Origin of the sequence: Parabacteroides sp. B2-S-102, from assembly GCF_023656665.1 — a bacterium.
In the GTDB taxonomy this organism is placed as follows: Bacteria; Bacteroidota; Bacteroidia; order Bacteroidales; family Tannerellaceae; genus Parabacteroides; species Parabacteroides distasonis.
In genome coordinates this window covers 115,344-156,802 of the sequence record NZ_JAMOKM010000012.1, presented here as the reverse complement: position 1 = coordinate 156,802, position 41,459 = coordinate 115,344, and the positions used below count along the sequence as shown (strand labels likewise).

The 41,459-nt window shown below is 50.4% G+C and carries 41 protein-coding genes and 3 pseudogenes (1 of these 44 only partly in view); 12 read left to right on the top strand and 32 right to left on the bottom strand.

The features are described from left to right. Positions 1-108: 108 nt before the first annotated feature. Positions 109-351, bottom strand: a complete 243-nt coding sequence (locus tag NBH07_RS22755; protein ID WP_502921455.1) for a DUF6047 family protein — start codon at positions 349-351, stop codon at positions 109-111. Positions 352-584: 233 nt separating this feature from the next. Between NBH07_RS22755 and NBH07_RS15445 the strand changes: the two genes are divergently transcribed. The 6 genes from NBH07_RS15445 to NBH07_RS15420 all read left to right on the top strand — a co-directional run bounded on the left by NBH07_RS15445 (position 585) and on the right by NBH07_RS15420 (position 5,189). Then, positions 585-893 carry a hypothetical protein gene (locus NBH07_RS15445; RefSeq protein WP_250833551.1) on the top strand — a complete coding sequence of 103 codons (309 nt, stop codon included), beginning with the start codon at positions 585-587 and terminating at the stop codon, positions 891-893. Between the two features lie 619 nt (positions 894-1,512). Beyond that, on the top strand, positions 1,513-2,091 hold the full coding sequence (locus NBH07_RS15440) for a hypothetical protein (protein ID WP_117693473.1): 579 nt from the start codon (positions 1,513-1,515) through the stop codon (positions 2,089-2,091). 13 nt (positions 2,092-2,104) lie between these two features. Further along, on the top strand, positions 2,105-2,941 hold the full coding sequence (locus NBH07_RS15435; RefSeq protein ID WP_117693471.1) for an LpoB-related protein: 837 nt from the start codon (positions 2,105-2,107) through the stop codon (positions 2,939-2,941). 8 nt (positions 2,942-2,949) lie between these two features. Beyond that, a complete protein-coding gene (locus NBH07_RS15430; RefSeq protein WP_117881297.1) occupies positions 2,950-3,393 on the top strand; it encodes a hypothetical protein in 444 nt (147 codons plus the stop codon). A gap of 11 nt (positions 3,394-3,404) precedes the next feature. Continuing rightward, positions 3,405-4,268 carry a DUF6175 family protein gene (locus NBH07_RS15425; RefSeq protein WP_117693467.1) on the top strand — a complete coding sequence of 288 codons (864 nt, stop codon included), beginning with the start codon at positions 3,405-3,407 and terminating at the stop codon, positions 4,266-4,268. A gap of 9 nt (positions 4,269-4,277) precedes the next feature. Beyond that, on the top strand, positions 4,278-5,189 hold the full coding sequence (locus NBH07_RS15420) for a hypothetical protein (RefSeq protein ID WP_117693465.1): 912 nt from the start codon (positions 4,278-4,280) through the stop codon (positions 5,187-5,189). A 116-nt stretch (positions 5,190-5,305) separates the two neighbouring features. Here the strand turns inward: NBH07_RS15420 and mobV are convergent, their stop codons facing one another. The 9 genes from mobV to NBH07_RS15375 form a co-directional block, all read right to left on the bottom strand. Further along, positions 5,306-6,670, bottom strand: a complete 1,365-nt coding sequence (mobV, locus tag NBH07_RS15415; RefSeq protein ID WP_117693463.1) for a MobV family relaxase — start codon at positions 6,668-6,670, stop codon at positions 5,306-5,308. A gap of 154 nt (positions 6,671-6,824) precedes the next feature. Beyond that, positions 6,825-7,181, bottom strand: a complete 357-nt coding sequence (locus tag NBH07_RS15410; RefSeq protein ID WP_165859785.1) for a hypothetical protein — start codon at positions 7,179-7,181, stop codon at positions 6,825-6,827. Positions 7,182-7,262: 81 nt separating this feature from the next. Next, the gene (locus tag NBH07_RS15405) at positions 7,263-7,655 is read right to left on the bottom strand and encodes a hypothetical protein (protein ID WP_005797051.1); all 393 of its coding nucleotides are present in this window, start codon (positions 7,653-7,655) and stop codon (positions 7,263-7,265) included. A 17-nt stretch (positions 7,656-7,672) separates the two neighbouring features. Then, on the bottom strand, positions 7,673-8,905 hold the full coding sequence (locus NBH07_RS15400; RefSeq protein ID WP_005797050.1) for a site-specific integrase: 1,233 nt from the start codon (positions 8,903-8,905) through the stop codon (positions 7,673-7,675). A gap of 255 nt (positions 8,906-9,160) precedes the next feature. Further along, positions 9,161-10,261, bottom strand: a complete 1,101-nt coding sequence (locus tag NBH07_RS15395) for a DUF6047 family protein (RefSeq protein WP_250833550.1) — start codon at positions 10,259-10,261, stop codon at positions 9,161-9,163. A gap of 17 nt (positions 10,262-10,278) precedes the next feature. Further along, the gene (locus tag NBH07_RS15390; RefSeq protein WP_225739829.1) at positions 10,279-11,232 is read right to left on the bottom strand and encodes a DUF6047 family protein; all 954 of its coding nucleotides are present in this window, start codon (positions 11,230-11,232) and stop codon (positions 10,279-10,281) included. An 18-nt stretch (positions 11,233-11,250) separates the two neighbouring features. After that, on the bottom strand, positions 11,251-12,063 hold the full coding sequence (locus NBH07_RS15385) for a DUF6047 family protein (protein ID WP_128133913.1): 813 nt from the start codon (positions 12,061-12,063) through the stop codon (positions 11,251-11,253). Positions 12,064-12,068: 5 nt separating this feature from the next. Continuing rightward, positions 12,069-13,505 (bottom strand): DUF6047 family protein, encoded by a 1,437-nt coding sequence (locus NBH07_RS15380; protein WP_250833549.1) that lies wholly within the window; start codon positions 13,503-13,505, stop codon positions 12,069-12,071. A gap of 4 nt (positions 13,506-13,509) precedes the next feature. Beyond that, positions 13,510-14,598, bottom strand: a complete 1,089-nt coding sequence (locus NBH07_RS15375; RefSeq protein ID WP_250833548.1) for a DUF4099 domain-containing protein — start codon at positions 14,596-14,598, stop codon at positions 13,510-13,512. A 73-nt stretch (positions 14,599-14,671) separates the two neighbouring features. Between NBH07_RS15375 and NBH07_RS22505 the strand changes: the two genes are divergently transcribed. The 5 genes from NBH07_RS22505 to NBH07_RS22500 all read left to right on the top strand — a co-directional run bounded on the left by NBH07_RS22505 (position 14,672) and on the right by NBH07_RS22500 (position 16,404). Continuing rightward, on the top strand, positions 14,672-14,806 hold the full coding sequence (locus NBH07_RS22505) for a hypothetical protein (RefSeq protein ID WP_255352150.1): 135 nt from the start codon (positions 14,672-14,674) through the stop codon (positions 14,804-14,806). A 108-nt stretch (positions 14,807-14,914) separates the two neighbouring features. Next, positions 14,915-15,256: a M23 family metallopeptidase gene (locus NBH07_RS15370; RefSeq protein ID WP_350469282.1), complete on the top strand. Its 342-nt coding sequence runs from the start codon at positions 14,915-14,917 to the stop codon at positions 15,254-15,256. 19 nt (positions 15,257-15,275) lie between these two features. After that, the gene (locus NBH07_RS15365) at positions 15,276-15,434 is read left to right on the top strand and encodes a hypothetical protein (RefSeq protein WP_182423404.1); all 159 of its coding nucleotides are present in this window, start codon (positions 15,276-15,278) and stop codon (positions 15,432-15,434) included. A 147-nt stretch (positions 15,435-15,581) separates the two neighbouring features. Further along, positions 15,582-16,028 (top strand): DUF8464 domain-containing protein, encoded by a 447-nt coding sequence (locus tag NBH07_RS15360; protein WP_250833547.1) that lies wholly within the window; start codon positions 15,582-15,584, stop codon positions 16,026-16,028. A gap of 199 nt (positions 16,029-16,227) precedes the next feature. Beyond that, entirely contained in the window at positions 16,228-16,404 is a 177-nt protein-coding gene (locus NBH07_RS22500; RefSeq protein WP_284706109.1) for a DUF4948 family protein, read from the top strand. A 129-nt stretch (positions 16,405-16,533) separates the two neighbouring features. Here NBH07_RS22500 and NBH07_RS15350 read toward each other — a convergent pair whose 3' ends face one another. Beyond that, positions 16,534-16,839, bottom strand: a complete 306-nt coding sequence (locus NBH07_RS15350; protein ID WP_195319178.1) for a hypothetical protein — start codon at positions 16,837-16,839, stop codon at positions 16,534-16,536. A 134-nt stretch (positions 16,840-16,973) separates the two neighbouring features. Between NBH07_RS15350 and NBH07_RS15345 the strand changes: the two genes are divergently transcribed. Then, complete coding sequence (locus NBH07_RS15345) at positions 16,974-17,921, top strand: bacteriophage abortive infection AbiH family protein (RefSeq protein ID WP_250833545.1); 948 nt, start codon at positions 16,974-16,976, stop codon at positions 17,919-17,921. A 203-nt stretch (positions 17,922-18,124) separates the two neighbouring features. Here the strand turns inward: NBH07_RS15345 and NBH07_RS15340 are convergent, their stop codons facing one another. The 21 genes and pseudogenes from NBH07_RS15340 to NBH07_RS22645 all read right to left on the bottom strand — a co-directional run. After that, positions 18,125-18,580: an aldo/keto reductase gene (locus NBH07_RS15340; protein ID WP_350469290.1), complete on the bottom strand. Its 456-nt coding sequence runs from the start codon at positions 18,578-18,580 to the stop codon at positions 18,125-18,127. A gap of 8 nt (positions 18,581-18,588) precedes the next feature. Beyond that, entirely contained in the window at positions 18,589-18,750 is a 162-nt protein-coding gene (locus NBH07_RS15335) for a hypothetical protein (RefSeq protein WP_167369816.1), read from the bottom strand. Beyond that, positions 18,751-19,494 (bottom strand): annotated as a pseudogene (locus NBH07_RS15330) (DNA adenine methylase). Positions 19,495-19,530: 36 nt separating this feature from the next. Continuing rightward, positions 19,531-21,543: pseudogene (gene mobC, locus NBH07_RS15325) on the bottom strand (conjugal transfer protein MobC). A 36-nt stretch (positions 21,544-21,579) separates the two neighbouring features. Then, the gene (gene mobB, locus NBH07_RS15320; RefSeq protein WP_250833544.1) at positions 21,580-22,707 is read right to left on the bottom strand and encodes a conjugal transfer protein MobB; all 1,128 of its coding nucleotides are present in this window, start codon (positions 22,705-22,707) and stop codon (positions 21,580-21,582) included. Between the two features lie 89 nt (positions 22,708-22,796). After that, a pseudogene (gene mobA, locus NBH07_RS15315) lies at positions 22,797-23,201 on the bottom strand (conjugal transfer protein MobA); the annotation flags it as partial. 178 nt (positions 23,202-23,379) lie between these two features. Then, positions 23,380-24,009 carry an RteC domain-containing protein gene (locus NBH07_RS15310; protein WP_075964299.1) on the bottom strand — a complete coding sequence of 210 codons (630 nt, stop codon included), beginning with the start codon at positions 24,007-24,009 and terminating at the stop codon, positions 23,380-23,382. A gap of 292 nt (positions 24,010-24,301) precedes the next feature. Then, the gene (locus tag NBH07_RS15305; protein ID WP_075964298.1) at positions 24,302-25,585 is read right to left on the bottom strand and encodes a sigma-54-dependent transcriptional regulator; all 1,284 of its coding nucleotides are present in this window, start codon (positions 25,583-25,585) and stop codon (positions 24,302-24,304) included. Beyond that, positions 25,582-27,990 (bottom strand): hybrid sensor histidine kinase/response regulator, encoded by a 2,409-nt coding sequence (locus tag NBH07_RS15300; protein WP_350469287.1) that lies wholly within the window; start codon positions 27,988-27,990, stop codon positions 25,582-25,584. Before NBH07_RS15300 ends, NBH07_RS15305 begins: the two co-directional genes overlap by 4 nt. Positions 27,991-28,176: 186 nt before the next feature. After that, positions 28,177-28,878: a hypothetical protein gene (locus NBH07_RS15295; RefSeq protein ID WP_250833542.1), complete on the bottom strand. Its 702-nt coding sequence runs from the start codon at positions 28,876-28,878 to the stop codon at positions 28,177-28,179. A 587-nt stretch (positions 28,879-29,465) separates the two neighbouring features. After that, positions 29,466-29,882, bottom strand: coding sequence for a hypothetical protein (locus tag NBH07_RS15290; RefSeq protein ID WP_075964296.1), 417 nt, complete (start codon positions 29,880-29,882; stop codon positions 29,466-29,468). 31 nt (positions 29,883-29,913) lie between these two features. Continuing rightward, positions 29,914-30,360, bottom strand: a complete 447-nt coding sequence (locus NBH07_RS15285; RefSeq protein ID WP_250833541.1) for a PepSY-like domain-containing protein — start codon at positions 30,358-30,360, stop codon at positions 29,914-29,916. Positions 30,361-30,411: 51 nt separating this feature from the next. Next, entirely contained in the window at positions 30,412-31,287 is an 876-nt protein-coding gene (locus NBH07_RS15280) for an RteC domain-containing protein (protein WP_250833540.1), read from the bottom strand. After that, a complete protein-coding gene (locus NBH07_RS15275; protein ID WP_233567099.1) occupies positions 31,280-31,612 on the bottom strand; it encodes a hypothetical protein in 333 nt (110 codons plus the stop codon). The genes NBH07_RS15280 and NBH07_RS15275 overlap by 8 nt, the downstream gene beginning before the upstream one ends. Before the next feature lie 188 nt (positions 31,613-31,800). Beyond that, positions 31,801-34,422: a fimbrillin family protein gene (locus tag NBH07_RS15270; protein ID WP_250833539.1), complete on the bottom strand. Its 2,622-nt coding sequence runs from the start codon at positions 34,420-34,422 to the stop codon at positions 31,801-31,803. A gap of 52 nt (positions 34,423-34,474) precedes the next feature. Further along, on the bottom strand, positions 34,475-36,454 hold the full coding sequence (locus NBH07_RS15265; protein ID WP_250833538.1) for a fimbrillin family protein: 1,980 nt from the start codon (positions 36,452-36,454) through the stop codon (positions 34,475-34,477). A gap of 39 nt (positions 36,455-36,493) precedes the next feature. Further along, positions 36,494-37,591, bottom strand: a complete 1,098-nt coding sequence (locus tag NBH07_RS15260; protein ID WP_250833537.1) for a fimbrillin family protein — start codon at positions 37,589-37,591, stop codon at positions 36,494-36,496. 192 nt (positions 37,592-37,783) lie between these two features. Further along, the gene (locus NBH07_RS15255) at positions 37,784-38,896 is read right to left on the bottom strand and encodes a fimbrillin family protein (RefSeq protein WP_250833536.1); all 1,113 of its coding nucleotides are present in this window, start codon (positions 38,894-38,896) and stop codon (positions 37,784-37,786) included. 68 nt (positions 38,897-38,964) lie between these two features. Further along, complete coding sequence (locus tag NBH07_RS15250; RefSeq protein ID WP_250833535.1) at positions 38,965-40,128, bottom strand: fimbrillin family protein; 1,164 nt, start codon at positions 40,126-40,128, stop codon at positions 38,965-38,967. A 40-nt stretch (positions 40,129-40,168) separates the two neighbouring features. Then, positions 40,169-41,149 carry a DUF5119 domain-containing protein gene (locus tag NBH07_RS15245; RefSeq protein WP_250833534.1) on the bottom strand — a complete coding sequence of 327 codons (981 nt, stop codon included), beginning with the start codon at positions 41,147-41,149 and terminating at the stop codon, positions 40,169-40,171. Then, positions 41,146-41,459, bottom strand: the 3' end of a protein-coding gene (locus tag NBH07_RS22645; protein WP_244051137.1) for a DUF3575 domain-containing protein. 553 nt of this gene lie beyond the right edge of the window; the window shows 314 of its 867 coding nt (coding positions 554-867); the start codon falls outside the window, past its right edge; it ends in the stop codon at positions 41,146-41,148. The genes NBH07_RS15245 and NBH07_RS22645 overlap by 4 nt, the downstream gene beginning before the upstream one ends.

Genomic DNA, 41,459 nt, shown 5'->3' with positions numbered 1-41,459 from the left:
CTATAGAACCCGCACATCTTTGGGTTGAATTGATGTAACAATAAATCATAGAACGATAAAATGAATAAACGACATTATGAACATACGTTACCCAATATACGAGGGAGTTTATCGAATACTTACGAAGGAGGCTACCGGACGGTAACTTCCGAACACTTCCAGTCCGGGCTGGGAGGCGGGGAAGCTCCGTCCGGGCTGCCGGGACATCTCCATCAGCCGTTTTGACGAGGTCTCGATGCGGAATATGGACAATGTCCCCGGTCCCTTTCCACAGGGGGAGTAGAAATTGTCGGCTATTTCCTGCAGGTACTCGTGCAGGTGGCGCGGGCCGTGCAGCCCCCTGTTGAACACCCTGACGCCTTGGTCCGTCTTTACGGCGGTCACGAGGAACCGGGCGCTCCTTCCTTGAAGGGTACGTTCCCGTGCGGTCTCGTATGCCACGAAGTCTTTGTAGCCTGGCGAGTGTTCCAGCCCTTCCAGGTTCCTGCGGTCCGTTTCCACACCGTGTGCCTCCAAGTAGGCGGCCCGTCTCAGCGGGACGGAGTTGCCGTCCGTGATCCCGCCGTTTTCGATGATGAAACGCCATGCCTGGGTTCCTTCTCCTGCAGTCCGCTGACAGGGGGCAGCTCCTCTTTCCGGATGCCGGCATAGAAGAGCAACAGGTTGTCGGGGACACCCCGGGCTTCCTCAAGTACGGCTTTACGGGCCGCTTCCTTGACAAACCGGATGAAGGGGTTCCCGCTTCGGGGCGTATGGTCCGTTATCATGAAGGAGGCTATCCGGTTGTCCGGACACAGTTCCAGACAGAAGTCCTTCAGCTCTTCTTTTGGGGGACGCGTTCTTTGCAGTCCCAGCTTTTCCAACCACGAGGCCATATTATCTTCCTATTTTAGATTTTTGTCAGTTAGACTTAACTGATTGAGAAATAAACTTTTAGCAAAGTATTTGAGAAGTGGCGGTAACGAGTTAGCAACCGTGCGAATTTCAGCGTTTTGCGTTGCTATGCTGTCAAACAACTCTTTAACGAAGCAAAAATAAGAAGTTTTTCTGAGAAAAACAAAATTCGGATGTATCTTTTTCCATATTCTTTTGCTTGAATGATAGAACTTAAGTATATTTGCATTATGTCGTCCACGCCGTGGAATTAACAACGATGGGTGGGCGAGATATTACATAATATAAAAGCGTCATTGATGCTTTGTCTTGTGGCTTTCTGAAACCTGAGAAATTTCGAATTGTTGGTCATGGACAATGTCTGAAGTGAATGCTACGGGTATGTTAAATTGTATCCCGGAGTGTGCAGTGAGAGTATATAATGCTCTCCGCACACTTTTATGGGAACGTGCAACATATTGGCGTGGGCAGACACTCCATTCGTTCACCAACAAGGTTTTCTCAGGACCTCAGAAGCGGACAAGTGGATGTGGAAGCCCACGTTTTTTATTATGTAATCAAAATTTTTAAGCAAAAAAATCGCCTTATCGGGTTTCTAAAGGCACAATAGTTATTTTTATGAAAAAATATGTATTAATGCTCATGTCTCTTTTCATGATGGTATGCTCCGCCAACGCTCAAATCAAGGACGACATTCAGAAAAGTAAGGAACGCGCTGCAAAATTGCAAGCATTGTGTAATGATTACAAGACATCAGGAAGTGCAAATGTGGATGGCTATGGGGATGCAGTGAAGAATGCCGCAGTTTTGGCGATTGCCAACAGTGTACAATTGGAAAATATGTACAAACGAGAAATTGGTGAAACTCAAGATGGTGTAACAGATGTTACAATTACTAAACCTACTCTTGATGAATGGGTAACATTTGCAGCGACTGTAGCAGGAGAAGCCGCAAGCATAAAAGCTGCAACGGATAAAGTTCAAGCGGCTGCTGACGAGGCAAAGAAAATGATAGAAGAGGCATCCAAGCAAAAGAATCCCATGAAAGCTGCAAAAGCTGCAAAAACAGCCAAGGCTGCAACAGCCGTAGTAGAATTTGGAAATACCGCAACTCCAATTTTAGTGGAAGAAAGTGCAGCTCAAGTAAAGGCTGTTAATACAATTATCGAAACTCTGAAATCGGGTAAAAATCTATAATCCCTAACTGATTATGAGATTTGTTATTATTACAATCATTATGACTGCGTGTATCTTTAAAGGGTATGCGCAGTCAAATGATGATGACCGCCAAGTAGTCGGTGTCGCAGAATTTTCTTGTAAAGAAAATAGCCCTTATACTGGATTGGTGACAGAAAAGGTTGTGGAAATGCTTACCAATAGTAAACGTTTCAGAGTAGTTGACCGTACCAGTCGGGAAAAAATAACACAAGAATTGGAATTACAAAAAAGCGAGGCGTTTATTGATAGTGATAATCTTGTAGAGCAAGATGTTGCTGTTGCTGCGGAAAAAATGATTACCGGAGAGATTGTCAAGATACCCGTTTACCGTATGAAAAATGGAGATGGAACAATAAGAGGTTATAAGGCAAGTGTCGCTTTTCAAATGAAGATTGTGGATGTGGCAACGGGGTTGAGTACGGAAGCAACCAGTTTTGAAGGAAAAGCAAGCGATGAGTGCCTTTCTCCGGAAAGTGCCGTTACAATGGCTATGATGTCTTTACAAGATAGAATGGCTGAATATTTTAGGATAAACTTCCCCATTACAGCTAAACTTATGAAGATTGTGAAAGAAAAAAATGGTGTGGCAGAAATTATCCTGATAAAAGCGGGTAAAAAGCATGGGATAAAAGTAGGGGATAAATTCAATGTTGAGGTGCTTGAAATTCTTGATGGAGAAATTCTACCTACTACTTTGGGAATTGTTACTGTGACAGCATTAAAAGGAGAAGCCTATTCAGAATGTAAGGTTAGTAAAAAAGAAGGTAAGGCAATCTACGAAAACTTTAATGCAAATAAGCAAATCAAATGTTTTCTTATTATAAAATAACGGTTTAGATGAAGAAAATACTGATAATATGCCTAATAATGTTGACCGCTATACTTGAAGTTTCAGCACAATATCAAGTAAGCGTATTAAACGCAACAAAAGATGCTGTTTCAATGCGTTGTGTCGGTTATGGGAAAAAGGCTACTATTGCCTCAATGGATGCAGAGTTATCCGCAATAAAGACTTTACTTTTTGTAGGAACGCAGAAAACTCAACACAGTATGCCTCTTGTACAAGAAGATAAAGCCGTAGTCGAAAACAAATACAAGAAGTTCTTTGATGCTTTTTACAGTAAAGAATATCAAAACTTTGTAGAATCATCTATCATAGTTACTCCCTACGGGAAAAACGCATTAAAACAAAAATGTATAACATTAGATGTCTGCATAAGAGTGAACCAATTGAGAACTTATCTTGAAAACAATGGAATTATAAGAAAATTCGGTTTATAAAAACAGAGCGTATGAAAAAAATTATGATACTACTACTGGCAGTATTTCTCAGTAGTATGGCATGGGCGCAGACAGCTACAGTCCAACCCAAAATAATGGTTATCCCATATACCAAACAAGGAGAAGACATTTCTCAAGTAATAGAAAATGATGTCAATAAAAGAATTGTATTAGCTAAAATACGTGAAGCTTTTGATAGTAGAGGATTTACGACCGTTGACTTTGCAGCAAAACTTAAATCTTTATCACGTACATCGGGATTGTCTCAAGAAAGTCAATCAGATTTAAAATCAATGATTATCCAGCAATCGGGTGCGGATATATATGTAGAAGCGGAAATGGATATAGTTCTTTCATCTACTGGGAATAGTGTTAAAACAATACTTACAGCGTATGATATTTCAACTGGTGGCTCTCTCTCAAATAAGGTGGGAGAAAGTGGCAAATTCTACACTGAAGATATTGGTAAACTTGGAGCAAAGGCTGTTGAAAAAGTTGCTGATGAATTCCTTGATATTATTCAAGTAAAATTCACCGATATAGTTAACAACGGACGTTCAATTAATGTGGATTTTAGTTTTGAACAAACCGCTTCCATTTCCATGTCAACAGAAATTGGCAATGATGGTTTAACCTTGTCAGACCAGTTGGAACTTTGGATGAGTGAACACGCTTATAAAAACAATTATCATATACAAGGTACAACTGATAAAAGAATGATATTTGATGATGTGCGTATTCCATTAAAAGATGACAATGGAAATAATTATAATATCAATAAATTCGGACTCGAATTTTTGAAATTTGCAAGAAGCATCGGGCTACAAATTACTCGAAGTACTGCCAATAATACACTTGTTATAACATTTAAATAGTGTCTTACGATGAAAAAAATATTTTTTCTTTTATTGTTATTAGGATATTCTTGCCTTGTTCAAGCTCAAACTGATAATGTCTATATATCTGTAGCAATGCCAAGTGACTGTACCCTTGACGGTAATACAAAATCAATTCTTAAAAACAAACTTTTACAAATTCTTTCTACGGAAGGTGTCGCAGGTACTGAATGTGGTGCTATCATTATAGTTCCGGAAATCAATATAATCAACTCCAATTCTGTATATGGTGGAATGAGACAAATTTTGTCTGTAGAGCTTGGTATAACTGTGACTGTTAGGAACATGATAACAAATACTGTATTCAATACCATGCAAATTGCCTCTAAAGGTGAAGGCTATTCTGATAATGAAGCTAAACGTTCGGCTATCAATAAAATAGATGCACTTAATACTGATTATTCAAGATTTGTAGAAGCAACTAAAATGAAAATATCTGATTATTATAGAAATAATACAGTCTCTTTAATAACCAAAGCCAATACTTTGGCTTCTCAACAACTGTTTGACGAGGCTCTTGCTTTACTTTCTACTTATCCCGAATCATTGCCCGGATATACAAAAGTTTCAAATGCAATGGTATCCATATTCAAAAAATGCCAGACACAATATTGCAGTCAGATTTTACTATCGGCTCAAGCTGCTTATTCTAAGCATGATTATACAGAAGCGGCAGAACTTGTTTCTATGATTGATGCACAAAGTAGCTGTGCCGCACAAGCTAAAGCTTTACTTAATTCTATAAAAAAAGGAATGGATAAGCAGTATAATGATATAATCGCAATGGAAAAAGAGAAAATCCGTTCAGATGAACGTATCAAGTCTGCACAAATAAAAGCTATCAAAGACATTGCTACCGCATATTTCAAACGTCAAACAGAGTATATATTCTTTTGGTAACTGTAAATTCAAATAAAGCAACTCCTAACGGTAAATAAATGTATCGGTCATTCTTACTTAGCATTCAGCAATAAAAGATACGGAACAGAAAAAGCTGCTCCGTATCTCTTAGTTATTTATAATTTCATCCCCTTGCTTTTCCGTTGCGATTGTATGGGCTGTCGCATGCTTTGTTTTAGCCTCTCGAACTGCTCCTTGAACCATTCGCCAACGGGAGTTTGATTGATATACAGCACAAGTCGTTTCGATACGGATTCCTGCCTTATTTTTGCAGTGACGTTTCTTGCCGTGAAACTTCGCCCGTGTTCTTCGGAATAGAGCGTGCCATCGTGCGTTACTTCCCTGCCGGCTATCAGTGTACGGGTCTGTTCCGTGGAAAAGCCCACGATGGCGCATAACTTCTCAACCCGCAGGACTTCTTTCGCCAACGGAAACCATGCGCAGAGCTTCTCCACAAGGCGTGTAAGCCTTGATACCTCTCTCTTGTGTTCGGCTTCTTTCATCTGTATTTCCGTCATGTGCCGTTGCTGCATTTCCAGCACTTGACGGTTGTGGTCTGCCCGTATGGTCTGTATCTCGGCTTGCAGTGCTTCGATGGTTTCCTCGTGTGTGGCTACCTCCCTATGCAGGGCGGTGTTCTCCCTCTCCAGCGTCTTGACCTTGTTGCTCCCGAAAAGAGAACCGACACTCTCGGCGATGTTGGCGGCTGCGGTCGTGGCTGCCCCTTTCAGCCGTTCGGTCTGTATCTCTTTTTTCGCCCGTTCAAGCTCTTCCCGTGCCGTTTCTTTCCGTTCCTGCAATTCCACCACTTCCGTTTTCAGCTCCTCCGTCTGTCGCTTTATGTCACGGTAATATTGCTGCGTGGAAACGTGCCTCGCCTCCGAACCGTCCACGCCCCGTTGTAAACCGTATTTTTTCATCGCAACGGCGTAGCTGTCCTGATAGGCTTTCAGTTTCAAGCGGCTCATGATGTCATCTGCGCACAGCCTCACGGTGTCGGTCGGCTTCTTGCGGTAGCGTTTCTTCGCCTGCTCCTCCCTTTTCTTCCGCTTGCGTTCCCCCTTGACTATCGGCACAAGTGTGACGTGCATGTGCGGCGTTTTCTCGTCCAAGTGCAGGTGAGCCGCCACGATGTTCTCCCTCCCGAACGTGTCGGCAAAATATTTGAGGTTGTCGGCGCACCACTCGTCCAGCCGTCCCTCCCGTTCGATGCGTTCCATGTCTTCGGGTGTTGCTGACACGTTGATGCGGATTGCCCGCACTTGGTTACTTCCGATTTTGCGTGTCAGTCCCGCTTCTTCCAGCCTCCTTTGGATAGCCGCCGAACGGTCTTTCACTCCTTCGGGATATTCGATGAGTTTTCGGTTTAGATGCGTGCGTGTGGGGTCGGCGTTCTTGGGTATGATGAAACGCTCTATGTGGGCGGTCGTCCCGCTGTCGGAACCGTGCGCCTTTTCCATGTGTAAAACTACGAAACCCATATATTCTTCCTTTCTTTTTTGGCTTGTGAAACAATGATTTTTTGTATCTTCAGGGGCGGCAAATGCCGTCCCCGATGGGGTGTGCAGAGGGGCTTGCCCCTTGCCTTATTGGGGAATTTTCAGCGATACGTAGTATTGCGGCTCGGAAAATTCCCTAATAAGCTACGGTATTTTCTCCGTAAATACCCTGCGGCGTGCCGTCCGTCTGCCTTTCGGCGGTGGCTGTCCCTGCCGCCTGCTTACCCGTATAACCCCACCTTATTATTTTTCCCTTTCGGTCGGTGGTGGGCGGCGGGGCGGTCGTTTCCGTTTTTAAAGGCTCTTTTGCACGGGGCGGTCGGATACAAGGTTTTCCCAATAAATACGCTCGCAGCGAAGCGAGAGGAAGATTTATCGGGAAACGGCGCAGCCGCCTGACCTTTAAGCCGACATAAAGCCCCGTGCTTGCTTTGCCTTTGTAAACGGAAATGATTGCTCCGCTTTCCTCTGAAAAGAGAAATAGAACCTGCAATATATATCACCATAGTGATAGGTTTGCATGTTGGTATGCTGATATATTGGTATGTTTGCATGTTGATATGTTGATATGTCATCATGCTTTCCAACGGCTGTTGGGCTTGCCGTCCGAAACAACCGACACGAATACCGTCGTTTTCTCTTTTCGCCCGTGTATAATCCTCTCTAATAATGCCCTGCGGACTTTCGCCGCCCCGAACGATTCGATACGGAAAGCGAGGGCGGCTATCGTTTCGAGGTTGTAAACCTCCGCGCTGTATCTGTCCGATATGCGGATAATGCGCTTTATGTCATATATACTCAAAACTCCGCTTTTGCAGAGTGCCTTTATCCCTGCCCGAACCGTCGGGGCGATAACCCCGAACAGTTCGCAGATTTCTCGCTCGGTCATGGCGGTTGCGCCTATATCGCTCGGCAGGGAGATATTGCCCTGCCCGTCCATCGTGATAATGTTCCTTTCTTCTTTCATCGGTATTCTGTTCTTAATTAAATGGCTCGGCAGATATTCTTCTCCATATCCTCCAACTTGTGCGACAAGGTTTCCATGTCTTGGCTTATCTTCTGGGCGGTGATTTTGGCGTAAATTTGGGTGGTCTTTATGTTCGTGTGTCCCAAAAGGCGGCTCACCGTTTCGATGGGTACGCCGTGCGACAGAAGCACGGTCGTGGCGTTCGTGTGGCGTGCGACATGGTAGGTCAAACGCACCTTGAAGCCGCATTGTCTGCCTATATCTTTGAGTATCTTGTTACAACTGCCGTTGCTCGGAACGGGGAAAACATGACCGTCCCTTGCCAGCCCCTTGTATTTCTCGATGATACGCTTGGGAACGTCCAAAAGGCGGATGTTCGATTCGGTGTTGGTCTTCTTTCTTCGGGTGATTATCCACAGGTTGCCGTCGAAGAATGTTTGCAGGCGGTCGGCGGTGAGGTTCTTCACGTCCGAATACGCCAAACCCGTGAAAACAGAAAAGACGAACAAGTCCCGTACAAGCTCGTGGGTGGCGTTCTTCATCGGTGCGTCCATGAGCGTCTGTATCTCCGTTTGGGTGAGGTAGCCCCTGTCCACGCTTTCGGGAGAGTTGATATATCCCGCAAAGGGATTAAAGGGCAAACGCCCGTCGTTCCTCGCTATGGAAACGATGTGTTTCAACACAATCATGTAGCCCCACACGGTATTGGTGCGGCATTTCTTCTCCGTGCGCAGAAAATACTCGAAGTCGTTGATGAACGTGAGGTTTAGTTCCTTTAATGGAATATCCTCACGCTTGTAGGTATGGGGCAGGAACTCCCGAATATGGTTGCAGACCGTCCGATAACGGGTAAATGTACCCTGCGCCCTGCTGTGCCCGACTTTCTTCTCGAACTCGGCGTTGTGCTGCTCGAACAGCTTCAGCAAAGTTTCCTGCTTGACGCCGATACCGAGATAGGCGTCTTTGAGTTTGGCGGCGGTAACATAACCGTCCGTCTGCATTAACTCTTGATAGCGGCGGTTTACCTCCACACGGATTTTATCTACTGCAAGGTTGATTCTCTGCGCTTCGACGCTCTTGCCCGAAGCACGGCTGTTCTTCACATCCCACAAGCGTGGGGGAACGTCCATCTTGCAACTGAACTGTTTAATCTCGCCGTCCACCGTGATACGGCACATCAGAGGCAGGTTGCCGTTCGGCTTCTCGCTGCCTTTCTTCACGTAAAATAATACCTTGAATGTACTTCGCATAACTCACTCCTTTTTTTGGTTACAAAATTAGTTCTTAGTGAGTTACCGACAGCTATGTAAATCAACGCAAAACGCAGAAAAAGAACCTTTTAGCAAGAAATTTGCACCCGTTACGGGAGTAACGAGGTGGTAACTGAACTTCTGCGCCGTTTGGCTTCGAGGTGGTATTTCGTTGGCTCTGTCCCATAGAAAAACAAAGCGTAACGAACGCTCTATCAGCTAATTCGCTACGCTTTGCCCAAATTTACTTTTTCGCTATGTGTTTATTTTAGTTTTTTTACCTGTCTTTTCCGGCTTCTTTTCCCGCCTGCGCCTCGTATCCGGGGTGGGCAATTCATATCCCCGCACGTCGTATTCGTTCTGCAGGATGCGCCGTGCCGTATCGCTGACGGCTTGTCTCATGGAGCTCCCGAGCAGCGTGTCCGCCTGTGAGGAGAGGAAGGAATGGTTCATCTGCGAGTGCAGGGAGGAAAAGCTGCAGAAATGCCTGAAGTTCCTGTTTTCCGGCATCTCGTCAAGATTTCCCGTCCTGCACAGCCTGTCCAGTATGCCGATGTTGAAGGGTGTCTCACTTTCCCTGAGCTTGAATGTCTTCAGCATCTCCCGGTATCGGGCGAGGTCGGGGGACATGTCGCACTCCACGGCAGGCTTGCATCCCCGCAGGATGTCCGCCCGGAGGAATTCCGCCCTGGCGGGGATGAAACGGCACCGGTCATCAGGGGTGAACATACTGCCACACTCCCGCGCCTTTTCCACCAGCCTTGCGTTGTCCGTGCTGAAATAATAGACGCCCAGTTTGTCGGTATTCCGGTGTATCGGGCTGAAGAAGTTGTCCGCATTATACTGGAGATAGCTCTCCGCCCGCTCCAGTCCCCGGCCTGTGTCATCGAAGAGCAGCACGCCCTGTCCGGTCTGTATAGCCGTGAGTACACGGTTGCCGGTATCCTTCTCGCGGCTCCGGTGGAAGTCGTGGTAGGCTTCCAGCAGCCTGCCCGCCCTCCCGTTGTGGAGTGTCCGTTCAAGCTCGCCGACAATAAAGTCCCGGCTGTCGGTCCTCCTGTAGGAGTCGGCCGTCTCATGGACAAATCCGATATCCCGCAGCCTCTGGTGGTCGTCGGAGGGCCACGCGCCTCTGTCGATTATATCCCGCACAAGGGATTCCACCCGGTTCTTATCCCCATCGGCGGCCTCGATGCAGTAGATCCTTTCCTCGGGCAGGTAGGCCCCTTTCTGCTGTTTCCTGACCTGGCTGAAGCAGAACTCCCCGAACCGGCGGTCCAGGTCATTTGCGTCAGAAGACAGCATCCGGCAGTATTCCAGGTTGTTCCTGCCGTTCAATATGAATCCGATATACATGGTGGTACTGTTTTAATTTATAATTTTCTGCCGGAAGGCTTCCGTCCGGTCCTTTTCCTTTTCTCTGGTAACTCCTCACACTGCCCTGCCGGATGACGGATGCCGTCCTTTACCCGGTAGGTCCTGACAGGGAACGGTTCACCGGATACCAGTAATTTGTGCTGTATGAAATCCGCCATGCAGTAGAGCAGGTGCCGTGAGGCGGGGCGGTCATTCTCCGGAAGGTACAGGGCGTGGCCTTCGGAGAGCACCCTGAACTGCTCGTTCTCCAGCTTCACGTTTCCCACGAGCAGGGCGGTGTCGGGATTACTGAGGTATTTCTCCAGTGACCGGTGCCCCCTTACGTCAAAGTCCCGGCGGAGGATATCGTCCGCCTTTTTCCTTATCTCGGATGAAAGTTTCCTGAAAGCCTGCGGGTCAAACAGCTCGGCGGCTTTCACCTGCGTCACCTCTTCGAGCCGTTCGGCCAGGGGAAGCAGTTCCCTGTAATAGGTGAACGGCCGGTCATGGATATTCATGTAGCCGCGCTCCCTGATCGATAGCAGGCGGTATATGTCCTCGTTCTCCGCTCTGGAGGAGAGTTCAAAACCCGTATATCCCTTCACTTTGGAGAACAGCCCCCGGTATTCGTCGGCTGTCGGGTTCATCGCGTGGTAGAGCCTTGGCTCGAGGCTGTCGACAAACCAGGCGGGGAGGGCCTTCAGTGGAATGTATTCCGCCTTTCCCGTCCCTTCCCGGCAGGACATGCCATGTCCGCCGCCGTTGATATGGTGCATCAGCTCCCTGCGCCGCCCGGAGTACTCGTAGATCTCCAGCGCCCCGTCATGGGCATGCGGTTCGAAGTACCTGTCAGCGGCACGCTGGAGATATCCCCTGAGGGCCTCCTCACCGGCCTTGTTGCCGGAGAACAGCAGGTAACCGTGATTTCGGAGCACCACTTTCAAGGGTGCGGTCCTGTTGCTTTTTTCCATTGTCATATGTTTCTTATTTTACATTTTGGGACGTGTCCCGGTCCTTTTACGTGTTTTTCCTGGCGGGCTGTACAGCCTCTTCTCGACCTCCGGTCTGATCCTGACGGTTTTCCGGTCCACAGGCGGGTTGCCGCCGAAGATGATCCGGTCCGTAGCTTGGTCCACCCACGCGTAGGCATGCGAGGGGTTGTTCCCGCTTTCGTGCGGCAGATACAGCCCGAGGCCCTCTTTCAGTACGCTCCTGTGAGGTCCGTAGAGCGGGACTCCTTCCAGGATGACGCGCTCCGCCGGGTCGTCCAGTATTCTCCCGGCCGTCCGGTGTCCTCGGACATCATAGGCGGAGTCCATCAGTTTCTGCAGCTGCCTCCTGGTCTCGAGGGTCTGCAGTAATTCCTCCCTGTCGCGGGCAGATTTTGCGGGTATCCGTTGTAACTCCTCCACCCGGCGGTCATAACGCTCCAGGGCATCCAGGGTGTCCGTGATATTGACGTTGCGGGCACTTATCTCACAGCCCGCATTATGGCAGAAACTGCGGAAGTCCTCCGCAGTGGGTCTCATCTCACCTCTGTAGAGGAGTTCCATCTGGTCGCCATGAGGCTTCGGGCCATAGGGGTACTCGTCCGACCACATCCTCCCCGGGTTGACCCAGGGGCGGTTGCCAAGTTCCCCTTCGGCCCTGTAGACACTTAACGCTCCGGAATTGAATGCCGGATTGAAATAGGCGTCGGCCGTCTGTTGCAGGAACTGCCGCAGCTTTCTCCTGCCTTCCGCCGTGTCGGTAAAGGCAAGGAAGCCGCCCAAGGTCTCTATCGCTGTGTAGGTCTGCTCCATGATGTCTATAACTTTAAATAGTTTCCGTTCCTCTTCCCGTTTCTCTTTGCCCGCGTTTTATCCGTTTTTACTGCCCCCGCCTCATAAGGGACGATCTTGCCGTCCTTGACCTGGTATACAGGTTTGAGCCCTGGAGGATTCTTATAGGCCATGACCCGGTCGCAGGTCTTATCGGCATGGATGTAACGGAGTCCGGGCATTTTTGCCGACAGTCCGGGGAAGTAAATCCATCTCCCTTCGAGCAGCGCCCTTCTCAAAGTGTCATCGGCCTCGTGTTCCCCGATGAGGAACGGCACGCTGCGGTCATTCAGGAGCCGTTCCAGGGTGCGGTGCCCCCTTACGTCGAAATCCGTTTTCAGGATACGCCCCGCCTTGCCGTGCATGTCGTCCAGTATCTTTCCCATGTCATCGCCGCCGGGATTTCCCCGGAGAAAGCTGTCCATGCGTTCCACGAACTCCCGGAACTGGTGCCGGTAGGAAAAGGCGGGGTCAAGGATGAGCTGCCGGTCGAAGTGGCGGGTAAGGGAGAGCAACCGGTAGATATCCGCGTTGCACCCGCTCATCCCGCATCCGGAAAACTCCGTGAGGTTGCGGTATCCTTCAGCGGAGGGTGTCATGTCGGTAAAGAAGACCGGCTCCAGTTTTCTTTCATCGGGCAGGTCCGCCCGTACCGGGGAGTCCGTGAACTCGTACACGTGTCTTCCGGTATCGGGATCTTTTCTGCAGGAGGCGTCAATCAGCGGGGCCAGGCTTGCCGGAACGGAATGCATGTCATATTGTTTGACCGGTCCCGGTTCGCTGTGTATCCACCAGTAGTTGTCCGCCAGGTGTTGGTAGAACTCCTTCAGCCCTTTCCGACCCACCGGCCCGTCACTGAAAACAAGTATGCCCCTTGATGTTTCCACGATATGCAGGGGCAGCCTGTAGGCGGGCTCATAGCCGTATAGCCGCGCCTTCTCGTCCTGTTGCCGGCGAAAATCCACCAGGCGGTCGATCTCTGCGGCCGTCAGCCGCAGCCGTCCGCCCGGTTCCATGGACCGTTTCAGGACGGACCTCATGAACACCGCGTCACGCAGGTTGACGCTCACCACCGGTTCCAGGCCGCACCTTTGGATATGGGGCAGCAGTTTGCCTGTGATGTATTCCTTCACGGGGATGTCCCGGGATATGGAAGGGACATCGGACATACAGGGGAAGCGGTAGATCTCCAGACGGGTATCGGGGACGAAAACCGATATCCGGGCGGTCTCCATCCCGACATGCAGTAGGCTGAGGAACTGGTAGGTCATGCCGTCCTGATCCGGATTGACAGGGTAAAGCTGGTAGGAAATCGCAGCATGGGGCTTGTCCATGCCGGTTTCGTACCCGATGAGCAGGCACCCTCCGCCGTCCTGCCTGAACAGCTCCTCCAGTTGTTCCATGTTGTCTTTTATGGATGCCATGCCGTTACATTTTCGGGGTTATCTTTGATTTACGCGCATAGGTCCTCTTTTCAGGCTTCTGCGTTTTCTCCGGCGAGCCGCCCTTCTGTTCCTGCCCCTGTCTGTTCTCCGGCTTCTTCGTGCTTCTTTCCCACAGGAATTCGGTCCCGCGTTCGGCGGCGCTCATCTGGATGGAGGTCCGCAGGATTTTCCCGTTTGAGGACTTGAACTCGATGGGGACCTCCTTGCCGGCCGTGTAGTCGGCGTACTCCTGCTGCGAGAGCGTATAATCCTTGATTTTCTTGGGGCAGCGGGCCTGGTCCGCCGGGAGGAAGAACATCTCGTTGGTAACCGGGTCTTTTGAAAGGTAGCACGGTTTCGTCTCCTTACTGCGGAAGTCGACGACCAGGTCTACCAGCCTTCCGGCATTGCCTGTCCGGTTCAAGGCGTCCAGCACGTCCTCCTCCAGCTTGTATCCCCGGTATTCCTGCCCCACCTTGGGAGCCTGGCGGATAAAGTGCAGGTCGAATTTGGCCAGGCCGTTCTCGTCGCGGAAGAGCGAGAGCTTGGCATCCCCCTTCTGGCGTCCCAGCTCGGTGTTCATGGAGATGTCATAGGCTATGCCGGACTGTCTGCCCTGCAACAGCCTTTCCATGTCACCCGTCTGTCTGAGCACGTCCGGGGTGAGCCCGTAACGCTCGGCCTGCTGCCAGTTGATCTCGCGCTCGTTGAAAAGGTGGTTGTTGTAGATCCGGTTATCCCGGGAGAGCTCGCGTCTTAAGGACTCGTTTTCGGGGAGCTGTGCCTGCTCGATCCTACGCTTGGCTTCCTCCACCGGGGTCTTTTCTTCCATCCGGTACAGCGAGTAGCGTGTCGGATGGTTGTACTGGTACATGAAGTTCTTCCCGAAGTTGGTGAAGAAATTCCCATACCGGTCCACGCGGATAAACTGGTCCTTGTTCGTTTCATTGGCCTCGAGCGTCTCCAGCTCTCCGTTTGCCGCGATGCCCTTGACACCTTTCGCCTTCTGTTCCTTCTTGTCGTAAGCCATCAGGTAACCCTGTTCCTGGGTGGCGTTTTCGCTGCCTGTAGCAGCCGGTTTTACCTCTTCCATACTGTTAAATTTTAAAGTGGATAAATCGTTTCGGGAGATAAAATTACTATCTTCGTCTTAAAATATTCTGATTATGAGAAAGTTGTCATTGATAGTCATGTTTTGTCACCTTTTGTCAGCCTCCTCCTGTATAAGGGGAGACGGTACGGCTGGCGGAAACGGGGGTGAATTGTTAAAGGGACATTCCACCGGTACTGCCGGAAAGTGAACGGTTCCTTGAAAGTCCCGACATGTCCCCATTCTCCTGACGGATTATCCCGTGCTTTTCCCCCTTGACAGAAGATACACCCGTTTCAGGGTCTCGTCCTCGTTCGGTATGAGGATGCATCCGGTAAAGGGAAGGAGGCTGTTCCACCAGGGAGTGGACCTGGCCGCTCCCTATGGCACCCCGGTATACAGTGCGGGGAACGGCAGGGTTGCCGAAGCACGCTACAGCCGGAGTTACGGTTGGTTCGTGCATGTCCGGCATGCGGAAGGATACTCGACACTGTACGCGCATATGAGCGGGCTGCATGTAAAGGCGGGCACTCATGTCCGTATCGGACAGCATATCGGGAATGTCGGACATACGGGAGTGGCGACCGGCAACCACCTGCATTTTGAGTTAAGGAAGGACGGTGTCTTGCTGGACCCGCTCTCATGGCCGCCTTTTAAATAACCTGTAAAACAAGCAAGCGATGAACATCGAGGAAGTAAAGAAGATTCCGCTGGAGGATTTCCTCGGGCGGGCGGGATTCTCGCCTGTCAGAAGACAGGGAGACAGTGTATGGTACCTTTCGCCTTTCAGGCGGGAGCGTACCCCGTCATTCAAGGTCAGCCTTTCCCTGAACCTGTGACGTGATTTCGGGGAGGGAACCGGGGGCAGTATCATCGACCTGGCGCAAAAGCTGTACGGGGTGACGGATATCCCGACCGTATTGCAGAGGATCGAAAGCGATTTTCCGGCGTTTAGGCCGGTTTCCTCTCCCGCGAAAGGACGGGCTGTGGCATCGCCTTTTGAGGGGCTGCGCGTCTCACCTCTTAAGAACACCGTCCTGCTGGATTATCTCGGGACAAGGGGCATTCCTTCCGATATCGCCACAAGGGAATGCGTGGAGGTACATTACCGCATGCGTGGCAAATGGTATTTCGCGGTCGGTTTCAAAAACAGGAAAGGGGGGCTTGAAATACGCAACTCGTACTTCAAGGGTGCGGTTTCCCCAAAGGATATCACACATGTCAGTCATAATGCCGGGGATAGACGGCAGTCACCGGTATTGGTCTTCGAGGGGTTCATGGACTATCTCTCGTACCTGGCCTTGAAGGAAGGGCAAGCCGTGCCGGACTGTGTGGTGCTCAATTCTGTGGCCAACCTGCCCAAGGCAGTGGATATCCTTAAAAGTTACGGACAGGTCTGTTGCTTCCTGGATAATGATGAAACCGGCAGATAGGCGGTGGAGGAGATCGGAAAGCTGTGCGAAAAAGTAACTGACAAGGCCGTACACTATCTGCCACACAAGGATTTGAACGAATTCCTTCAGGAGAGGATAAAATCTTCTCAGGCGGACCGTACGAAGTCAGGGCAAGCCTGTGGATGAAAAATAAAGAGGTAGACAGATACGTAAATACGAAATTAAAGAAATACTGTAACTGCAGTGTTTTTGGTTTCTTGTATTTCTCTATGAATCGGAACTGGATAAAAAGCAAATACCGCCAATAGAACAACATTCGGATTTGAATGATATTTATTGCCAAACAGATAGTGATACGACTCTATACAAACCTATCAAAGACGGCTGGTATATTATGCTTGACCACGACCACTGAACTACCACAAAAAAGACGTTTGTCCTCGCAGTCATACAATATAAGGGCAGACGTCTTCTTAATGTGGATACAAAATCAAACAAGCTACAATCTACTGTTTGTAATGAAATACTTCCGCTTCATATACAATTAGTTCTCTAATCGGGCTTCCAAATCCTGAATGTTTTTTGCTACAAAAGCATACCCATCATTAACTATGCGCTTGTATTCCTCAACAGCTTTTCGTGCGTCCTCCGGATTTCCTGTGTAGTCATATTCTATTTGATGTGCATAACCTATGGCAAAGGGAACGACTCCATCTTTACCGCGCAACTTTTCTAATTCTTTTCTTCCTTCCTTACGTTCTTCAGCATCATCTGAGAATGTCTTATCTATAGCAGAATTCAACTGCTTAAAAACTTTCTGTTTTTCTTTTATGTAATCTTTGAGGTCCATAATTTATGATGGTTGATTTTCTGCAAAAATAAGTAAAAAAGTGAGACTATCAAAAAAAGAAGATATTTTTTTTAGACTCACAACTATTTTCTAACTTCGCATAAATGAAAGAATTAACTCATAAAAATACTTAAATGAAAAACTTGTATATTATAGGAAATGGATTCGATTGCCATCATGGAATAAATAGTAGTTATAGTGCGTACCGTCAATGGCTCGAAGAGAACGAACCGGAACTCTACGAAAGACTGAGAGAATTCTATTATGTGGATGATGATGAATGGTGGTGGCAGTTTGAAGTGAATTTAGGCGAAATAGAACTTGCAACCTACATACAGTATACTGCTTCGGAAAATCAGCCGGATTTTGCCAGTGACGAGTTTAGGGATCGGGATTATTATGCCGGTTCATATCAGGCAGAAAGTGAAATAGGAGATTTGGTCAATGACATTAAAGACACTTTCAAAGCATGGATTAACTCTTTGTCAAGAGCGGATGGAAGTAAAAAGATAAAGTTGACCAGAGGAGATGACCACTTCATTAATTTTAATTACACTTCCACCTTACAGGACTTATACGGTATTCCTGATTCAGAAATTCTTTACATTCATGGTAAGGCTTCCGATGAAGTGCTGGTACTTGGTCACAATAAGACTTATGAAGAGCTGACCAAAGCTGCAGAAGTTGTCCAACCGGAGCCTCCGGCGGATTTGTCGGAAGAAGAGCTCGCCGAGTGGTACGATGGGGAAGACTACATAACTCAAACAGTTCGTTATGCCGCTGTCAACGAAATATATAGAATTCGCAAAAATGTAGAGCAAATTATCCAAGATAACCGGAGCATCTTCTCTTCAATGAATAAAATCGAGCATATTTATATTTACGGTTTTTCTTTTTCTCCGGTTGACGAGCCCTATATTGACGAAATAATCAGCCACATAGACAAAGAGAAAGTGCATTGGACAATTAGTTATTACAGCGATGAAGACCAACAGAAAATACAAGCCTATATGCAGTCCCGCAAAATATTACCGGATTTGTGGGAACTTATGAAATTGGAAGATATCCAAATGTACAAGTAACAACGATTGTTCTAAGCTTATTGTCAAGTCACCTGCATTTCCGTTTATATTCAGGAAGCGGATATGCAGGTGTCAATATACTTATAATTTATGTACACCATATAAAATACAAACGGTATCTCCATGTAATAATAAAGCAGGCAAAAAAGAATGATATTCCATTTATCTTTTCGTCTGCTTTTGATGAATACGGTTATATACTGTCAATTGCCCGGATTGAAATTTTTATTATACTCCAATAGGTATTTCACCATCGCCGGATCATTGAAATCAACCTTAAGCAGTCCTGTATCCAACTTTCGAATCATCTTCCAGTCTGTTTCTGTCAGTTCGAAACTCTCAATGTCCAGATTCTCTGTCATGCGTAACGTATGTACCGATTTGGGAATCGCTACAATACCTTCACCCGTCAAGAAATTTAGAACGACCTGGGTACTGGTTTTGCCATATTTCGCTCCGATATTTTTCAGCGTTTCATTTGTGAAAATCCGGTATGTGCCTTGTGCCAGTAGTCCCCAGACCATTAGACGCGTTCCGTAATCCTTTATCAGTTTCCTCATTCTGGCCTGCTGGGAAAACACGTGTGTCTCCAACTGCAGGACGGCGGATTTGATTTCAGTGTTTCCCGCCTGATCAACAAACTGGGCATCATAGAGTATGACCAGTACTAATAATTTCTGATCAGCAGTTCATTGACCGTCTCCCTCTTCTCGGCTATGGAACAAACCGAGCGGAAGATACTCAGCCGCTGGATATGGAAGCCGGCGTACAGGTCGTCGAAGAAGGTGTTCTCCGGGTTCTTCTGACGGGGATCGGAGTTGGAGAGCATTCATTTGCTTCCTTTCTCTCCCAAGTCCTTGCAGAATCCGGCCAGCTCTATCTGGCAGTCGTCATCGAAGTCGTCCGGCATGTAGGAGGTACAGGCACCGGCCTCGTTGACGGGTTTGTAGGGCGGGTCGAAGTAGAAGAACGATTTCTCTCCCGCGTATTTTTCCGTCTGGCGGTAGTCCCCGTCCAGGATGACGACGCCCTGCAGCAGCTTGTGGTTGAAGCGGATCAGTTCCTCCTCCAGTATCCTGGCGCGGCTGCCCGTACCGAAGGTTACCGAGAGCCTGCCCTTGCGGTTGACCGAATAGATGCCGTTATAGCAGGTGCGCATGAAGAAAATAAAAAGGGCGGCACGTGTGATGCCATCCGGGTGCTCTTCGTTGAAGACCCTGCGCTTTTCCATGAAATAGTCCCTTCTCTCTGTACGTCCCTGAAGGGCGTGGTATTCGCTCTGGATGCCGGCAAGCAGTCCGACCAGTTCTTCCGGCGTGTCGCGTATGACACGGTAGACATTCACCAGGCTCTCGTTCGAGTCGTTGATCACGCAACGGATATGCGGATAGGTCTGTCTCAGTCAGAAGAACAGGGCGCCTCCCCCGACAAAGGGTTCCACATAGGTTTCCATTTCCGTGATATTTTCCGGCAGTGACTGGATCAGTACCGGAAGCAGTCTTCTCTTGCCTCCCACCCAAGGGAAGCAGGGTTTGCCGGGCAGACAGCCCGCGCTGGTTTTCTTCTTTTCCATGATTCGATAAATTAAAATGAATGGTTAAAACTATTGTTACCCGTCATCCTCCGTTTCCAGCAGATGTTTCAGGTCCGGGTCGTTCCCTATGCGGCGGAGCTCCTTTTGGATGATCCCGCCCACCTCCTCCTTGATGCGGTAGTAGTTACGCTCTATCTCTTCCCGCATATGGTCCTTGCCGTCCCTGCCGGTAAAGTCCGTAATCACGGGGATCGGTTTGTAGGCTTTCGTCTCTGCCGCCACCCTCGCGTTGTCCACAACGATCTCGCAGTGGAAGATTTTCTGCTCCATCTTCTCTTGGAAGCTGTCGCAGACGCTTCCCACGAACATGCCTTGGGAGAGGTTGGATATTTTCGAGGCCGGTATCAGCGAGTCCAGCTGGGTGCTGATGCTGGTCGATGTGTCCTCACGGGTCATGTTGACGGACTTGCGCTGCTGGAGCACCTTCCCGAACCGTTCCGAAAGGTTCTTGGCCGTTTCCCCCAACACTTGCCCGGCAAAGACATTGCCGACGGTGTTCTGGATGACGCGCGCCTCCTTTTCACCGTAGTCGCGTACCAGCTGGCTGAAATCCTGCGCGCCCAGGCAGACGGCCACCTTGTTGCTGCGGGCCGTGGCTATCAGGGTGTCGAGCCCTTTGAAATAGATCGTCGGGACCTCGTCCACCAGGATGGAGCACTTGAGCTTTCCCTTACGGTTCACCATCTTGACGATACGGGCGTTGTACAGCCCAAGGGCCGCCGAATAGATGTTCTGCCGGTCCGGGTTGTTGCCCACGCACAAGACCTTGGGGGCGTCCGGGTTATTGATGTCCAGTGTGAAGTCGTCCCCGCTCATAATCCAGTAGAGCGAGGGGCTGATCATGCGTGAGAGCGGGATCTTGGCACTTGCGATCTGGCCCTGGAGCTGCTCCATCGCCCCGCCTTTCCAGGCGTCCATGAAAGGCGAGAGGTAGTTCTCCAGCTCCCTGTACGAGGTCAAGATGGTGAAGATGTCCGAGTAGGGCTTGTTCAGCAGCTCGATGGCATGGGGAAAGGTACAGTACTTCCCGTTCTCGTAGATTTTAAGATACCATATGATGGCGGCGAACAATACGATCGGACTCTCCACGAAGAAGTCACCCTGTTTCTGTATCCAGGTTTTATTTAAATTTAACATTATTACATAGGCTGACTCATAGGCGTCGGCGATGTCGGACATGAATGCTGGGTTGATAGGGTTGCAGCGGTGGCTGTGCCGCGGATCGTCGAAATTGATCACGTAGAACTGGACGTTCGCCTTGTACTTGTCCTTGTTCTTGAGCAGATGGTTATAGACGATAAGGCTCAGGTCCGGGAACTTGAAATCATAGCAGTAAAGCGCATAGCCTTTCTCTATCTGCTGCTTGATGAACTGGTTGATGACACAGTAGCTCTTCCCGCTGCCCGGCGAACCGACCACCATGCAGCCCCTTTGGGGCAATACGACGTTGATCCACCCATTGTGCCATTTCTTCTTGTAATAGAACCGTGTGGGCAGGTTCACCGAGTATTCATTGGTGATCAAGCGGGTCTCCTGCATGAAGGACTCGTTCTCCTCATTGAAGATGTCATCCATCAGGTGTTCCTTTAAAAGACGCCCGGTCCACATGCCTGCGGTGAGCAGGCTGATGTATCCGGAGGTAAGGGCGGACACATACGCAAGGGTGGTGAGCGGGACACTCCAGCCGGCGGTGAGGAAAAGCTCGCTTCCCCAATAGAGGAGCAGCCCGGCTGCCAGGTAGCAGCCGATACGCCTTCATGTCATCTCCGGGACCCTCCGCCCTTTGGCGCCCATCGAGGAGAAGAAAAGGAACATCAGGCTGAAGCATTTGGTCACGGGGGAGCTGGTGAACAGCCCTGTGTCACGTTGGAAGTTCAGCAGTATATTGTCCACCATGCCGTTGGTACAACCGGCGGCATGGAAGAACGGATAGCAGAAATAATAGATGTTCATCACGAGAAGCAGGATGCTGACCGCCCGCATGAAGTCGATGGTCTTGCCGAGCCCTCTGGAATCTTCTTGTGCCATATAGGGTATGATGGGTTGTTATATGTGAATACTTCGTTAGTTGATCCGCGGGCCTTTCCGCCCTTTCCTCTTTTTCTTCTTTCCATAAACATTCCGGGGGATGTCCTCAGACGGGTAGGGACAGGATTCCATGGAGAAGAGATCCAGCAGGCCTTCCGCAAGCCCTGCCTCCCTTGTGTCCGTATTCACGGGCGGTTCCTGTCCTGAAGCCGGCTTGTCGGAGACGGACGGAAGCGTGCCGTATTTCCGGTTGATAACCGAAGCGGAGAACTCCTTGCCGAGTGCCGATCCCTTGAAGACCGCCTTGGTATTATGGTCTATATAGGTCACGCCGTAGATTACGCCCGCCCCGTTCTCCCAGAGTACGGGCACGATGCCTTTGCCTGCCAGCTCGTGCAGGAACCCTTCACGGGTATCCCGGCAGAGTGCCGTGCGGATGTGTTCCCTTGTCTTTTCCGGCAGGGAATGCTTTTTCATCCATGCCCTGCTTTGTGAGAACCTCTTTTGGAGGGCACGGTATCCCACGCTTTTCCCGATATCGCTGGATTTGATTCCGACCCCGGTACGTTTTCCCATCCCGTCGGTCGCCGCATAGACCAGGCCGTCGCAGCGTTTCCCGTCCACGGCCTTGTGCACTTCCTCCACGGTCACGTTGAAAAGCCCGAGCAGTGCCCTGAACTCCTTGAACGACTGGAAGCGGTAATTCTGCACGGCCGGTTTTACCACACCCGCAATCTGGTGTTTCAGTTCGCCTTTCGTGCAGTCCACCGCGGCCATCGGCCGGGAAATCCTGTATTCCTCCCCACGTGACTGCAGCAGGCCGTATTTCCGTTCCAGCTCCCGGCAGATGTTCGTCGAGCGTTCCCATTCCTTGTAATCCCTCAGTTTTCTTCCCTGTTCATCAATACGCAGGGAGACGATGTGGATGTGGGGACGCGCGTTGTCGTCATGGCGGAAGATAACGTAAGGCTGGTCGCCATATCCGAGCCTGTCCATGTATTCCCGCCCGATAGCTTCCAGCTGTTCGTCGGAGAGCACGTCATCGGGATGGGGATTGAGCGAGAGATGGATCACTGGCTTTTCCGTCCGGCGGTTCATGGCAAGGTAAGGTTCGAAGCTGCGCATGCATTCGGAGATGCCGACCTTTCCCTCCGGTGTCTCCATCACGCGGTTTCATGCCAGTGTCCGCGCTTTCCCTTTCTCCACTTTTTCCTGATTGTAATACAGCGCCCCGTAAATGGCGGCACCGGATGTTATCTTTGCAACCATTGTTCGAACTCTTTGGTAAGACGGATGATTTCCTTGTTTAACGATACAAACTCCACGGTCAGCTGTTCCAGCTTGTAAAGCAGGGCGAGGGCTTTCTTTTCGGTCAGTTCCCCGCTGTGGACCGCCTTGACAACCTGGTTGTAGTTCACCCCGACGCGGCGGTACTCGCTCTGCAGGTTGGTGAGCTTGATGTAATAGTCCGTGGCAACCTTGTCGATTTTCACCACTTTCATCGGCTTGTCGAAAATGACCGACAGGATGAACTGCGACTTGGTTACGGCACCGGAATTCTCATAGAGCCGCTCGAACTCGATGTTCTGGAGCTCGTTCAGACGGAATCCGTAGTAAAAGGAATGAAGCTCGGAGGATTCCTTCGGACTGCGGCCCCCTCTTCATGTCCGGGAGACGGCCGTTTTCTCTTTCTTGTACGCCTGTTTGATCTTAGCCATATTATTGATGTTTTTACCGGAGGCAAAGTAAATGATAATTCGTATACCGGCCTAATTTCGGAAGGTGACTATTCGTGACAGGAGATGACTATTCATGACAGGGGGATTTTCCTCCCTGTCATCCGTTCCCGATCCCGCAGTTTATGATGTTCTTTTCAAAGGCTTCCCGGAGTTTTGGGAGCAGTACTGAGAGGGTTTTCTTACGTCTGGCAAGGTCCGCACGCAAATCGTAGGGCTTGGGGATTCGGATATGCAGGAACTCCTCGAATGCCGCCACCAGGGAGGCGAATGACTGGCGGTTGCCGTTGCCGTCTGTTATCACTCCCAGGTAGTGCAGTGAGGCGATCAGTTCCATCAGGTTCACCAAGGAACCTTTCCAACGAAGGGAGAACAGGCCTGTCCGTCCCTTGTCGGTATCGGGAACGGTATCGCGGCATTCGGGATACCGAAGCGCGAAATGCAACAGTTCTATCTCCGTCCTGACAAGGCCGGATGCCTTCATCAGATAGATATGTGTCCGGCTGTCAACCCTGCTTCCGGCCATATTCATATAGGCGTCCAGTTCCGTCTCCATGTGGCGTAGGCGGCGCAGCCTCTTGGGGATGGGAAGCCCGCTTTCCGCCAGGGAGGCCAGATGGTCTGAAAATTCATCGTAGGCGGATGACAATACGTTTTCCATAGCATTTTTTCCTTCCAGGACGGCTTCTTGGAGATGGTTCAGCAGGCGGTGTGTTGTTGATGTTTTCATATGCTCAAACTTTAGTTTAACAATTCATGCCTTACGACAGAATATTAAAGGCGAATATGATGCCATCCGGTGGATGCCTATTGCATTTTCTTGTTAATAGTCAGATATTCAGCATGATAAAAATATCAGTTGAAAACAGGCTCAAAAAAAGAAATGTACACCGCTTTACAATAACTGTAAGGCGGATGTACATTTTATGTAAACCATGTCCGGCCGCTTGTATGACACTCTCATTTCGCTGTGGTTCCGGAAGGAGACTCACGGAGCTGGCCCGTATTGTACAACGGCCCGCTCATATAATCCGATATTTTCTCAGTTTCTCGTACAGGGAAGTCCGGCTGATGCCGAGTATCCTGGCTGCACGGGCACGGTTGCCCTCCGCCTCTTCAAGGGTCCTGAGAAGCAGCTGTTTTTCCTTTTCCTCCGGAATGGGGGCGGTTTCCTCCCGTCCGACGGCGAGGTCCAGATTCAGTTCCTCCGGTGAGATCCATCCGTCGGCAGAGAGCAGGACGGCACGTTGGATGCAGTTTCTCAGCTCGCGTATGTTACCGGGCCAGGGATATTTCTGCAATGAGGCCGCGGCCAGGCTGTTGAACCCGCGTACGGGCTTACGGTGCTTTTCTGAAAAATGCTTCACGAAGAACTCCGCCAGCGGAAGGATGTCCTCCCCGCATTCCGAGAGAGGGGGGACATTGATGGTGAACTCGTTCAGGCGGTGGAACAGGTCCTCCCGGAAACGTCCTTCGGATATCGCCCTCTCCAGGTTCTCGTTCGTGGCGGCCACCAGACGGACGTCAAAGGTGTATTCCTGGGTGGAGCCGACGGGCTTGTAGCGTCTTTCCTGCAGGGCACGTAGCAGGAGCATCTGTGTCTCGGGGGAAAGGTTGCCGATCTCGTCAAGGAACAGCGTGCCCCCGTCAGCCACTTGAAACAGCCCGTACCTGTCACCGTAGGCACCGGTGAACGTCCCCTTGCGGTGTCCGAAAAATTCGGATTTGGCAAGGTCACCCGTGATGGTCCCGCAGTCCACCGGGACGAAGGGCTTGTCCCTACGGTGGCTTTGTTCATGCAGCTCGCGGGCGATATGCTCCTTCCCCGTACCGGAGGCTCCCCGAATGAGCACGGAAATGTCGGAACGTGCCACCAGCCCCACTAGCTGGTACATTTCCCGCGCTTTGGCACTCTCCCCGCGATAGAATTCGTTCCCGTCATGTCGGGGACGGCTGAATATCTTCCCGATGGCTTCCAGCAGCCTGTCCGGCTGGACAGGCTTGCACAGGTAATTGACCGCCCCCAGCTGCATGGCTTCCACCGCGTTCTCCACCTGCCCGTAGTTGGTCATGATAAGGAACGGGGTGGCGTAGAACCTCTCGTTCATCCATTCCAGCAGGGAGGTGCTGTTCCCGTCCGGCAGGCGGAGGTCTGCAAGGACAAGGTCGAACTCCCTTGCGGAAAGGGCCTTGCGGGCAGCCGACAGCGTCGCGGCATGTTCGGTCGCCATCCCTTTCTTCTTCAGCCAGTTGCCGATGCTGCGGCTGAAAATCACGTCATCTTCCAAAATCAGTATCGTTTTCATTCCTTTCCCTCTTTCTGCATCAGTTCCGCATAGGATATCAGTTCCCTGACGGCACCGATTATTTTTTCTATTTTCACATATTCCTCTTCCTCCCATTGGCCCGCGTCGGATTTGACCAGCACCCACAGGTCCGCTACCGGATAGTTCAGACGCACCGTCTCCCACAGTGGCAGGCTCCTGTGGAGGATGGAAATGATTTCCCGGCTGTCCTTTTCTTTCACGGCGGCCGACAGCCTTTCGATGTCCTTGCGGCTTTCACTGACAAACAGCCCCAGCATTTCCTGCCGGTTGTCCTCTCCGGCAAGCAGGAGGGAGAAGTCCGGCCTCCACTCTTTCCCGTTCCCTTTTATGACCCGCATGATGGCGGTCACCAGCCCTTCCGCGGAGAAAGGCTTATGGATACATCCGGCGAAACCTGCGGAGAGGTATTCCTCTTCCCTGTCGGAATGTGCCGTGACGGCTATGGCCGGAATCTCCCTTGCCCGGGGGATGTTTGAGCCCCTCAGCAGTTCAAGGATCGAGAAGCCGTCCGCACCGGGCATCTGTATGTCGGTCAGCAGAAGGTCGTACTCCTGACTTTTCAGGCAGTCCATCAGTTCCCGGACATCCGTGCAGCAGTCACAGTGAATCCGGCTGCGGGAGAGCATCTCCCGGGTGATCCCCTGCTGGATACGGTCGTCATCCATGACCAGCACACGGGTGCCACCGAGCAATTCACAGGCCGGAAACACCTTCTCTTCCAGAGGGGCGGACTGTCCGGCCGGTGGTACGGGAAGGAAAACGGAGAAGCGGCTGCCTTCACCGGGAGCGCTCTTTACCTCTACACGGCCCCGCATTTCAGACACGAGCCGAGCCGTGATTGCCAGCCCCAGTCCGAACCCTGGAATATTACGCGCGTTGTCCAGCCTTTCAAACGCCCCGAATATCCGTTCTTTCTCCTCAGCGCTTATTCCCACGCCGGTATCCCGGACAGAGATGCTAAGTTCCCCATACAAGTATTCCGCCTCAAGGCGCACCTCCCCGTGGGGTGTGAACTTCAGGGCATTGGACAGCAGGTTGCCGGCTATCTGCCGGATATGCGAGCTGTCACAGCAGACGACGACGTCCAAGCCTGAGAGGGATACGGTGAACGCCAGGTCCTTCTGTCTGGCGATAAGTCGATGACTGTCCGCTATTTCCTCGAACAGGGCTTTTAGGCTAAAGAGCGTGTCATTGGAGCGAACTTCGCCTTCATCCATCCGGTGGTATTCCATCAGCGTGTTTACCAGGCCGAGCATGTAATCGGCCGAGTGCAGGATGTTGTCCAGATAGCCACTCCTGCGGCTGACGTCGCTTTCCGAGGGTAACAGTTCCGCGCAGCCTTTGACGGCCGCCAGCGGGGCGCGCAGGTCGTGAGCAACCGAGGCCATCAGCTCCTTGCGTGAGCGGAGCAGTTCCCTGTTCCGCCTGTCGGACTGTTCAAGCTCCCTCTCGTATTGGAGACGGCGGTTCAGGTCCCGGTGTATGACGGTATACAGCATGATCGCCAGAAGGGAGACGGACAGGGCAAGGCCGGCCACCATATGGTAGGAATTGTCCCGTTCAAGGACAAAGGCCCTGTAGCGTGCGGTAAAACGTTCGTTGTTTTTCCGCTCAAATTCGGAGATCATATTGTTCATCCTCCCGTTCAACTCCATACTGCCGGCATACAGGCTGTCCATCTGTGCCAGCAGCCTGGCCCGCCTTTCAGCCTGTTCCCGGGTGACCCTTTCATTCAGGGAGCGGAGCATGCGTGTTGTCGTCCCGGTTGAAGAGGGAACGGACAGGGATTGCCGTTTACGTTCAGCCTCTTCCCTCTGTTGCAGGTAAGCGGATTTGTTTTCTTTTCTACGGAAGATATCCCGGAAACTCCTTTTCTTTTTGGGTACATCTCCCGCACCGGCTTCCGGAGAAGCCGTATTTTCCTTTTGCCGTGCAGCCTGTTTCCGGGCTGTCAAGACAATGGCAGGAATGCTTTCTTGTACAATGCCACCTATGTCCTGCAGTTCCTTGAAGGTATGTACCGCCTTGGATAAAAGGAGTTCCTTGTTCCAAAGAAGAAGGCACAACGAGTCGATATGGCTTTTTTGTAACGGGGTATGGACATATTCTTTCAGAAGTTGCAGGCTGTCGCAGACCCCGTGGCGTTTGCGGCTGTATTCCCCGAGGTCGTCATCATCCCATGTGGCGGCAATCTCGGCATGGGTGGAAAGGTCCAGCAGGTCGATGTAGATTCTTTCAGCCAGACGGTGTATCGCCACCAGCTCTTTCTCCTTCTTACGTAGCATGTGTCTTTGCATTTGTTCCTGACGGAACTGATAGACAATGAATGCGGACAACAGAACCAAGATGGCATAACCGAACGATATTTTTAACTTCAACCATATTATACCATTGTTCATGATTTTTATTTATAAATACATACTTCTATATAATATCCACAAATTACACAGATAAAATAACCAGCAAAAGCATAAAATATTTGATATTGGCGTTCCAACATTTTAAGTTAAGAAGAATAACGTTCGCAGCTTGTTTTTATATTTCGTCTGCATTTATAAGGTACGCATTTTCTACTTCATTGCATGCTGATATTCATTCAGCGAGGGACAGGCTTGCAGGATCATCCTGTCCTGTTCTCTCAGCTTCGCCCTGACACTCGGGATATGGTGTCTTGCCATCCGCGTGAGGATGCCGGGCAGGTCACCGTCCACGATGGGCAGGCGGGCGGAGAGGCACGCCGCCAGCATGTCGGATATGAAGCCGTGCACGGGATCACCCTTTTGGGCGCTTTCCCATCTGCGAGAGTCCACATACGTGCCGTCCTGCTTGGAAAGCAGGGTGTGACACAGGAACTCGGAGAGCATGTCGTCATCCACGCAGTCGAGCCGGCTGATGAGTTGACCGGGAAGGCACATACGTCTCCGGAAATCTTCACGGGTGATCACGCGTACGGGGCGGTTGTCTATCTCCTTGCGTACTGACTTTAGGAGGGCATCGTCCTTTTCGGGTTCCTTGCCGGAAAGGAACACCCATACCGGCGAGCCTGCCGTGAGGCGGCCTGTCGGGCAGGGGCAGTCCTCGTACCACCTCACGATTTCAGAGAATTTGTGCAGCAAATAGTCACTCACTTCATTCTCGTAAAATATGCGGCCCGTATCGGGGGAAAACGTTTTCATCACGATCCCCGCACTTACCGGGAAGCCACAACGCACGAGGGCGGCCAGCGCTCTACCCGGCAAAAGTATGAATTTGTTCAATTTTAATGTTGCCATATTATTCTTGTTTTTGAATTTATTCTGTTCATATAAAAAACGGAAGCTTCGGACTGTCACAGGTGGAAGCTTCCATACATTTTAATTTCATTCACTTGTACCGCATCCGCCGATGCGAAGTGAACTAACTTCGAAAAAATATCTCCATGGCATGCCTGCCGGGGTAAAGCTGGCAGGCTGCCATGCTAAAGTGCAAGCTCCGGGCCTTCACAAGTGCGGGCCTTGTTTTCCCATGTAAAAAAGTGGTTTCCCACTTAATAAATCCAATCCCTTTTGGGGATTGAACTTTCCTAAAAATTCAAAAAAACTGTGTCCTACGGGCATTGCTACCCTTCGGCGGACATCTGGCGACCTTTCACAAGGACGCATTCCGTTTTCTTCATCGTAACTCTTCGTATATATGTCTAAATTGCACTTTTTCCTTTTTTACTTCCACGCTTTCCTTTTCCGCCCAGAGGAATGTGATAAAAGGAAGCGGTGGGCTGCATCTCGTTTAATCATAAAGAAGGCCCCAGGATGCCCGAACACAACTTAAACAGACAGCAGCCCACGCTTGTAGTGGCTGTATAGGAGTCAGTCCTGTTCCTTTAGCAGAACCAGCTTCGGTCGATGGCCGGCAGCTCCTTTTTCCAATACCACTTGCGCCAAGCGAAATGTTTGCGCACCACGAAGTAGCTTACTTCCTCGCTCTCTTTTTCTGCCTCGTAATCAAACGCTGAATGGCCGACAGCCAAGCGTTCAGCCCAGTAAAGGAGGTAGTAAGCGAACAGCGGCAGGGCGGCAAATCCCCAGCATACCTGCCAGCCCAAAAGCAGGGACGGCAGCAGGGACACACAAAAACATTCCGTGTATTGCCGGCGGTGGATGCTCATCTCCATCTCTTCCCAAATGCCTTTCTCGCCATAAGGGAGGGCAGTCAGGGTAACCAGAGGCAGGGTCACGTAATCGTAGGGATTCAGCCGGCCTTGCAGCAGACGGGCGATTTTGCTGTCATAGATGATCATAGCTCTTTAGTTATTGGTGTTTCATGCAGTTTTACAGGTCTCTCTCGGCGCGGATGAACGTGCCTTGATTGTTGTAGTACAGTTCCCAGCCGGGGATGTCTATCTCGTAACCGCCCGGTTGTTTCTCTACCTTGTAGGGTACAGCATCGGGGTAACGGGTAGCGATGTCCGTCGCGATGGCTTCCGGCAGGATGCCGTCCGGCAGCGCGGAGAACTTGCAGTCCACGCTTGTCCAGTCGCCCTGTCCGTCAAAGTCCAATTCCGTCCCATCCGAGAGCCATGCCTCGTATTCGGTTGTTCCGTCATCCTTGTCACGCACCGCACGGGTGCATTTCACACCGGGGAAGTACTGTGCGATGAACTGCCGCGCCTTTTGGGGCAGCGCGTCGTAGCCGATTTCCTTCTCGTCCTTGTCGCAGGATGCCCCTGCCAGTATCACGAGCAGCAGCAACAGAGGTTTGACAAATACCTGTTTCATTGTCCTTTTCTATTTAGGTTTCTGTTTGTTATTATTCAATTCTTATCCTTCTCAAAGCGTCTTTTTGTTCCGCCCTCCGGGGCGGTTGTTCAGCGGGCGGTTCATCCGCCTGAGCAGTGCGGCCTTCAGGCTGTCAAGGAAAGGCGTCTGCCGATTGCGGATGCGCAGGTCGCCGAATGTCCGGGACAGGTTCTTGTCCAACTCGATGTTGAATGCCCTCTGCACATACTCCGACAGCCTTGTCAACGGGACATCCCCGAATGCCTTGCGACTGTCCAATGCAAATAGTAGTTCGGTCAGTTCCGTCTTCGTCGCTTTCCACGTCAGGCGCACCTTCAGCAAAGATTCTTCGGCTTGCCGCAGCTCGAACACCTCCAATTCTTTCGTCAGGTAGCGGATCAGCCGCTCGTTGGCGAGAAGCCGTGCCGCCATGAAGTTACAGTTGGTCGAGAAAGACGGATCACGCTCGTGATGGAACGACTCCAAGTAGAGTGCCGTGTCAAGGTTGCCACGCAGGTAATAGAGCGCGTCCAAGTGGGTCAGCCCGGAGCGGTAGTAACGCACGAAGTCCGAACGTTTCTCGTTGTAGCGGTTGATGCCCCGTATCTCGTCTATCAGGTAGCTTCGCTGCGACTCGCTGCCTACCGGACGGTTCATCTCGATGTTGTATATCTTGCGGTAGTAGATGAGCCGGTGACAGATTCGGGGTTTGACCGTCTTGAAGAACTCGATTTCCTCCACTTCGTCACGGAAAGTATAGTCCGCGATGAAGGCTTTCAGTTGCAGGAAAGCGTCCGCGAGCACTAACGAGGCTTCGAATGACTTCTTGATCATGTTCAGGTCTCCGGCCTCTATCTTCTCCACCTTCTTTTCCGCCTCTTCCTCAAGCCTTGCTGCGAAGTCCTTCATGTCCGTCCGTTCAGCCATGCACGGGTATCTTCAGTTCCAATCTCTCGTCGTCCACCGCCACGCAGTAGTCGGCAAGGCCGTACCCTTCGAACTGCTCGGTGGTCACTTTCAGGTGTGTCACCTCTGTGCCGTCCAAATTCACTTCGTCCGTCAGCGTGCGGAGTTCCGGGTTCATACGCAGGGCGTTCTCCGCCGATTTGCCGTAGGCGTTCCAAGTCTCGTCCGTTCCGCTCCAATGGAGGTGGACGGCATCCGTGTTGCCTTTTTCCGTTTCAAGTATTTTCGTTGTTTTCATTTGTCTTCTGTTTTTATTGAAATAAAGGGGAACTTGCCGGTCTTTCACAAGGGCGGCAAGCTATAGGGTTATTATACATATTCCTCCCGCTGTGCTGGGGAGGGTCTTGATGTATTTAAAGTGTATATATATCTTGTTGGTTATGAAAGTAAATTACACCATCCGATGCGTCTTTCTGAATTGCAATTTACTTTCATGATTCTAAAGTTTAAATTGTAAATAATAGGTTGAGCGTATTACTTATACTTATCGGAATAAGCTCTGTAATTATTATAAATGGTTTCTTGTTCTATGGGTGTATCGTTTGTAGGACGATTTTGGATATACTTGACAGCAAAAGATGTTGCGGTTTCACTTGTAGTAAAGTATCTCACACCCTCACTATCAGTATACCACCTTGCATTTTGTACAGGAACATACATATATTGGCCCGGAGTACTTAATCGACCTTCTATATAGTCTTTGTAAGTATAAGAATTGGTAGTAGAAATGGCTCTTACAGTTGCTTTCACGTTGTATAGTGAACTTCCAGACACATCTTTTACATATACATTATTTTTGCTCATAGCAGCACTCCACCACATATATGCAGGATCGCCACACGTATTTCCTGTACATTGCCATTGGGTCGTTCCGAAGAAAGGATGGTCTTTATGAACATTCCAACAAGTGGTATAAAGGGGAACGATACAATAATTGTACTTGTTTAACGATCCGTATGTAGCATCTCCCAGACGAACTCCAGAAGAAGCATGTGCAATGACAAAATCTTCATTTATCTGTGATTCTCTACCCCAAGTCATCCAATCATGCATTGTCCCGGTGACATTCAGATCTATCCAATCATCATCCACGTTTGCATTCTGTATTTGTAAATGAACGGTACGTTTGCCATTGTTTGTAGCCGTGTTCTCTTGTGTGTCCCACCGTTTCTTCACGTATGATGCCGTACCGCCCGTAGAAGTACAGGTTATGAGTGCATCGTCCCCATACGTAAGAGAACCATCATCCATTACTCCGTCTTGTCCGGCATCCATCACTATACGGGCCTTTATCTGTGCTCCATCCTTGAAGCGTCCGCCTGTCAAGGAGATATTCCACTTCTCCGCCTCACGAGAAATATTTCGTTCGCAATCCTTGAACCCGAAGTCGGCGGTAAAGGCTTTCTGCTCCACGCAGTACATGATGTTTTTGCTCATATCCTCCTTGCATGCAAGCAGCGAGGCAAAGCGATTCTCACTCGGGATGCTTAGCGTCTGCAAGTAGAAGTCACCCTTCGATGCATTATTGTAGATGGCTTGGTATTTCGTATTCTTGTTGTAAGTGGGTGATGGGGTTATAGCCAACCAGTCCGATTCTGTTATATTTTGAACTTCAATAATGTCACCATCGGAGTGTTCATCTTTAAACGGTTGGCTGGTTGTTTCCGGCACGGAATAAACCCAGAACCCGCCATCCTCTTCAAAGATATTTGTTTCACCATCTACACGATTTGCTTCGACATTGGGGCGAGCTATCCAAAGCATTTTATCTTCTTTTCCAGCTTGGAAGTCACCCACACTTTTAGTTATCATCACACTGGAATATAACCAATCTTTTGTTCCATCCCAAGAGACTTTGATAGGGATGTTTGAGCCGGGTGTTATTGTCTTAGGGGTAACGGTCAGACCAGAATTTTCAGCAGAAAGGATCATTCGCGTGTCATTTGGGTCAGACGAGCTGAAAGTTATATAGAAAGCTACCTGATCTTTCATCTCATCCGTCTTATCCACGTAGGCTATAAACTTCTCGTTCGATACACCCAAGTAAACAAAGTTATGCGAGATTTTATAAATATAGGTCTTCCCTTTTTCCCACGTCCCAGTGAGGGCTGCGCCCACAGTGAACTCGGTGTTGTCGGTATTCATAAACGTCACCTCCACCTTTGCACCGTCCAAGGCCTGCGGCACCAAGAAGAAAGTCTCGTCTTCCCGAGTAACAGGCGAACCTTCTGTGCCTTCCACTGCGTTATAACCCCAACTGACGGTGAAATCTTTCTTATCGGACTTTACTTCCGCCCAAGTGGAAGAGGCAATATCATACGTGCCTTCATACTGCAAGTTGTACAGTTTGACGGACTTTACCACACAGTTGGGGAGGTCGCTTCCTGCCACGAATTTCACGGCCGATAAGGCATGATCGAATGTCAATGGAATGGCTTCCTGTTCTGCCTGGTTGGTAGCGACAGCCGTCATCACGTCCATCTGCTTCTTCACGTCTTCGGGAGCGGTGTAATGGAGCTTTGGAGTACCGTTCTCGTCCGCACCCGATACGGTCAAGCCCTCCGCGTTGGCGGTGTGCGGATACCAGGCATAGAAGTTCAGGGACTTGACGCCCGGCCAGTAGAATTTCTCTTCGGGATACCAATAGGTAGTACCGTTCTCAGGGCTTCCTTTCGTTGTCGGCACATTATACATGAAGTCGGGCGTACCCTTAATATCCGTATAGGCCGATACGGCGAAAGTCTCCATGATTCTGTCTTTCGTCTTGTTGTCTTCGGTCACCTGTGTACCGCGTGTCATCATCCGGTTGTCACCGGGAAATCCGTCCGTCACTTCTGCGGTAAGGTAGACGGTCTTTCCGTTCACCTTGCCTTCCATCTCAACGGGTTCCAGCTCGTACGTACTCTCCCCTAAATCGGAAGCCGCACGAGTGCCGGCTGTCGGTTTCCATGCGTTCGTGCCCCCCATACTTACGGCGAAGCTCAAACGCTGGTCTCCCTTTCCTGGGTGAGTGCCGTTCTCCATCTCGTTGGTACAGGCGGAGAATACCGCCAGCGCGATGAGCGAAAGGCTCATTAGTTTATTCCTGTAGTTCATATCTTGTCTTTTTTATTGTTCAAACTGTTATTGATCTTGCCTTGCCTGTTTCTCAATTTGAGACCTTTTCAATGGAGTAGTAGCCGAACTTGTTATTCTTGATGGTGTGGTAACCGGGATAGCGGAAAGTAGAACTACTATAGTCATACGCTTGGTCATATCCCCAGTTACCCATGGCAGAGCTTTGCCAAACAGGCAAATCCATACCCATGTCGTCTACGTGAGTCTTCACATTATAGTTGTCTTTGGTCACCGTCCATGTGCTACCTATTGGATAGTAAGTTCCACCCCAAGTCATGAAGTTCTTTTCATCGAAAGTTGAACCGCCATAGTTCTCCAAGGTGATTCTGGAAAGGTTCACCAAGATGGTCGAACCGTCGGCTTTGGCTCTGCGGATACCGAAGTAAGTGAAGACGGCCGAATCGCCATCATAAGAAGTTCCTCCAGTTCTTGTCGCTACCAGTTCGCGACTATATGTCACATCGGCACCTACCACCTTGGCTATAGCCGTGGCAAAGTCGGCATTATCGGGCAAGGTGGGCGTATCGGTGGTCATCAAGTCGTGGCAACTCATAGACCCTTGGGACAGTTTGTACCAGATGTCACTTCCTGTCGGATATTCCACCATCAGACTGGAAGTCAGCGTCACCTCTTTCTCTACCGTCTTTCCCGGTTTGGAAGGGAACGTAAACGTGAGCTTCACCTTGCCCTTGCGCGTCTCAGTGTCGGTCGGTTGGATGGTTTCAAGGGTGAGTTTCGCGTTTTCATTATCGAAACTGTCCGACTGCACTCCGCTGGTGCTACCTTTCAGCGTCGGCTTGCACAAGGCCGGTGCGGCGCTGCCGGCGATGCCGTTCGGGTCGCTCAGTGTACACTCCCAGTCACAGTTGCTCTTCACATAAATCACGGCGTCGGCACCCGAAGCCACGAAGACATCCTTGTTCAATTCCAACTCGACATTCTGGTCGAGCGAGATATTATATGTAACCGTTGTTGTCAGATTCCAAACTGACGAACCATAAGCATTGGCAAGATCCTTCAGTTTGGCACCGATGGTCTGCTCCACGCCATTCATCTCCAACGTCACTTCCAAACGGGCTTCGCTGTCATCTCCAAATGTCTGCGGCATCATGAAGAAAGTCTCGCCCTTTCCCGTGAGTTCGGTCTCGGTATTCTCGGCTACCTCCTTTCCATTGGGAAAGTCCAAGGTGAAGTCTCTGGTGTCAGCATCCGGATCCCAAGGTAATATACCGCTGCCATGTGCTTGCCAGTTATGATAGCCTTTGTATTTCACTCCTTTCAGGGAGATGGACTTGACGGTGCAGGCAGGGATGTTGTTGCTCGTCTTGAACTTCACCGCCGTGAGCATATGTCTGAAAAAAATCGGCACGCTTGATGTCTCGCTCACTTCATAGCTGTTGGCCATCATAAAGTCCTCTTGGTCGGCTACCTGTTCGGGTATCTCGTAGAACAGCTTTGTATCCTTGACATTGTTGTCTTTCGGGATGGTCAGGTTCTTCGAGTTGTAAGGATACCAAGCGAAAAAAGTCAGTTTCTTGCCGGTAGGCCAGTAATACGGCGTTCCGGTAGTCCATGTGGAAGAGGCGTTGTCTTTCGCCACCTTCACGTTGTACATCACATCCAACGTCTCGGGTTCAAAAACGTTAGCATCTAAAATAGCAGCCGACACGCTAAATTCATCCACCTGTGCGACCCCCGTCACCTGCGTACCTCGTGTCAAGGGTTGGTCGTCACCCGGGAGACCGTCAGAGACTTCGGCAGTGAGGTAGACGTTTTTTCCGTCCAGCTTGCCCTGCATCTCCACGGAATTGGTCTCGTATGATCCGGCGGCATCCGGAAGGCTGCCGTCCGCCCGTGTCCGGGCATCGGGGGATTCCGTGCCCACGGCAAAGGTGATGCGGTGGTCGTCCGTGCCCGAGTCACGTCCTCCGTTCTCCACATCGTCCGTACAGGCGGAGAACGCCGCCAATAGGATGAGCGACAAGCCCATCAGTTTGTTCTTGTAGTTCATATCTGTCATTCGTTTTTTATTCGTAATTCGTTTTCTGTCTTACAGATTCACGTCCTGATGGCGAATCACCCAGTTATTCACCGTAACCGTGAAGCGGATGGGCTGTCCCAGCACCGGTTCACCGGGATCGGGGCTGTCCGGGGGCATTACCCCTGCACCGTTACTCAAGTCGAGCGTGTAGACAAACTTGTCGCCCGGCTGCCAGAGGTTCTTCTTGCTCTCCGCGTGGCCTCCGATGGACACTGCCGCCCAGCCGTATTCACCCTCGGCGGAGGGATAGACCTGTCTACCCGCTTCAGTGGTTATCTTCAACAGCAGGGCGATATAGGAACCGTTCTTTTTGTTTTCCTTGTCGTCTTTCGTGTCCCATGCCGTAAGTTGTTGCGGAAGGAGCATCGCCGTGCCACTGTCGTCCATCAGTCCTTTCGCGTCAGACGTGAGGCGTATCGGATCTGTCAGCTCTGCGGTGGTATAGGAGGCGTAGCTTCCGTCCTTCAGTGTCCAGCTGCCGTTGGCATTTGTTTCCGAAGGGAACGTGTAGTCGCCCGTGGAATGGACGGAACCGATGCGTACCGCCTTCACGTCGTAGCGGTAGGTCGCATTGGTGTTCTTGGCACGTACCTCTACCTGCGTGAGCACGTGGCGCAACTCTATCTCCGTCTTGGCGGCATTGTTCCTATCGCCCGAGGCATAACCTGCCAGCAGGTCTTTTTGTCCGGTGATGTCCGCTACCGGACTGAAGCCGGTCACTTTCAGCTCACCGGGCTTTTCGCCCTCGTAGGTGCCACCCCAAGCAGAGGCTTCGGGACAGACCGCCACGAAGCGCAACTCGCTGCCGTCCTCCGGCCAATACTTCACGGGGTCAGACGTCCAGTCGTTCTCCGTGCCGTCCTCGTGCGTGAACAGCAGGTCCCGAAATCCGTATTTCTCCTCGTTGTCAGTCGTGGCGAACGCCGACACGCTGAAGCCGGCGGCTTTCAGCCCGGCAAGGTCGGCAGGGAGGGCACGGGTGCTCATGCCCACTACCGTGCGGAAGTGGATGTCCGTCCCGGAGGCTACCTGCACCGTGTCGTCGTTGGAACACGAGACAAGGAGCAACGCCGCTGCCGCCAATACATGAATCGCTTTATTTGCCATAGTTATTCTTTATTTTAGATTGTCTTTTCTGTGTGACCGGAAAAGGAGCCGCCCCGTATGTGGGCGGCCTTGCATTCAACCTCGTCCGGCCTGATGGGCGCACTCCCTACCTTGGCTGTACTGTGCTATCCAGCGGACAGCCACCGGGCGGAAGTGCGGTTTGGATTGATTCTTGATTATACGGATATCGGATTACATATTGATACCGTTATCCTTGGGATTCCAAGGAGTAACCGTAACGGTGAACTTGATTGGATCGCCAAAGATCTTGTCTCCCTTGTCCGGGTCTTTTCCGCCCGGTTGCGGTTTAACGTCTGGTCCGGGGGTTACAGGGTCAACACGTCCGGCACCGTTGGTGAAGTCCAAAGTATAGACATACTTGTTGCCCTTTTCCCAAGTGAATGAAGCAGGAACGGCAACCCAACCGTAAGCATCATCACCTTCAGCAGGGAAAACATTTTCAGTACCTTTCTTGATTTTCAACAGTACAGAGATGTATGTACCTTTGTTGGTATTTATCTTGTCGTCTTCAACGTTCCAAGCCGTGGTAGCTCCTTGCGGGATCAGCATGAGATTGTCACTGTAGTTAGTGCCGTTATCCGGCTTTTGTTCCATAATGCTCTGGGCAGTACCATTCAAAGTTACCGGAGTGGCATACTTCACTTCATAAATCTGGTCGTTTGCAGCGTTGTTGCTCCACGTACCATTTACGACATTGAAGTTGGCCTCTCCGTCAACATTTGAGATACGGATACCTTTCACCTGGTATGTGTAGACCGTATTGTCGCTCTTTGCAGAGATTTGGATCTGGGAAAGGGCGTGTCCCAATGTCAATGCGACACCGTTCGTTTCATTGGCAGCCTTGGTTCCGGTCACGCCTGTAACGTATACCATGTCTTTTTGGTCAGCTACTGTACCTGCAATCTTCACACCAGCCACGCTGATGGTATTCTTGTCTGTAATGGTTTTCGTTCCTGTCCAGTTGTCAGAGAAAGCGGTGAAACTCAACATTTCATTTTCATCTTTTGGCCAGAATTTTGAAACGGCAGAATTAAATACACCACCATCCTTTACATAATCAACTTCAGTATCAAAACCGTCGTACTTGTTGTTGTTCTTATCCCAAAAGGCTGTAACCTTGAGGGCACTCAGGTTGGCTGTTGTCACTTCAGAGGCACGTGTGTTTAGTCCTGTTACGGCACGAAAACTGATGCCTTTCTGCTGTGCCACTTCCACAGTCTCGTCGTTTGAACATGATGCCAGCGTCAAAGCAGCCGCTGCGCACAAATAAATCATTTTGTTCATAATTGAAAAAAATTAAAATTAAAATTAAAAAATATTTGATTGATAACCTTTTGTATAATTTTTCAGATTCATTGCAGGGGAGCATCTTTCGTCTCGTCCCTCCAACCGTCCACCGTGACATCGAACTTTTCCGAGTCTTTCAGGTCCACGTTCTTGTCATCAGTGCCCCACTCGCTGACCGTCACACCGAAGCGTATCAGACCGCCCAAGACGGGTTGCGCCTTGGCAGGGTCTTTGCTTGCATCCCAGTCAGTTCCCGGATCCATGGGGTCAACTTTTCCGGCACCATTGGTGAAGTCGAGCGTATAAACATACTTCTTGCCCTTTTCCCATTCAAATGATACTGGTACGGCAGCCCAAGCATAACCGCCAACCTTATCGGGATAAACAGTCGCTCCTAACTTCATCTGGATATTTACCAAAACGGATATGTAAGAACCTACGACGGCATTTTGATCTGCCGGATTTAAAGATAATGGTATCTCAAAACCACCTCCGGATTGCTTTCCGTCCCAAGCCTTCACTATATAAGGCAACGCAATGGCATTGCCTGCTTTTCCCATAATGGATTGGGCAGTTTCCGTTAAATCTATCGGTGTATCATAAGTGGTCTCATAGCACTTGAATGCCCCATTATCATACCATTTTTCATTTTTGAAATCAAAATCACCTCCTCCCAACGCGCTGTATATGCGGATACCTTTCACCTTGTAGGCATAGTTTTTATTTTCATTTTTGGCACTGATTTGGATTTGAGCAAGCGCATGCTTCATTTCTAATGGTACGCCCACTTTTCCGTTGGCGGCTTTCGTTCCCGTCACGTTGCTGACATAGGTCATGTCTTCCTGCTTGGCAATATCATCGTTAATGGTGACATTTCTCATCCATTGCTCCGTAGAACTGGTGAAATCACGGGTACCGCTCCAGTTGCCAGAAAGCACCGTGAAAGTCAATTCACCGGTTTCTGGCCAATAATAAGGTTTGGCAGAGTTAAAGAACCCTGTACCGTCCTTTTGGTATATGATATTGTCAAGGTACAGGTTTGTTCCTTGATAAGCCGTCACGCAGAGGGTATTCAAATTACTAACGTCAGCCACCACGCCACGGGTATTCGTACCCATCATGCTGCGAAAGCTGATAGCATTCTCCTGCGCTTGTTCCACGACCTCGTCGTTGGAGCATGAAGCCAGCATCATCGCAGCAGCCGCACATATATAAATAGATTTGTTCATATACTTGTATTTTTACTTTTCTGTTCCACTTGTTCTCTGCTTAGCTCATCGGCAAGCTGATGTGAACTTCCTCCCAGTCCTTTACGGTAGGCTGCAAGCCTCCGCCGCCGGTGATGGGTTTCGGAAGCGGCAGTTTGTCGATCACGATGACGATGTGCGTCGGATCCTGTGCCGGATCATGCAGCTGGCCGGTCACGTCCGCCTCGAAGTAGTAGGTGTTGCCGTCTGACATCAGCGCGTAGATCATCAGCTTGTGCTCTCCGGCTTCCTTCGGGCAGTGTCCGAAGAAGCTCAAATCGCCCGTCAGCATAGTCTTGTCCTCGTTGGCGCATACCTCGAACGGGATGGTCACCTTCTCAGTTGTCAGCTCGTCAATTCCTGCCAGCCAGCCGCCAGCCATGCCCGTCAGCGATGCGCTAAGGGCACTTACGTGACGCAGGTTCTCCACGTTCCTGACCTCCACCGAGCAGGTGTTCACCCGTGGCTTCGGGGTCAGGACGATCCGCCTCACGCCGCTCGCCGGGCTGATGTCCAATCTCTCGGCATGGTCGCTCCACAGGGCTTCGGGTTCCATTACGTTGCGTTCCTCTTCTGCTCCGCGTGCCTTCGGTGCCGTTTCCGACCTCGTGGCCAGTGTCCCACGCAGTGAGCGGGTGTTCCCCGTTGTCACTTGAAATGTCTCCATACGTTCCTTGTCAACTATGCGGTGCGTCTCCTTGTCGCTGTTTACGCAAAGGGCATCGTACATACCCTCCGGAACGACGATGGTACCGCCCTCGCGCTTGGTGAACTCGTAACGCATCGGCTCGGAACCGTCCTCCGGATAGAGGTAAAGGCTCATCGTGGCAGGGTGGGCGTCGGGAGCTTCCGTCCAGTCGAACACCACCTCCACGCTCGCCGAGTGCGGATGGTCGTAACACAGATCCTTGTGCTCACAGGCCGTGAATAAAGGCAGCAGCATTACCGCCAGACATCCTGCGATTGCCTTGCGCAATTCCTTGTATATCCGTATATGTGTCATTTCGTTCCTCCTTTCTTGCTATTCTGATTGCCGTTTCCCAGCAACCAAATAAGTGAGATTTCAGCCCGGGTCGGGCCGAACCAGTGGCGCTGTTTTGTCTCTTTGTACACGTAGCAATCGTCCTCCGGCTCATATACCTTGTACTTGCCGCCACCGTAGCCGATACAGAGACCGAAGTCTATGTTCAGACGCTTGGCGACAGGCAGCGAATAACCGTATTCCAACCCGAAACCGTAACTGAAGTTGCTCAGATATCCTTTGCCGCCCGTCTCGAAGTCGAAGGTCAAACCTTGGGCGTACACGCCGAGGT

Bases quoted from the DNA above. Each gene is read 5' to 3' on its own strand.
- NBH07_RS15250 (WP_250833535.1), bottom strand. From the start codon at position 40,128: ATGAACAAATCTATTTATATATGTGCGGCTGCTGCGATGATGCTGGCT.
- NBH07_RS15310 (WP_075964299.1), bottom strand. From the start codon at position 24,009: ATGAAAACATCAACAACACACCGCCTGCTGAACCATCTCCAAGAAGCC.
- NBH07_RS15395 (WP_250833550.1), bottom strand. From the start codon at position 10,261: ATGTATATCGGATTCATATTGAACGGCAGGAACAACCTGGAATACTGC.
- NBH07_RS15345 (WP_250833545.1), top strand. From the start codon at position 16,974: ATGAAAAACTTGTATATTATAGGAAATGGATTCGATTGCCATCATGGA.
- NBH07_RS15255 (WP_250833536.1), bottom strand. From the start codon at position 38,896: ATGAACAAAATGATTTATTTGTGCGCAGCGGCTGCTTTGACGCTGGCA.
- NBH07_RS22505 (WP_255352150.1), top strand. From the start codon at position 14,672: ATGAGAAAGTTGTCATTGATAGTCATGTTTTGTCACCTTTTGTCAGCC.
- NBH07_RS15430 (WP_117881297.1), top strand. From the start codon at position 2,950: ATGAAGAAAATACTGATAATATGCCTAATAATGTTGACCGCTATACTT.
- mobB (WP_250833544.1), bottom strand. From the start codon at position 22,707: ATGGAGACACCGGAGGGAAAGGTCGGCATCTCCGAATGCATGCGCAGC.
- NBH07_RS15335 (WP_167369816.1), bottom strand. From the start codon at position 18,750: ATGCTCTCCAACTCCGATCCCCGTCAGAAGAACCCGGAGAACACCTTC.
- NBH07_RS15390 (WP_225739829.1), bottom strand. From the start codon at position 11,232: ATGGAAAAAAGCAACAGGACCGCACCCTTGAAAGTGGTGCTCCGAAAT.
- NBH07_RS15440 (WP_117693473.1), top strand. From the start codon at position 1,513: ATGAAAAAATATGTATTAATGCTCATGTCTCTTTTCATGATGGTATGC.
- NBH07_RS15295 (WP_250833542.1), bottom strand. From the start codon at position 28,878: ATGGCAACATTAAAATTGAACAAATTCATACTTTTGCCGGGTAGAGCG.
- NBH07_RS15435 (WP_117693471.1), top strand. From the start codon at position 2,105: ATGAGATTTGTTATTATTACAATCATTATGACTGCGTGTATCTTTAAA.
- NBH07_RS15420 (WP_117693465.1), top strand. From the start codon at position 4,278: ATGAAAAAAATATTTTTTCTTTTATTGTTATTAGGATATTCTTGCCTT.
- NBH07_RS15260 (WP_250833537.1), bottom strand. From the start codon at position 37,591: ATGGCAAATAAAGCGATTCATGTATTGGCGGCAGCGGCGTTGCTCCTT.
- NBH07_RS15425 (WP_117693467.1), top strand. From the start codon at position 3,405: ATGAAAAAAATTATGATACTACTACTGGCAGTATTTCTCAGTAGTATG.
- NBH07_RS15385 (WP_128133913.1), bottom strand. From the start codon at position 12,063: ATGGAGCAGACCTACACAGCGATAGAGACCTTGGGCGGCTTCCTTGCC.
- NBH07_RS15400 (WP_005797050.1), bottom strand. From the start codon at position 8,905: ATGCGAAGTACATTCAAGGTATTATTTTACGTGAAGAAAGGCAGCGAG.
- NBH07_RS15285 (WP_250833541.1), bottom strand. From the start codon at position 30,360: ATGAAACAGGTATTTGTCAAACCTCTGTTGCTGCTGCTCGTGATACTG.
- NBH07_RS15350 (WP_195319178.1), bottom strand. From the start codon at position 16,839: ATGGACCTCAAAGATTACATAAAAGAAAAACAGAAAGTTTTTAAGCAG.
- NBH07_RS15405 (WP_005797051.1), bottom strand. From the start codon at position 7,655: ATGAAAGAAGAAAGGAACATTATCACGATGGACGGGCAGGGCAATATC.
- mobV (WP_117693463.1), bottom strand. From the start codon at position 6,670: ATGGGTTTCGTAGTTTTACACATGGAAAAGGCGCACGGTTCCGACAGC.
- NBH07_RS15365 (WP_182423404.1), top strand. From the start codon at position 15,276: ATGAACATCGAGGAAGTAAAGAAGATTCCGCTGGAGGATTTCCTCGGG.
- NBH07_RS15370 (WP_350469282.1), top strand. From the start codon at position 14,915: ATGAGGATGCATCCGGTAAAGGGAAGGAGGCTGTTCCACCAGGGAGTG.
- NBH07_RS15305 (WP_075964298.1), bottom strand. From the start codon at position 25,585: ATGAAAACGATACTGATTTTGGAAGATGACGTGATTTTCAGCCGCAGC.
- NBH07_RS15290 (WP_075964296.1), bottom strand. From the start codon at position 29,882: ATGATCATCTATGACAGCAAAATCGCCCGTCTGCTGCAAGGCCGGCTG.
- NBH07_RS15280 (WP_250833540.1), bottom strand. From the start codon at position 31,287: ATGGCTGAACGGACGGACATGAAGGACTTCGCAGCAAGGCTTGAGGAA.
- NBH07_RS15265 (WP_250833538.1), bottom strand. From the start codon at position 36,454: ATGAACTACAAGAACAAACTGATGGGCTTGTCGCTCATCCTATTGGCG.
- NBH07_RS15380 (WP_250833549.1), bottom strand. From the start codon at position 13,505: ATGGCATCCATAAAAGACAACATGGAACAACTGGAGGAGCTGTTCAGG.
- NBH07_RS15245 (WP_250833534.1), bottom strand. From the start codon at position 41,149: ATGACACATATACGGATATACAAGGAATTGCGCAAGGCAATCGCAGGA.
- NBH07_RS15375 (WP_250833548.1), bottom strand. From the start codon at position 14,598: ATGGAAGAGGTAAAACCGGCTGCTACAGGCAGCGAAAACGCCACCCAG.
- NBH07_RS15270 (WP_250833539.1), bottom strand. From the start codon at position 34,422: ATGAACTACAGGAATAAACTAATGAGCCTTTCGCTCATCGCGCTGGCG.
- NBH07_RS15445 (WP_250833551.1), top strand. From the start codon at position 585: ATGCCTGGGTTCCTTCTCCTGCAGTCCGCTGACAGGGGGCAGCTCCTC.